The 57,062-nt window shown below is 68.7% G+C and carries 52 protein-coding genes (1 of these 52 running past the window's edge); 38 read left to right on the forward strand and 14 right to left on the reverse strand.

Annotated elements, in window-relative coordinates; genetic code table 11:
• From ACSGC5_RS11240 to ACSGC5_RS11260, 5 genes are all read right to left on the reverse strand, one after another.
• The coding region (locus tag ACSGC5_RS11240) for a zinc-binding metallopeptidase family protein (RefSeq protein WP_434970711.1) at nucleotides 1-987 on the reverse strand (987 nt) is incomplete at its 3' end.
• A 140-nt stretch (nucleotides 988-1,127) separates the two neighbouring features.
• On the reverse strand, nucleotides 1,128-2,012 hold the full coding sequence (locus tag ACSGC5_RS11245) for a transglutaminase family protein (protein ID WP_434970712.1): 885 nt from the start codon (nucleotides 2,010-2,012) through the stop codon (nucleotides 1,128-1,130).
• 85 nt (nucleotides 2,013-2,097) lie between these two features.
• Nucleotides 2,098-4,614 carry a circularly permuted type 2 ATP-grasp protein gene (locus ACSGC5_RS11250; RefSeq protein ID WP_434970713.1) on the reverse strand — a complete coding sequence of 839 codons (2,517 nt, stop codon included), beginning with the start codon at nucleotides 4,612-4,614 and terminating at the stop codon, nucleotides 2,098-2,100.
• Nucleotides 4,611-7,883 carry a DUF2126 domain-containing protein gene (locus tag ACSGC5_RS11255; RefSeq protein ID WP_434970714.1) on the reverse strand — a complete coding sequence of 1,091 codons (3,273 nt, stop codon included), beginning with the start codon at nucleotides 7,881-7,883 and terminating at the stop codon, nucleotides 4,611-4,613. The genes ACSGC5_RS11250 and ACSGC5_RS11255 overlap by 4 nt, the downstream gene beginning before the upstream one ends.
• 72 nt (nucleotides 7,884-7,955) lie before the next feature.
• A complete protein-coding gene (locus tag ACSGC5_RS11260; protein WP_434970715.1) occupies nucleotides 7,956-8,612 on the reverse strand; it encodes an alpha/beta hydrolase in 657 nt (218 codons plus the stop codon).
• Nucleotides 8,613-8,634: 22 nt separating this feature from the next.
• Between ACSGC5_RS11260 and ACSGC5_RS11265 the strand changes: the two genes are divergently transcribed.
• From ACSGC5_RS11265 to ACSGC5_RS11280, 4 genes are all read left to right on the forward strand, one after another.
• Nucleotides 8,635-9,303, forward strand: a complete 669-nt coding sequence (locus tag ACSGC5_RS11265) for an NUDIX hydrolase family protein (RefSeq protein WP_434970716.1) — start codon at nucleotides 8,635-8,637, stop codon at nucleotides 9,301-9,303.
• A 12-nt stretch (nucleotides 9,304-9,315) separates the two neighbouring features.
• The gene (locus ACSGC5_RS11270; RefSeq protein ID WP_434970717.1) at nucleotides 9,316-10,158 is read left to right on the forward strand and encodes an AlbA family DNA-binding domain-containing protein; all 843 of its coding nucleotides are present in this window, start codon (nucleotides 9,316-9,318) and stop codon (nucleotides 10,156-10,158) included.
• A gap of 70 nt (nucleotides 10,159-10,228) precedes the next feature.
• Nucleotides 10,229-11,485 (forward strand): DivIVA domain-containing protein, encoded by a 1,257-nt coding sequence (locus tag ACSGC5_RS11275; protein ID WP_434970718.1) that lies wholly within the window; start codon nucleotides 10,229-10,231, stop codon nucleotides 11,483-11,485.
• Between the two features lie 32 nt (nucleotides 11,486-11,517).
• Nucleotides 11,518-12,009: a bifunctional nuclease family protein gene (locus ACSGC5_RS11280; RefSeq protein WP_434970719.1), complete on the forward strand. Its 492-nt coding sequence runs from the start codon at nucleotides 11,518-11,520 to the stop codon at nucleotides 12,007-12,009.
• Here ACSGC5_RS11280 and ACSGC5_RS11285 read toward each other — a convergent pair.
• A complete protein-coding gene (locus ACSGC5_RS11285) occupies nucleotides 11,963-13,027 on the reverse strand; it encodes a LacI family DNA-binding transcriptional regulator (protein WP_434970720.1) in 1,065 nt (354 codons plus the stop codon). The two genes, ACSGC5_RS11280 and ACSGC5_RS11285, sit on opposite strands and share 47 nt — an antisense overlap.
• Nucleotides 13,028-13,118: 91 nt before the next feature.
• Between ACSGC5_RS11285 and ACSGC5_RS11290 the strand changes: the two genes are divergently transcribed.
• The 4 genes from ACSGC5_RS11290 to ACSGC5_RS11305 are packed head-to-tail and all read left to right on the forward strand — an operon-like array spanning nucleotide 13,119 to nucleotide 17,584.
• Nucleotides 13,119-14,306 carry a Gfo/Idh/MocA family protein gene (locus tag ACSGC5_RS11290; protein ID WP_434970808.1) on the forward strand — a complete coding sequence of 396 codons (1,188 nt, stop codon included), beginning with the start codon at nucleotides 13,119-13,121 and terminating at the stop codon, nucleotides 14,304-14,306.
• The gene (locus ACSGC5_RS11295; protein WP_434970721.1) at nucleotides 14,303-15,010 is read left to right on the forward strand and encodes a ThuA domain-containing protein; all 708 of its coding nucleotides are present in this window, start codon (nucleotides 14,303-14,305) and stop codon (nucleotides 15,008-15,010) included. Before ACSGC5_RS11290 ends, ACSGC5_RS11295 begins: the two co-directional genes overlap by 4 nt.
• Nucleotides 14,983-16,065, forward strand: coding sequence for a Gfo/Idh/MocA family protein (locus tag ACSGC5_RS11300; protein WP_434970722.1), 1,083 nt, complete (start codon nucleotides 14,983-14,985; stop codon nucleotides 16,063-16,065). Before ACSGC5_RS11295 ends, ACSGC5_RS11300 begins: the two co-directional genes overlap by 28 nt.
• A 4-nt stretch (nucleotides 16,066-16,069) precedes the next feature.
• The gene (locus ACSGC5_RS11305; protein ID WP_434970723.1) at nucleotides 16,070-17,584 is read left to right on the forward strand and encodes an alpha-N-arabinofuranosidase; all 1,515 of its coding nucleotides are present in this window, start codon (nucleotides 16,070-16,072) and stop codon (nucleotides 17,582-17,584) included.
• A 30-nt stretch (nucleotides 17,585-17,614) separates the two neighbouring features.
• Here ACSGC5_RS11305 and ACSGC5_RS11310 read toward each other — a convergent pair whose 3' ends face one another.
• Both ACSGC5_RS11310 and ACSGC5_RS11315 read right to left on the reverse strand, forming a co-directional pair.
• Nucleotides 17,615-18,679, reverse strand: a complete 1,065-nt coding sequence (locus ACSGC5_RS11310) for a threonine aldolase family protein (protein ID WP_434970724.1) — start codon at nucleotides 18,677-18,679, stop codon at nucleotides 17,615-17,617.
• Nucleotides 18,680-18,754: 75 nt separating this feature from the next.
• Nucleotides 18,755-20,179, reverse strand: a complete 1,425-nt coding sequence (locus ACSGC5_RS11315; protein ID WP_434970725.1) for a DUF6421 family protein — start codon at nucleotides 20,177-20,179, stop codon at nucleotides 18,755-18,757.
• 109 nt (nucleotides 20,180-20,288) lie between these two features.
• Here ACSGC5_RS11315 and ACSGC5_RS11320 point away from each other — a divergent pair, with 109 nt between their 5' ends.
• From ACSGC5_RS11320 to ACSGC5_RS11345, 6 genes are all read left to right on the forward strand, one after another.
• Complete coding sequence (locus ACSGC5_RS11320) at nucleotides 20,289-20,780, forward strand: Lrp/AsnC family transcriptional regulator (protein ID WP_434970726.1); 492 nt, start codon at nucleotides 20,289-20,291, stop codon at nucleotides 20,778-20,780.
• Nucleotides 20,781-20,834: 54 nt separating this feature from the next.
• Complete coding sequence (locus ACSGC5_RS11325; RefSeq protein WP_434970727.1) at nucleotides 20,835-22,373, forward strand: MFS transporter; 1,539 nt, start codon at nucleotides 20,835-20,837, stop codon at nucleotides 22,371-22,373.
• On the forward strand, nucleotides 22,370-23,581 hold the full coding sequence (locus tag ACSGC5_RS11330; RefSeq protein WP_434970728.1) for a sensor histidine kinase: 1,212 nt from the start codon (nucleotides 22,370-22,372) through the stop codon (nucleotides 23,579-23,581). The genes ACSGC5_RS11325 and ACSGC5_RS11330 overlap by 4 nt, the downstream gene beginning before the upstream one ends.
• A 38-nt stretch (nucleotides 23,582-23,619) precedes the next feature.
• Complete coding sequence (locus tag ACSGC5_RS11335) at nucleotides 23,620-24,258, forward strand: response regulator (protein ID WP_434970809.1); 639 nt, start codon at nucleotides 23,620-23,622, stop codon at nucleotides 24,256-24,258.
• A 138-nt stretch (nucleotides 24,259-24,396) separates the two neighbouring features.
• A complete protein-coding gene (locus ACSGC5_RS11340) occupies nucleotides 24,397-25,209 on the forward strand; it encodes an ABC transporter ATP-binding protein (RefSeq protein ID WP_434970729.1) in 813 nt (270 codons plus the stop codon).
• Entirely contained in the window at nucleotides 25,206-26,678 is a 1,473-nt protein-coding gene (locus ACSGC5_RS11345) for an FtsX-like permease family protein (protein ID WP_434970730.1), read from the forward strand. Before ACSGC5_RS11340 ends, ACSGC5_RS11345 begins: the two co-directional genes overlap by 4 nt.
• A gap of 33 nt (nucleotides 26,679-26,711) precedes the next feature.
• On the opposite strand, the gene ACSGC5_RS11350 is transcribed toward ACSGC5_RS11345, so the two are convergent.
• Complete coding sequence (locus tag ACSGC5_RS11350; RefSeq protein WP_434970731.1) at nucleotides 26,712-27,236, reverse strand: hypothetical protein; 525 nt, start codon at nucleotides 27,234-27,236, stop codon at nucleotides 26,712-26,714.
• A gap of 40 nt (nucleotides 27,237-27,276) precedes the next feature.
• Between ACSGC5_RS11350 and ACSGC5_RS11355 the strand changes: the two genes are divergently transcribed.
• Complete coding sequence (locus ACSGC5_RS11355; protein ID WP_434970732.1) at nucleotides 27,277-27,813, forward strand: 2-phosphosulfolactate phosphatase; 537 nt, start codon at nucleotides 27,277-27,279, stop codon at nucleotides 27,811-27,813.
• Here ACSGC5_RS11355 and ACSGC5_RS11360 read toward each other — a convergent pair.
• From ACSGC5_RS11360 to ACSGC5_RS11380, 5 genes are all read right to left on the reverse strand, one after another.
• Nucleotides 27,804-27,956 carry a hypothetical protein gene (locus ACSGC5_RS11360; protein WP_434970733.1) on the reverse strand — a complete coding sequence of 51 codons (153 nt, stop codon included), beginning with the start codon at nucleotides 27,954-27,956 and terminating at the stop codon, nucleotides 27,804-27,806. The two genes, ACSGC5_RS11355 and ACSGC5_RS11360, sit on opposite strands and share 10 nt — an antisense overlap.
• Nucleotides 27,957-27,981: 25 nt before the next feature.
• Nucleotides 27,982-29,445: an NAD(P)/FAD-dependent oxidoreductase gene (locus ACSGC5_RS11365; protein WP_434970734.1), complete on the reverse strand. Its 1,464-nt coding sequence runs from the start codon at nucleotides 29,443-29,445 to the stop codon at nucleotides 27,982-27,984.
• Between the two features lie 94 nt (nucleotides 29,446-29,539).
• Nucleotides 29,540-30,028, reverse strand: a complete 489-nt coding sequence (locus tag ACSGC5_RS11370) for a SprT-like domain-containing protein (RefSeq protein ID WP_434970735.1) — start codon at nucleotides 30,026-30,028, stop codon at nucleotides 29,540-29,542.
• A 36-nt stretch (nucleotides 30,029-30,064) separates the two neighbouring features.
• Nucleotides 30,065-30,598 carry a hypothetical protein gene (locus ACSGC5_RS11375; RefSeq protein ID WP_434970810.1) on the reverse strand — a complete coding sequence of 178 codons (534 nt, stop codon included), beginning with the start codon at nucleotides 30,596-30,598 and terminating at the stop codon, nucleotides 30,065-30,067.
• Between the two features lie 132 nt (nucleotides 30,599-30,730).
• On the reverse strand, nucleotides 30,731-31,606 hold the full coding sequence (locus tag ACSGC5_RS11380; RefSeq protein WP_434970736.1) for a spermidine synthase: 876 nt from the start codon (nucleotides 31,604-31,606) through the stop codon (nucleotides 30,731-30,733).
• Between the two features lie 33 nt (nucleotides 31,607-31,639).
• Between ACSGC5_RS11380 and ACSGC5_RS11385 the strand changes: the two genes are divergently transcribed.
• The 23 genes from ACSGC5_RS11385 to rplP form a co-directional block, all read left to right on the forward strand.
• Nucleotides 31,640-32,395, forward strand: a complete 756-nt coding sequence (locus ACSGC5_RS11385) for a 5-oxoprolinase subunit PxpA (RefSeq protein ID WP_434970737.1) — start codon at nucleotides 31,640-31,642, stop codon at nucleotides 32,393-32,395.
• Nucleotides 32,396-32,417: 22 nt separating this feature from the next.
• Nucleotides 32,418-34,148, forward strand: a complete 1,731-nt coding sequence (locus ACSGC5_RS11390) for a 5-oxoprolinase/urea amidolyase family protein (protein ID WP_434970738.1) — start codon at nucleotides 32,418-32,420, stop codon at nucleotides 34,146-34,148.
• A 297-nt stretch (nucleotides 34,149-34,445) separates the two neighbouring features.
• Entirely contained in the window at nucleotides 34,446-37,940 is a 3,495-nt protein-coding gene (gene rpoB / locus ACSGC5_RS11395) for a DNA-directed RNA polymerase subunit beta (protein WP_434970739.1), read from the forward strand.
• A 45-nt stretch (nucleotides 37,941-37,985) separates the two neighbouring features.
• Nucleotides 37,986-41,858, forward strand: a complete 3,873-nt coding sequence (gene rpoC, locus ACSGC5_RS11400) for a DNA-directed RNA polymerase subunit beta' (protein WP_434970740.1) — start codon at nucleotides 37,986-37,988, stop codon at nucleotides 41,856-41,858.
• Nucleotides 41,859-42,187: 329 nt separating this feature from the next.
• The gene (locus tag ACSGC5_RS11405; protein ID WP_434970741.1) at nucleotides 42,188-42,805 is read left to right on the forward strand and encodes a hypothetical protein; all 618 of its coding nucleotides are present in this window, start codon (nucleotides 42,188-42,190) and stop codon (nucleotides 42,803-42,805) included.
• Between the two features lie 132 nt (nucleotides 42,806-42,937).
• Nucleotides 42,938-43,879, forward strand: coding sequence for an ABC transporter (locus ACSGC5_RS11410; RefSeq protein ID WP_434970742.1), 942 nt, complete (start codon nucleotides 42,938-42,940; stop codon nucleotides 43,877-43,879).
• Between the two features lie 46 nt (nucleotides 43,880-43,925).
• Nucleotides 43,926-44,384, forward strand: coding sequence for a hypothetical protein (locus tag ACSGC5_RS11415; RefSeq protein WP_434970743.1), 459 nt, complete (start codon nucleotides 43,926-43,928; stop codon nucleotides 44,382-44,384).
• Between the two features lie 66 nt (nucleotides 44,385-44,450).
• Nucleotides 44,451-45,107: a spermidine/putrescine ABC transporter substrate-binding protein gene (locus tag ACSGC5_RS11420; RefSeq protein ID WP_434970744.1), complete on the forward strand. Its 657-nt coding sequence runs from the start codon at nucleotides 44,451-44,453 to the stop codon at nucleotides 45,105-45,107.
• 56 nt (nucleotides 45,108-45,163) lie between these two features.
• Nucleotides 45,164-46,630, forward strand: a complete 1,467-nt coding sequence (locus tag ACSGC5_RS11425; RefSeq protein WP_434970745.1) for a DUF5684 domain-containing protein — start codon at nucleotides 45,164-45,166, stop codon at nucleotides 46,628-46,630.
• Nucleotides 46,631-46,890: 260 nt separating this feature from the next.
• Nucleotides 46,891-47,259 (forward strand): 30S ribosomal protein S12, encoded by a 369-nt coding sequence (gene rpsL, locus ACSGC5_RS11430; RefSeq protein ID WP_013584051.1) that lies wholly within the window; start codon nucleotides 46,891-46,893, stop codon nucleotides 47,257-47,259.
• Nucleotides 47,260-47,264: 5 nt separating this feature from the next.
• Nucleotides 47,265-47,735: a 30S ribosomal protein S7 gene (gene rpsG, locus ACSGC5_RS11435; protein ID WP_434970746.1), complete on the forward strand. Its 471-nt coding sequence runs from the start codon at nucleotides 47,265-47,267 to the stop codon at nucleotides 47,733-47,735.
• Between the two features lie 81 nt (nucleotides 47,736-47,816).
• Nucleotides 47,817-49,931, forward strand: a complete 2,115-nt coding sequence (gene fusA / locus ACSGC5_RS11440) for an elongation factor G (protein ID WP_434970747.1) — start codon at nucleotides 47,817-47,819, stop codon at nucleotides 49,929-49,931.
• 162 nt (nucleotides 49,932-50,093) lie between these two features.
• Nucleotides 50,094-51,287, forward strand: coding sequence for an elongation factor Tu (gene tuf / locus ACSGC5_RS11445; RefSeq protein WP_434970748.1), 1,194 nt, complete (start codon nucleotides 50,094-50,096; stop codon nucleotides 51,285-51,287).
• Nucleotides 51,288-51,623: 336 nt separating this feature from the next.
• On the forward strand, nucleotides 51,624-52,145 hold the full coding sequence (locus ACSGC5_RS11450) for a hypothetical protein (protein WP_434970749.1): 522 nt from the start codon (nucleotides 51,624-51,626) through the stop codon (nucleotides 52,143-52,145).
• Nucleotides 52,146-52,613: 468 nt separating this feature from the next.
• Nucleotides 52,614-52,922, forward strand: a complete 309-nt coding sequence (gene rpsJ, locus ACSGC5_RS11455) for a 30S ribosomal protein S10 (RefSeq protein ID WP_013584016.1) — start codon at nucleotides 52,614-52,616, stop codon at nucleotides 52,920-52,922.
• Between the two features lie 11 nt (nucleotides 52,923-52,933).
• Nucleotides 52,934-53,593: a 50S ribosomal protein L3 gene (rplC, locus tag ACSGC5_RS11460; RefSeq protein WP_434970750.1), complete on the forward strand. Its 660-nt coding sequence runs from the start codon at nucleotides 52,934-52,936 to the stop codon at nucleotides 53,591-53,593.
• Nucleotides 53,594-53,595: 2 nt separating this feature from the next.
• Nucleotides 53,596-54,258, forward strand: a complete 663-nt coding sequence (rplD, locus tag ACSGC5_RS11465) for a 50S ribosomal protein L4 (protein WP_434970751.1) — start codon at nucleotides 53,596-53,598, stop codon at nucleotides 54,256-54,258.
• The gene (gene rplW / locus ACSGC5_RS11470; protein ID WP_434970752.1) at nucleotides 54,255-54,554 is read left to right on the forward strand and encodes a 50S ribosomal protein L23; all 300 of its coding nucleotides are present in this window, start codon (nucleotides 54,255-54,257) and stop codon (nucleotides 54,552-54,554) included. Before rplD ends, rplW begins: the two co-directional genes overlap by 4 nt.
• A 24-nt stretch (nucleotides 54,555-54,578) precedes the next feature.
• Entirely contained in the window at nucleotides 54,579-55,418 is an 840-nt protein-coding gene (rplB, locus tag ACSGC5_RS11475) for a 50S ribosomal protein L2 (RefSeq protein ID WP_434970753.1), read from the forward strand.
• Between the two features lie 13 nt (nucleotides 55,419-55,431).
• Nucleotides 55,432-55,713, forward strand: a complete 282-nt coding sequence (rpsS, locus tag ACSGC5_RS11480) for a 30S ribosomal protein S19 (RefSeq protein ID WP_194423760.1) — start codon at nucleotides 55,432-55,434, stop codon at nucleotides 55,711-55,713.
• Between the two features lie 25 nt (nucleotides 55,714-55,738).
• Complete coding sequence (rplV, locus tag ACSGC5_RS11485; RefSeq protein ID WP_434970754.1) at nucleotides 55,739-56,137, forward strand: 50S ribosomal protein L22; 399 nt, start codon at nucleotides 55,739-55,741, stop codon at nucleotides 56,135-56,137.
• Complete coding sequence (gene rpsC / locus ACSGC5_RS11490) at nucleotides 56,137-56,895, forward strand: 30S ribosomal protein S3 (RefSeq protein ID WP_195692938.1); 759 nt, start codon at nucleotides 56,137-56,139, stop codon at nucleotides 56,893-56,895. The genes rplV and rpsC overlap by 1 nt, the downstream gene beginning before the upstream one ends.
• On the forward strand, nucleotides 56,895-57,062 hold the 5' end (the start) of the coding sequence (rplP, locus tag ACSGC5_RS11495) for a 50S ribosomal protein L16 (protein ID WP_195692939.1). Its footprint extends 252 nt past the window's final position; the window shows 168 of its 420 coding nt (coding positions 1-168); it begins with the start codon at nucleotides 56,895-56,897; the stop codon falls past the right edge of the window. The genes rpsC and rplP overlap by 1 nt, the downstream gene beginning before the upstream one ends.

A 57,062-nucleotide genomic window follows, 5' to 3' on the forward strand; every position in this document is an offset into this window, starting at 1 on the left:
CGGCTCTCCCGAGGCAGCCGCGAGTTCGGCGACGAACTCGAGCTTGTCGAGCACGGGCGTCGACAGCAAGAACGGGTAGAGGTCGTCGTTGCCCATCGACCGGTTCATCATGTTGAGCGCGGTCGACAGCGGCATCCATGTCCCGGTCACCCGCTCGCGGAATGATGCGGCCGTCGCGGGGCGGAGCAGGCCGAACTCCTCGGCGGTCTGGATGCTGTCGCTGATATGCAGGTAGTGCGCCCAAGTCTCGGCGAAGTCCTCCCAGGGATGCATCGTCGCGTACCGGGAGATGTAGTGCTCCTGCCAGTCCGCCGGGGCACCTTCCGCGTAATGCCGGTCGATCGCTGCCTGGTAGTCCTCGGTCTCGTCACCGAAGAGCTCCCGGGCGCGGGCGCGAGTGTCGTCATCCGTGATGAGGAACGACTCGTAGTAGTGGCCGATCTCGTGCCGGAAATGGCCGAGCATCGTGCGGTAGGGCTCGTCGAGCATCGCCCGCACCTTCTCACGGTGCGCATCCTCGGATTCGGCCAGATCGATCGTGATGATCCCGTCGGCGTGCCCGATCGTGACGGGTTCGGCGACGCTCGAGAGCAGATCGAACGCGACCCCGCGCGGGTCGGCGCTCCGGTCGAGGATCGGGATGCCGAGCTCGTCGAGTTCCGCGACGAGGTGACGTTTGGCGCGCTCGGCGGGGGCGTAGTTCGAGATTCCCTCGAGATCCGTGTCGTTGGGGCGGGTGCGGGTCAGGCCGCAGCTGAAGCACAGCCCGCCGGATTCGGCGGTGAGCCAGGTGCAGCCCGACAGCCCGAGGTTCGCGCAGACGTGCCAGACCGTGCCGTCGGCATCCGTGTAGGTGCGATCGCCGCGGTCGAGCGGCACGAGATCGTGCTCGGCGCGGGAGTAGCCGAGCGGTGTGTCACACGCGACGCAGACGGAGTTCTCGAAGAACAGGCGATTGCCGCAGACCCGGCAGGTGTAGGACCTCACGCGCCGAATCTTCGCACACGAACGCGTCATCTCCGGAGGGGTTGCGCTCGCCGCATCCCCGTTCGTTTGCCGCAACACGCCGTGGCTGCGCGGGAAGATCGTCGTTCGGGGCAATCGAAGCCCCTCGCCCTGGTCTGCCGTCAGGATGCCGGGGCCGGGGCGACATCGACCGAGACGCGCAGGGTCGAACGTTTGGCCGTCGTGAAGATGATGCCCTTGACGGGGGAAACATCGCCGTAGTCGCGCCCCCAGGCGACGGTCACGTACCGGTCGTTCGCCCACTGGTCGTTAGTCGGATCGATCGCGAGCCACTCGTCGGACCCGGGCAGCCAGACCGCGAGCCACGCGTGGGAGGCGTCCGCGCCGACGACGCGCTCCCGGCCGGGTGGGGGCTGGGTCGCGAGGTAGCCGCTGACGTAGCGCGCCGCAACACCGTGGCTGCGCAGACACGCGAGGGCCAGGTGCGCGAAGTCCTGACACACGCCCGCGCGCGTGCGCAGGACCTCGGCCACAGAGCTCGTGACCGTCGTCGCCGTCTTGTCGTAGTCGAAGTCGGCCTTGATGCGGTGCATGAGATCGGTCGCGGCCTCGCCGATGGGGCGTCCCGGTGCGAGGGACGCCGCGGCATACTCGTGAGCTGCCGCGACGTGTTCGGCCTTGGGTGAGGCGACGGCGAACTCCGCGGCCGCCCACGCCCCGGGCATCTCAGGGTGATGCAGCGGGCGGGACTGCTCCCACGGCAGAGCCAGGGCGGCGTCGTCGTAGTGCGGCGCATCGACCGTGACATCCGTGCGTGCATCCACCACCAAGCGCGTGTGGGGCGCCGTGACGTGGAAGTAGGTCACGACGTTGCCGAACGCGTCGAGCTCGTGGCTCACGTCGTTCGGTTCCGGGTCGATCGTCACCGCGTGCGACGCGATCTGCTGCCACGCGACGGGACGCGGCGCGACGTGGGCGAGGCCGAGGCTGTTGCGGACGTCGTCACTGTATTCGTAGACCGTCCGGTGGGACACGAGGTACTTCATCGGGCGGCCTTTGCGACAGGACCTTTCACGACAGTGGACATGACGGGACCCCGTCCCACGACACTGCCATTCACGACAGTGCCATTCATGACAGGGCCCCCGTGAGCTCCGTCAGCGAGAGCGACGCGTAGGTCTGCGGCGGTGGTCCTGCGGAGAAGTGCAGTGCCTCGATCGCGCGCGCGATCTCCCGAAGCTGGGCGTCGGCATCCTCGAGCGTGTCCTGGAGCACTGACCGGTGGTTGTCGACCGCCATAGCGAGGTCGGCGACCTGCACCTGGGCCAGCTGTGCCTCGAGCTGGTCGAGCAACCGCTCCGGGCGCGTCGATCCGGTCGACAACGGCTGCGCGGTGAGGTGTTCCCGGATGCGGGCGACGGCGAATCGGAGCGAGCGCGGGTTCTCGGCGTCGCGCACCAACAGGTCGATGACGCCGCTCGCATAGAGTGCGCCGCGGTACCGGCGCCGATGCGTGACGACGCTCTCGCTTGCGCGCAGCACGGCGTCGAGCACTTCCTGTTCCACGTCGCCCACGAGCCGGTCGACCATCGTCGCGCGCAGCAGGATGCCGACCTGTAGCGCCCTCTCGATCGCTCGGCCGGTCTCGATCATGTGCCAGCCGGCGTCGCGGATCATGTTCGCCGAGGTGCCCTGCAGCGCCAGAAGCGCCGTGAGCATCTGGCCCGCGGACTCGCCGATCCCGTGGGCGTGCGGCGTGATCCGCAGCGAGGAGCCCGCCCGGTCGGTTGCGGCGAAGACGCGCCACGTGTCGGAGGAGAGCTGATCGCGCACACCCTCGAGGGTCGTGCGCAGGCGGGAGAGGGAATGGGCGACAGAACCGGGGCGCGTGGCATCGAGCAGGACGGATCGGAACTCGTCGTCGAGGTCACGCCACCGCGTACCGCACAGGCGCTGCACGGCCCCGACGAGCACGCGCGTGCTCTGCGTCGCCGTCGGGCCCGGCGCGGACAGCTGATCGGCATCCGAGCGGATCGCGAGCACGAGACGCAGAAGATCCTCGGCCCGCTCCGCGTAGCGGCCCGACCAGAACAGATCGTCCAGGGCGCGGGGTGCGACTTCGGGCACCGACTGGACGACGGTGACCGCCGTGCCATCCGGCAGTCCCTGGTCGAGCTCGGCCGGATCCGACTTGAGAACCCAGACGTCTTTCGAGGCGGTCGGCAGTGTGCCATCGGCGACGGCAGTGGCAAGCCCCCCGATGAAGGGTCGGTACGTCGACTGGTGGTGGACCGTGAAGGTGCGCAGCACGATGGCTCGGGCATCCACATATCCCGGCGCCCGCCACGTCGGAGCTTGCGAAAGCGCGAGCACCTCCTGCACGGCGAACCGATGGGGAGTCGTGCGGATGCGGTCCACCAGGCTCGCCGGATCGGATGCCTCCAGCGGCGTCCGCGGCCCGTCGATCGTTCTGACCACGAGGCTCGGGTCGGCCTCGAGCAGCCGCGGCGTGACCTCGCCCAGGGCGTCAGGGTCCCCGCACCACCACGTCGGCGTGGAGGCGAGGCGAAGCTGCTCGCCCAGGAGCCGTTCGCACAGCGCGGGCAGGAACGGCAGGAGCGCGGGGTTTTCGAGGACGCCCGCTCCCAGGCCGTTCACGAGTCTCACGCTGCCACGGCGAACCGCCTCGGTGAGCCCCGCGACGCCCAGCTGCGAGTCGCCGCGCAACTCGAGCGGATCGCACCATTCGGCATCCACGCGGCGCAGGATGACATCGACGCGTTCGCGGGGCGTTGCCTCGGGCCAGCCCGCCGGTTTCATCCACACCTTCCCGTCGCGCACGACCAGGTCCGCGCCCTGAACGAGCGGGAACCCGAGCATGCCGGCGAGGAACGCTTGGTCGTAGGCGGTCTCGGAGAAAGCGCCGGGGCTGAGCACGACGACGCGCGCGTCGGCTCGGGCATCCGGCGCCGCGGCGACCAGCGCCTCGCGGAGCGCGTCGACGTAGGGCTCGACGCGGTGCAGCGTCGCGCCGTGGAACAGCTCCGGAAGGACCTGCGACACGATCCGCCGATTCTCCATCGCGTAGCCGAGCCCGGAGGGGGCCTGCACGCGGTCGGAGATGACCCGCCATTCGCCGTCGGCGCCTCTCCCGAGATCCGTCGCGCTCAGCAGCAGCGGATGCCGGTCCGTCGCGCCGGTCCGCGCCACGGCACGGACGTACCCCGCGTGCCCCAGCACCGTGGCCGCCGGCAGGATGCCCTCGCGCAGCATCCGTCGCTCGCCGTACAGGTCGACCAGGAGCGCGTTGAGCAGCTCGGCCCGCTGCGCGAGGCCCACGTCGAGCTTCGTCCACGTGGCGCCCTCGAGTACGAGGGGCAGCGGGTCGAGTCGCCACGGCTGCGGATCGGTGCCCGCGGGGTTGTAGGTCACGCCCTCGTCGGCCAGGAGCGTCGAGACCTCACGGTCCAGACGCGAGAGGTCACCGACGGTGAGGGAGAGTGCGCCCGGCGCGATAGCGCGCCAGGCGGGGCGCAGGGTGCCATCCGGTGCGATGACCTCGTCGAAGCGCGCCGACGATCCCCGGGGTGAAGCGAAGGGCAGCGTGGGTTGGGTGACCGAAGCGGCGTAGTCGCGCAGGACGCTCACGCCGGGGCGGTCCTGCGCAGGTCGAGGGTGTGCGGGTAGTCGCCGGATGCGGCGCGTCGCCCTCGCTCACGGAGGGCGCCGACGTCGACGTGCCCGGCAGTGTGACCGTGGGTCTCGAAGCGGCTGGCGCGCCGCGCTTCGGCTTCGAAGGCGTTCACCGGCGGGCGGTCGTACGCGCGTCCGCCCGGATGCACGACGTGGTAGGTCGCACCGCCGAGGCTCGCCTCGGCCCGGGTGTCGATGACCTCGAACGTCAGCGGCGAGTGCACCGCGATCGACGGATGCAGCGCTGACCACGGCTGCCACGCGCGGTAGCGCACGCCCGCGTAGTACTGGCCGAGCGTGCCGGTCGAAGTGAGAGGCACAGGTACACCATTGCACGTCACGAGGTGTCGGCGCTCGTCGATGCCGCGCACGGTGACCTGCATCCGCTCGACGGAGGAGTCCACGTAGCGCGCGGTACCGGAGCCGGTCGCCTCCTCGCCGAGCACGTGCCAGGGCTCGATCGCCTGCCGTAACTCGAGTTCGATGCGGGCGCCGGGGGCCGAGATACGCGCGACGCCGACGCGGGGGAAGCGGAACTCCGCGAACGCATCGAGCCAGGACTGTTCGAACGGGATGCCTGCGCGTCCCAGGTCGTCGATGACGCCTTCGATGTCGAGAAGGGTGCCCTGGGGCAGGAGGAACTCGTCGTGCAGGCGGGTCCCCCACCGGATGAGGGGTTCGTCGTACGGGGTCTCCCAGAACCAGGCGATCAGGCTGCGCACCAGGAGCGCCTGGACGAGGGCGAGCTCCGGATGCGGGGGCATCTCGAACCCTCGCAGCTCGAGCAGTCCGAGCCGTCCCCGGCTGGAATCCGGGCTGTAGAGCTTGTCGATACAGAACTCCGCCCGGTGGGTGTTGCCGGTCATGTCGGTCAGGAGGTGCCGCAATGCCCGATCGACCGTCCAGGGACGCGCCGTGCCGCCGGATGCCGCGGCCTCGGCATCCATTCGGCGCAGCTCGCGCAGGGCGACCTCCATCTCGTGCACGGCCTCGGGTCTGCCCTCGTCGAACCTCGGTGCTTGACTGGTCGGACCGATGAATCGTCCCGAGAACAGGTAGGACAGGCTGGGGTGGCGCTGCCAGTAGGTGATGAGGCTTGCGAGCAGATCCGGTCGGCGCAGCAGCGGCGAGTCGATCGGTTGGATGCCCCCGATCGTGATGTGGTTGCCGCCGCCGGTGCCGGTGTGCACGCCGTCGAGGTCGAACTTCTCGGTGGCCAGCCGACTCCGTCGAGCCAGGTCGTAGAGGGTCATCGTCAGTTCCCGCTGCTGTGCCCAGGACGACACGGGCTGCACGTTCACCTCGATGACGCCCGGGTCGGGGGTGACCACGAGCTGCTCGAGGCGCGTGTCAGGCGGCGGGGGGTAACCCTCGATGACCAGACGGATGCCGCGCGCTGCTGCTGCCTGTTCCAGGACATAGAGCAGGTCGGCATAGTCCTCGAGGTAGGCGACCGGCGGAAGGAAGACGTGGACGTGACCGTCGCGGGCCTCGAACGCGATCGCGGTGGTCGCGGTCGCCGCGACCCCCTGCAGTGAGACGTCCGGAACCGCCGGCTCGCGCAGGGGGCCCTCTTCCAGGTACGACGGCTCCGCCGTCGGCTCCGGCGGGGTCCACGACACCGAGTCCAGCGGCAGTCGCAGCCCGATGGGACTCGTCCCGGGGGTGAGAACGAGTCGACCGCGACGGAACGTCCACACCGGGCTCGTCCAGTGCCCGTCGGTCGTGAGCGGAAGCACCCAGCCGCGGGGCGAGGAGAGATCACGATCGAGCGCGGCGAGGTCGTGTTCGTCGAAGCCTTCGACATCGGTCGGTTCGCCGACGGGCTTTCGGACCTCGGCGGCCAGCGCGGCAAGCGGATCTTCGTAGGCCGGGAGGAGCCGGCTGTGCGGGATGCCGAGGGTCTGCGTGACTCGACGCGCGAGCGTCTCGGCATCCGCGTGCGCGTGAGGGTTCGGCTCGTCTGACCACGGGTCGGCGAACAGCGACGGATCGTGCCACAGCGGCACGCCATCCTTACGCCACTGCAGTGCGATGTTCCAGCGGGGAAGTGGCTCGCCCGGGTACCACTTGCCCTGGCCGCGATGCACGATGCCGCCACCGGCATACTTCTCGCGTAGCTTGTGTGCGAGGGCATCTGCGAGTTCGCGCTTGTGCTCGCCGTCGGCATCCGTGTTCCACTCCGGCGCCGTGGCGTCATCCATCGAGACGAACGTCGGTTCCCCGCCCATCGTGAGTCGCACGTCGCCGGCGGCGAGCCGCTGATCGACGGCCTCGCCGAGCGCGTCGATCCGCTGCCACTGGGCATCCGTGTAGGGGCGGGTCGTCCGTGGGTCTTCGTGGATGCGGCGCACGGTGTTGTGGAACGAGAACTCCACCTCGACGGCCTCGGTCGCACCCGAGATCGGCGCGGCGGAGGAGGGCTCCGGTGTCGCGCTGAGGGGGATGTGACCTTCGCCGGCGAACAAGCCGCTCGTGGCATCCAGCCCGATCCATCCCGCTCCGGGAATGTACACCTCGGCCCACGCGTGGAGGTCCGTGAAGTCCGCGGCGGGTCCGCTCGGGCCATCGAGGGATTCCTGGTCGGGCGCGAGCTGGATCAGATAGCCCGAGACGAAGCGCGCCGCGAGGCCGTACTGGCGTAGCAGGCTCACCAGCAGCCACGCGCTGTCGCGGCACGATCCGATGCCGGTGCGCAGCGTGTGGTTCGGGGTCTGCACTCCCGCTTCCATCCGCACGCTGTAGGCCACACGCCGTTGCACGGCCCGGTTCAGGTCCGCGAGGAAGGTCACCGTGGGTACGCCCGCGTGCGGCAGCGGAGGCAGGCTCTCGCGCCACTTCCGGGCACGGCCGCTGCCGGGCACCGGTCGCAGGTACGGCGCGAGATCGGATGCCAGGTCGGGGCGGTACTCGAAGGGGAACCGCTCGGCGTACTCCTCGACGAAGAAGTCGAGCGGGTTGATCACCATCATGTCGGCGACCAGGCCGACGGTGATCTCCAGCCGCTCGACCTTGTCGGGGAACACGAGGCGTGCGACCCAGTTACCGAAGGGGTCCTGCTGCCAGTTGACGAAGTGGTTCTTCGGCGTGACCTCGAGGGAGTACGCCTCGATCGGGGTGCGCGAGTGCGGAGCCGGTCTCAGCCGTACCAGGTGGGGGGCGACCGAGATGGGCCGGGCGAACTCATACGCAGTGCGGTGTTCGAGAGCCACCTTGATCGACATGGACCCCAGCGTGTCGGATAACTGTTGCGTGCGGGTTACGGTTTTCCGACCAGGAAGACCCCGCCGTGACCGTTAGAGCGTGGCCAGCTGTGCGTCGAGGAAGTCGCGCACGTCGGCGAGCTCTTGCTCCGAGACGCTATGGGTGAGCCCGGGATACACGCGACCCGACAGTGCGGCGTGGCTGGGAAGCCACTGCGCCGTGTGCTCCACGAGCGTGCGCGGGATGACGTCGTCGTGCGACCCGCGGCCCCAGAACACAGGCGGCTTGCGTTCGGCCATCGCCGCGTCGCCGTCGAGGTCGCCGGGTGCGACGTAGCCGCTGAGGTTGACGGCGAAGGAGAATCGCTGCGGCGCGAGGCGCATCGCCTGCATAGAGACGGCTGCGCCCTGCGAAAACCCCAGCAGTCCCACCGGTTCGTCCCCGGGCAGGCCGTCGATCCACTCGATCAGCCTGGTCGCGGCATCCGTGACCCGCGAGGGATCGCGGCTTTCGAGACCTTCGATCGGGTACCAGGAGTAGCCCGGCGACGGCCAGGGAGGCGTGAGGGGAGCGCGGAGCGCGGCGACCGTGAGATCGGCGGGCAGATAGGGTCGCAGGCCGAAGAGGTCGCGCTCATCGGATCCGTACCCGTGCAGCAGCACGAGCAGCGGCCGCCCGGACCGGTCGTCGGGGGCGGTGGACCAGAGCACGGCGTCGTCAGCGAGCGCCGGCGTGTCGATCTCGCTCATGGCCTCAGGGTATACAAGAGACATGCCGGTACGGACCCCAGACCCCGACCCCAACGAGCGCGACGACGACGAGACGTCCCGCGATCCGCTCGGCGGAGTCGGGAGTTCCTTCGGTCGCGCGGGTCGACCCGTCGGTGACGGGAGCTTCGGTTCCCCCGTCCCCGGCAGCGCATCCAATCCCGGGTGGCTGACCGACATCGAACTCGCCGAGGCGCGCCGGCGTCTGCCGATGCTCTACGTCGAGGCCCTCCCGGTGCGCACCGACGGCGTGGGACTGGTCACCGAGGTCGGCATCCTGCTGCGGGCCACGCCCCTCGGCGAGATCACGCGTTCTCTCGTCTCGGGTCGGGTGCGCTACGGCGAAACCGTGCGCGACGCGCTGTTCCGCCACCTCGAGAACGACCTCGGGCCGATGGCGTTCCCCCTCCTGCCGCCCCAGCCCGTGCCGTTCACGGTCGCCGAGTACTTCCCGATTCCCGGGGTGAGTCCGTTCTTCGATGACCGCCAGCACGCCGTGTCGCTGGCCTTCGTCGTGCCCGTCACCGGCACCTGCGAGCCGCGCCAGGACGCGCTCGAGGTCACATGGATGTCGCCGGAGGAGGCGGCGTCCGACTCGCTGGCCGCCGAGATGGAGGGCGGTCGCGGCACGCTCGTGCGCCTCGCGCTCGCGAGCGTCGGCGCGCTTCGCTGATCCGTTCCCGCCATGCCTGCCAACATCCAACTCGTCGAGTTCGCGGTCGGGCTCCCGATCGCGCTGCTGATCTCGTACCTCATCGCGCTCGCGATGCGACGCGTGTTCCGCTCTCGTCTCCCGTTGTCTCTGCCGGTCATGATCCTCACCTCGGTCGTGGGGACCGCGATCGGGCTCTTCATCGCGGGCTGGTTCATCTCCGGACTACGGCTGTGGATGCCGACGACCCTGCTGATCGCGTTCGGATCCAGCATCCTGGTGACCTTCCTGGTCTCGACACTGTTCGCGGGTCTGCGCCGCGACCCGGGCGAGGTCGATGTCGCAGCACTGTTGGCCGCGGGCGAATCCGACCGCGTCGAGCTGAAAGAGACAGCGCGGTGGAACGTCCGCGAAGACAAGAAGGACCCGCGGATGGAGCAGGTGGTGGCCAAGACGGTCGCCGCGTTCCTCAACAGCGGTGGCGGGACGCTGGTGGTGGGGGCCAACGACGCCGGTGAGGCGCTGGGGCTTGACCGGGATCTCGCGACGCTCCGCGTCGCGGATGTCGATCGCTTCGAGCTCTGGCTGCGAGACCTGCTTTCGACGCTTCTCGGCCGGAATGCCGCCGCGTTGCCGATCGTCCGGTTCCCTGCCGCTCCCAACGGCAAGGTCGTCTGCGTGATCGTGTGTCCGCCGTCACCACGGCCGGTGTTCATGACGCATGCGAAGGACGGGTCATCGACCGAGTTGTGGGTTCGGGTGGGCAACTCCACCCGTTCCTTCGCCGTTGACGAGGCTGTCGAGTACGTTTCCCGCCACTGGGGTGGCCGGCGCACCTGGCAACGCTCGGCGGATCCCAAGCATCCGGCTACCTGATCGTCATCTGGGAGAGGTAGCGTGTGATCGCTCGGGGGAGTTTGCGACTATGCACGTCCCGGAGGAACGGATGCCAGAGAACGCCTCAGCCCCCCGCACGGAGGCCCCGCCGGCCTCGCCGTTCGATGAGCTGATGAGTGCGGCCGCGGTCGCCGAGGCGGTGCCGGCACGCGGCGTGGCATTCGCGACGGCGTTTCGCGGGTACGACCGTGACGACGTGGATGCTGCAGTCGCGCGCCTGAGTGCCGACCTCGCCGCCGAGTCCCACCGCGCGAACGAGAGCGCCGCGCGCGCCGACGCGGCCCACGAGCGGCTCGCGCGTGTCGAGGGCGAGCTCACCGCTGTGCGTGCACAGCTCGCTGAGGCCGAGAGTCGGATCGCCGTGCTGACCGAGGAGCTCGCGGACGGGACTGCCGCATCGCCGAACCGGCGCCACTTCGAAGAGGTGCTGCGTGTGGCGGAAGAGCAGTCGAGCACCATCATCCACAACGCCACCGTGCAAGCCGACAAGCTCTTGCAGGCAGCAAGCGCCGAGGGGGACCACCGGCGCGCCGAAGCCGAGGCCGAGGCCGCGCAGATCATCGCGCGGGCAGGCAGCGACGCCGAGCAGATCCGCCTCCGGATGCAGACGGAGTTGACCGCCCATACCGCTCGCCTCGAGCGGGAGGCCGCGGCATCGGCCGACGCCGTCGTGCAGGCCGAGCAGGAGGCCGCCGCGATCCGCACCGAGGCCGAGAAGGCAGCCGCGACCACCCGTGCCATCGTCGCGCGGGAGACGGAGCAGTCCCGAGCCGCTGCGGAGGAGGCGGTGCGCGAGCTGCGGATGCGTGCGGCGGAGTTCGAGGAGTCGCTCACCCGCCGTCAGGATGATGCGCAGCAGGAGTTCCTGGTGCTGCACAACCAGGCTGTCGCGCACGCGGAGCGCATCACGACGGATGCGAACGCGCAGGTCGCGGCCGCGCTCGAGCACGCACAGCGGATCACCGCGAAGGCCGACGACTTCGACAGGCTCATGCGGTCGCAGGCGCAGCAGATCGAGGCTGATGCGAGGATGCGCGCCGCCGAGCACCTCGACCGCGCTCGTGAGAAGGCGCAGCGCATCATCGATGCGGTCTCGACGCACGCGGACACGGTGCTGCGCGACGCGGAGGATCGCACGCGGCAGCTGCGCTGGCAGCAACACCAGCTGACGAGCTTCATGGCGGAGGTCCGGGAGATGATTCGGCCCGAGGGCGCGGTGGCGACGATCGAGGTATCCGACGCAGACTCCGCGACAGAGGATGCCGAAAGCGTCCCCGCCGAGGACGGTGGCCCCGAGCGCGCGTAATGTGGGCCACAGACCCGCGAGGGAGGCTCGGCATGGTTCAGGTACGCGTCGCCGGGGTGGCGATGGACTCGTTGGGGCAGCATGTCATCCTGCTCAAGCCCGTCGGGGAGGCTCCATCGAGCGGATCGGTCGTGCCGATCTGGATCGGGGCGCAGGAGGCGACATCGATACTCGTTGCCGTGGAGAACGCGGTGACTCCCAGGCCGCTGGCACATGACCTCATGAAGTCTTTGCTCGAGAGTCTTGACGCACAGGTGACGCGAGTCGAGGTGACCCGTATCGAGGACGGCACGTTCTACGCCGAAGTGACCGTCGTGCGGGCCGATGCGGTCCACGTCATCGATGCGCGACCCTCCGATGCGATTGCGCTCGCGTCACGGGTGGGTGCGGCCATGTGGGTCGCTGACGCCGTTGTCGCGGAGGCGGGAATGCCCGACATGATCGACACGGACGATGAGGAGGCCTCGGTCGACGAGTTCAAGCGCTTCCTCGACGAGGTCGATCCCGAGGATTTCCGCGGCTGACCCCGTTCTCGGGGGCGGGCGTTGCCCCGGTCGAACCGCGCACGACGAGGGTCGTGGGAAGCTCGATGATGCGGCGGGCCGGGTTCGCTCCGTGGGCGATCGCGGCGAGTTCATCGATCGCCGCGCCGGCCATTTCACGGATCGGCTGACGGATCGTCGTCAGTGCGGGGTGTACCCACCTCGCCGCCCGGACGTCGTCAAAACCGACCACCAGAATGTCGCGTCCCACGCGAAGCCCCAGGTCGGCGGCGGCGCGGTAGACGCCGATCGCCATCTCGTCTGACAGGGCGAAGACGCCGATCGGCGCCGTGTCGGAGGCTCCCGCCAGCGCGGGCAGACTCACGAGCCGTGCGGTCGGGGCAGTCCAGTCGGCGCGCACCCGGTCGACGGCGGCATCCGGATGCCGCGCGCGCACGGCTTTTTCGAACCCCTCCACGCGGCCGCGTCCGAAACGGTAGGAGGGTGCGGCGTCGACGATGAGGAACCGCTCGGCGCCCGCGTCCATGAGGTGCTCGGCGGCGGCGGCGCCGCCGGCGACGTCTGTCGTGCGCACGCTCGTGAGCGGGACGTCGGCATCGGCGCGAGGATCCATCAGCACGATGGGGATCCCGGCGTTGTGCAGCATCGCGATCTGTGCGGCCGTCGGCAGGATCAGTCCCAGGACGACTCCCGCCGAGCCCCGTGCCCGAATCCGTGTCGGCCAGTCATCGTCGGGAGTGTCGCTCTCGGCGGTGAGGACGAGATCGAAGCGGTGTCGCGCGGCGGCAAGGTGCGCGCCCGCCGTGACTTCATCGGCGTACGGGTCGTGGAAGCGCCCGAGCACGAGGTCGAACAGGCGCGAGGTCCCCGAGCGGGGGCGACCACGTCGCACCCCGGTGGCCGAGTACCCGTGTCGCTGAGCGGCGGCGAGGACGCGAGCACGGGTCTCCGGGGCCATCTCGCCGCGTCCGCGTAGCGCACGCGACGCGGTCGAGACACTCACACCGCTCTCCGCGGCGATCTGAGCGAGGGAGGTCACGACGTCGAGTTTTGCGCAAAAACTGATGGGCCCGCCAGTCGGGGTGGCATCCTGGTGCGCGGATCGCAAGAGAAAGGCGATGTCGATGGTGATGTCCAGTCGCCCCGCGCTGCGGGTGGCCCTCATCGGGACCGGGTTCATGGGCAGGATGCACGCCCACGCGTGGCGCACTGCCCACCGCTTCTTCCGCCTGGACGTCGCTCCGCAGATCGCCGTCGTCGTGGGGCGGGATGCCGAGCGCACCGACGCGGCAGCGCAGGAGTTCGGGGCCGGTGCCGCGGCCACGGACTGGCGAGAGGTCGTGCAGCGCCCCGACATCGATGTGATCGACATCTGTACCCCGGGGGACACACATGCCGAGATCACTCTGGCATCGCTGGCCGCGGGAAAGCACGTGCTGTGCGAGAAGCCGCTGGCCAACAGTGTCGCGGAGGCCGAGCGCATGGTGGCTGCGGCGCAGGCCGCCCCCGAACTGGTCGCGATGTGCGGGTTCAGCTACCGCCGCACTCCTGCCCTCTCGCTCGCGCGCGAGATGATCGCGGACGGACGCCTGGGCGAGATCCGGCATGTCCGGGCCCAGTATCTGCAGGACTGGCTGAGCGATCCGGACGCGCCGTTCACGTGGCGGCTCGACAAGACGCGCGCGGGCTCCGGCACGCTCGGCGACATCGGCGCGCACAGCATCGACACGGCGCAGTGGCTCACCGGTGACCTCATCACGACGGTCTCGGCCGTCTTGCGCACGTTCGTCGCGGATCGGCCCGACTCCGAGGGGCGCGGTGTGGGCCTGGGCGGCAGTGCGGTCCACGGTGCCCCGCGTCGCGAGGTCACGGTCGACGACGCCGCCGCGTTCACCGCGACTTTTGCCGGAGGAGCGCTGGGGGTGTTCGACGCCACGCGCATGGCCACCGGCCGACGCAACGCCAACCGCGTCGAGATCAACGGGACGCGTGGATCGATCGCCTTCGACTTCGAGCGCATGAACGAGGTGGAGTTCTACGACGCCACCGATCCCGCAGGCGCACAGGGGTTCCGCCGCATCCAGGTGACGGAGCCGGAGCATCCCTACGCGGGTGCCTGGTGGCCCGCGGGCCACGGACTGGGGTACGAGCACGGCTTCACGCATCAGATCGTCGATTTCGTCCGGGCGATCAGCGAGGGCGCGCCGGTCTCGCCCTCGTTCGCGGAGGCGGCGCAGGTCCAGCGGGTCCTCGAGGCCGTCGGCGACAGCGCCGCACACGACAGCGTGTCGACCCCGGTGAAAGGAACCGAGTCATGAGAACCAGGCAGGCTCTGGTGGTGCGCGGCGGGTGGGACGGGCACCATCCGATCGAGGCCACCGATCTGTTCGTCCCGTTCCTGGAGGCGAGCGGATTCACAGTGAGGATCGAAGGGTCCAACGAGATCTACGCCGACGACGCCGTCATGGCCGACACCGATCTGGTCGTGCAGTGCGTCACGATGTCGGAGATCTCGAGCGAGGCCTTCGCCGGGCTGCAGGCGGCGGTGCGCGCCGGGACGGGGTTGGCCGGCTGGCACGGGGGAATCGCCGATTCCTATCGCAACAACTCGGACTACCTGCAGCTGATCGGCGGGCAGTTCGCGACGCATCCGTCCAAGAGTCCCGATCGCTGCAGCGGAGATCAGAGTGATAACTACCTGCCCCACACGATCGAGATGACCGAGCTGGGGCGCACACACGAGATCACGGCGGGCATCGGCGACGTCGAGCTGACCACCGAGCAGTACTGGGTTCTCCACGACGACCTCAACGATGTGCTGGCGACGACGACCCACCCGACCCAGCCCTACCACCCGTGGCATCGCCCGATCACCTCGCCGGCGATCTGGACCCGGCTGTGGGGACAAGGGCGCATCTTCGTCGCCACGCCCGGTCACAGTCTCGACGTGCTCGAGAACCCCGCCGTACGCACCATCATCGAGAGGGGGATGCTGTGGGCAGCACGCACGGCGTCGGAGTAGTCGGACTCGGCGTCATCTTCGGGCAGTACCGGGAGACCCTCCGGGATCAGAAGGACGTCACGATCGTCGCGGTGGCCGATCTCGACCACGCGCGTGCCGAGGCGGTCGCTGCCACGCTTCCCGGATGCCGCGCCCTCAGTGTCTCCGAGCTGACGGCAGACCCGGCGGTCGACACCGTGCTGAACCTCACGATCCCCGCGGCGCACGCCGAGATCGCGCTCGCTGCGCTCGAGCGCGGCAAGAACGTCTTCGGCGAGAAACCCCTCGCGGCAACGCTCCCCGCGGCCGAGGCGGTCATGGCGGCGCGCGGACAGTCGTGGGTCGGAGGCGCGCCCGACACGGTGCTCGGCACCGGCGTCCAGACCGCCCGCGCCGTCGTGGACTCCGGCCGCATCGGTCGGCCGCGTGCCGCAGTAGCCACCTGGGTGTCCCCTGGGCACGAATCGTGGCATCCGAACCCGGACTTCTACTACCGCGAAGGCGGCGGCCCCCTGATGGATATGGGACCGTACTACCTCACGGCCCTCGTCCACCTGCTCGGTCCCGTCACGGGCGTCAGCGGTGCCGCGTCGCGCAGTCGCGACACGCGGACGATCGCGTCGGGTCCGCGGGCCGGTGAGCACATCCCGGTCGAGGTCGACACCTACGTGACGGGCATCCTGCACCACGCGGGCGGTGCCATCTCGACCGTCGTGTTCAGCTTCGACAGCGTCGCCACCCATGCCTCCCCCATCGAGGTGCACGGCGACACCGGCTCTCTCGAGGTCCCCGACCCGAACATGTTCGACGGCGACGTCCTGATCCGCGCGCTCGGATCGACCGAGTGGGAGCGCGTTCCCCCGTCGGCCGGCTACGTCGACGCCGGGCGCGGGATCGGCCTCGTCGATCACGTGCGCACCGGTGCCGGTCGCGCAAGCGGAGCACTCGCTCTGCACGTCCTCGAGATCATGACCGCCCTGTTGCGCTCGGCCCACGAGAACACCCACGTCGCCCTCACGACGACAGTGCAGCGTCCGAGCCTCGTCCCCCTGACACCCGCATCCGACTGGAGATGATCCCATGACCGCAACCGCACGCGCCGTCGTCGACCTCGACGTGACCGGACCCGTCATCAGCCGCCACCTCTACGGGCACTTCGCCGAGCACCTCGGCCGCTGCATCTACGACGGCTTCTGGGTCGGAGAGGACTCGCCGATCCCCCACGAGCGCGGCATCCGTCTCGACATCGTCGAGGCCCTCCGCGCCGTGAACATCCCGAACCTGCGGTGGCCGGGCGGATGCTTCGCCGACGAGTACCACTGGCGAGACGGCATCGGCCCCCGCGACCAGCGCCCGCGCATGGCCAACACCCACTGGGGCGACGTGATCGAGAACAACCACTTCGGCACGCACGAATTCATGGATCTCTGCGAGATGCTCGGAGCCGAGCCCTATGTCAACGGCAACCTCGGCAGCGGGACCGTTCAGGAGATGGCGGACTGGGTCGAATACCTCACCCGCGACGACGACAGCCCGATGGCGAGGCTTCGCCGGGAGAACGGACGGGATGAGCCGTGGCGCGTTCCATTCTGGGGTCTCGGAAACGAGGCATGGGGGTGTGGCGGCAACATGTCGCCCGAACACTACGCCCAGGAGGCGCGACGGTACGCGACCTTCTGCCGCAACCACGGGGGCAACCAGCTGACCCGGATCGCCGCCGGCGCCAACGAGGGAGACCTGCGCTGGACGCGCGCGCTCATGGAAGCCGTGAACTGTCTCGGGTGCACGAAGGACGACAACCCGGTCTACCAGGCCATCTCGTTCCACTACTACACGCACTCCGGAACGGGCATCAACACCGAGGATGCGACCGGCTTCACCGACGAGCAGTACTACCGCACGCTGGCGTACGCGGCCGACATCGAACGGATCCTGAAGGCCCACATCGCGGTCATGGATGCCTACGACCCGCGCGGGCGCATCGATCTCGTCTGCGACGAGTGGGGAACCTGGTGGAACGTGGAGGAGGGCACCAACCCGGGCTTCCTGTTCCAGCAGAACACGGTGCGCGATGCCCTGGTGGCCGGCCTCCACTTCGACATCTTCCACCGCCACGCTCGCCGGCTCACGATGGCGAACATCGCGCAGACCGTGAATGTGCTGCAGGCGATGGTGCTCACCGACGGGGAGAGTCTCGTGCTCACGCCGACGTACCATGTCTTCGAGATGAACAAGGGGCACCAGGATGCGTTGCAGCTGGCGGCCCACATCCTCGAGGCACCGTCCGAGAGCGTCGGCGGAGAGGACCTGCCGTTGCTGTCGTTCTCGGCATCGACCACGGGCCAGCGGGCGCTCGTCTCCCTCACGCACCTCTCGGCCCACGATGATCTCGATGTCACCATCGATCTGCGCGGTCGCGCCGCGACGGTCGCCGGTGCGCGCGTGCTCAGCGGCGAAAGCGCCTCGGCGTTCAACGACCCGACGTCGCCCGATCGCGTGGCGCCGGTGGCGCTGGACGCGCAGATCGTCGACGGAGTGCTGTCGGTGTGCCTTCCCGCTCACTCCTTCGCGACGGTCGAGCTCGACCTCGTCTGAGCTCGACCTCGCCTGAGCTCGAGCTCGAGCTCAGGCCTGTGTCGCGCGGGTGACCGCGTCGATGAGCGCGTCGATGTCGGCTTCCGTCGTATCGAAGCTGCACACCCACCGGACCTCGCCGATCGAGGCGTCCCAGTCATAGAACCGGAAGCTCTCGCGTACCTTGTCGGCGACCCCGGGCGGGAGAGTCGCAAAGATCCCGTTGGCCTGCGTCTGCTGGCTGAACCCCACACCGCGGATGCGGCCCTCGGCGATCACGGCCTCCAGTCCCTGCCGCAGACGAGCCGCCATGGCGTTGGCGTGGCGGGCGTTGCGCAGGTACAGATCCCCCTCGTAGAGGGCGACGAGCTGCGCGGAGACGAATCGCATCTTGGAGGCCAGTTGCATGTTGACCTTGCGCAGGTAGTGCAATCCGACCGATGCCGAGTCCTCGAGCACGACGATCGCTTCGGCGGCGAGCGCGCCGTTCTTGGTTCCCCCGACGCTCACGACATCCACGCCGACATCCGTCGTGAACGCGTGTAGGGGCAGGTCCAGGGCTGCGGCGGCGTTCGAGATGCGGGCGCCGTCCATGTAGAGCAGCATCCCGCGCTCGTGGACGTGGTCGGCGATCGCGCGGATCTCGGCTGGCGTGTAGAGGGTGCCGAGTTCGGTCGACTGCGTGATGGCCACGACCAGGGGCTGCGCGCGGTGCTCGTCGCCCCAGCCCCACGCTTCCGTGTCGATCAGGTCGGGGGTCAGCTTGCCGTCCGGGGTCGCCACTGTCAGGAGCTTGATGCCGCCGACCTTCTCGGGCGCGCCGCCTTCATCGCTGTTGACGTGGGCCGTGGATGCGGCGATCACCGCTCCCCATCGAGGCAGCATCGACTGCAGCGCCGTCACGTTCGCGCCCGTGCCGTTGAAGACCGGGAAGACCTCTACGGGCTTTCCGAAGTGGCCGGCGAACACCTCGCGGAGCCGACCGGTGACGGTGTCGGCGCCGTACGCCGGTTCGTGACCGACATTCGCCGCGGCGATCGCCGCGAGGACGTCGGGGTGGATGCCGGAGTAGTTGTCGGATGCGAATCCGCGGGCGCGATCGGGAGAGCTGCTCACCGTCTCAGCCTACGGTTCGCCGGTGTGCCGGGCCGCGCCGGGAGAGCCCCGCGCCGGCGGGGTGGGAGCGCGCTCTCATGCGTCGGAGGCGCGGATGCCGGTGGTCGAGGCGATGATCGGGCGCATCTTCTTCTCGAGGGCTTCGTAGAACATCGAGAGGGGGAACTCGTCGTCCAGTACCGCATCCGTGTAGCCCGACAGCGGACCGGCCAGCACCTCGTCCGGCAGACCCCGGTTCCACCGCGAGGCCGGATGCGGTTCGAGCGTCTCGCGCACGAGGTCGTACGCGGCCAGCCAGTGCACGGGCTTGGGCCTGTCGATCGAGGCCCAGTACAGCTCGTCGATGCGGTCGGCCAGCGCGACGACGGCGGCGGGGACGTCGTCCCAATCGACCGCGAGCGCCGTATCCGTCCAATGGAGGACGCCGCGCCGGTGCAACCACGCGAACAGCAGCTGGCCACCCAGACCGTCGTAGTTGCGCACCCGGGACCCGGTGATCGCGAACCGGAAGATCCGATCGAACACGACGGCATACTGCACGAGCTTCGCGTGCTGGAGCGTCTCCTCATCGAGGACGCTCAGCGATTCTCCGGCCTCCCGACGGCGTCGCAGCTGCTCGTGGATCCGAACGCTCTCACGGAACGCCGTCAGGTCGCACCGCAACTCCTCGAGGGAGTAGAGGAAGTACGGCATCCGCTGCTTGATCATGAAGGGGTCGAACGGCAGGTCCCCTCGCATGTGGGTGCGATCGTGGATGAGGTCCCACATGACGAAGGTCCGCTCGGCGAGAGTCAGGTCATCGATCATCCGGGCGGCCTCAGGGGGCAGCTCGAGCTTCGTGATCTCGGCAGCTGCCCGCACGACGCGACGGTACCGGGCGGCCTCTCGGTCCTGGAAGATCGCTCCCCACGTGAGGGTGGGGACCTCTCGCATCGCGACGGTCTCGGGAAACAGGACAGCTGAGTTCGTGTCGTAGCCGGACGTGAAGTCGATCAGGCGGAGCGAAACGAACAGGGGGTTGCCGAAATCGCCTGCCTCGAGCTCCGCCACGAAGTCGGGCCAGATCACCTCGGCCAGCACGGCCTCGACGTGACGCCGGTTCGATCCGTTCTGCGTGTACATCGGGAAGACCACCAGATGACGGATGCCGTCCACGCGATGCTGCTGCGGCTGGAACTGCACCAGCGAATCGAGGAAGTCGGGCACGCCGAAGCCCTCGTCGCTCCAGCGGCGGAAGTCGCCCGGCAGCGCCTCGAGGTACGCGGCATCGTGCGGGAACGCCGGCGCGAGCTCCTCGATCGCGTCCACGATCGCCGCGACGTGCGCCCGGGCGGTCTCATGATGCGCGGCATCCGGGATGGAGCCATCTGCCGCCTGCAACGGATGCAGCGCCTCAGCGGCCGCCTTCAGCGACCGCCAGGCGGGTGTGGTCTCGGCTGACGCGGCGGTCGAGGTGGCCGCGGTGGGGGCGAGGGGTGCGGGGGACGACAGGGTAGACATGAGGCCTCCGAACGTGTACTGGTTCGAAAGTCTAGATATTCTCCGGGCCGCTCGCTGTTTGGTAGGAATTTTTCCGGCCATCGAGGGTTGCTCTCGCTAGGCTCGGGGCATGACGACGGATGCGCTGACCCCTCGCCTCGACGACGACATGGATGCTCGCATCCTGCGGGCACTGTCTACGAACGCCCGGGCGACTCTCGCCGACCTGTCGGCGGCGGTGGGTCTGTCGGTGTCCGCCGTGCAGGCGCGGGTGCGGCGTCTGGAGAGCCGGGGGATCATCACGGGGTACCGCGTCGTCGTCGATCCCGAGGCCGTCGGCAAGCCGCTCGCCGCGTTCGTGGAGATCACCCCGCTGGATCCGGCGCAACCCGATACGGCGCCCGAGATGCTCGCTCACCTGGAGGAGATCGAGGCGTGCCACTCGATCGCCGGCGCCGCCAGCTACCTGCTGCTCGTGCGTGTCGCGACCCCTCGTCACTTGGAGGCGCTGCTGCGTGACATCCGGGCCGCCGCGGGCGTGAGTACGCGAACGACGATCGTGCTTCAGACCTTCTATGAGAACCGCACCGTGGCACCCGCGTCGGTTCCGCCGCGATCCTGAGCGCGACTCCGGAGCGCAGTGTCGGATGTCGGTCCCCGCGGCTACGCTCACCATATGAGCGCACCCGCTCCGACGGATTCCTCAGCCGAGCCGGCACGGACCAGACTGTGGCGCACCCCTGCGGAACGGACGTTCATCCACGTGCTCGTGAACACCGCCGCAGCGAACATCACGACGAGCTACCTGTGGTTCGCCCTCACCTTTTGGGTCTACCTCGAGACCCGCTCGGTCCTGGCCACGGGCATCATCGGCGGCACCTACATGCTGCTGCTCGCCGTGTTCGCGATGTGGTTCGGTACGCTCGTCGACCGGCACCGTAAGCACCGGGTCATGGTTTTCTCGGCGGCCGCCACTCTCGTGGCGTTCCTCATCGCCGGCGCGCTCTCCCTCGCGCAGCCCGAATCCGCCCTCGTCGACATCACCGGTCCGTGGTTCTGGCTGTTCGCCGGCATCATCCTGCTGGGTTCGATCGTCGAGAACATGCGCAACATCGCGCTGTCGACCACGGTCACGCTCCTCGTCCCCGAAGAGCGGCACGCGAACGCCAACGGGCTGGTCGGGACGGTGCAGGGCATTGCGTTCATCATCACGAGCGTCTTCAGCGGGCTCTCCGTCGGTCTGCTCGGGATGGGGTGGACGCTGCTGATCGCGATCGTCGCGACCGCACTCGCCGGAGTCCATCTCCTCCTGCTGCGGATCCCCGAGGATCAGCCGACGGGATCGGTCGGGCGCGGTGTCGACCTGCGCGGTGCGATCGCGGCCGTGAGGCTGGCGCCGGGGCTGTTCGCACTCATCATCTTCTCCACCTTCAACAACCTGATCGGCGGTGTCTACATCGCCCTCATGGACCCGTACGGTCTCACGCTGTTCTCGGTCGAGGCCTGGGGGATCGTGTTCGGTGTCGCGGCGACGGGTTTCATCGTGGGGGGCCTCGTGATCGCCAGGTTCGGCCTCGGCCGCAACCCCATTCGCACGATGCTGCTCGTGGTCGCCGGGATGGGGCTGCTCGGCGCGCTCTTCACGATCCGGGAGTGGTGGTTGCTCTACGCCGTCGGGATCTGGCTCTATATGGCTCTTGTCCCGGCGGTCGAGGCGGCCGAGCAGACGGTCATCCAGAAGGTCGTGCCCTACGGCTCGCAGGGTCGGGTCTTCGGTTTCGCCGCCGCGTTCGAATCGGCAGCGGCACCCGTCACGGCGTTCCTGATCGCCCCGATCGCCGAGTTCTGGATCATCCCGTACATGGAGTCTCCCGGCGGGCAGCAGACCTGGGGCTGGCTGCTCGGCGACGGGGACGCGCGCGGGATCGCGCTCGTCTTCGTGTTCGCAGGGCTCGCGATGGTCGCGATCTCGCTCCTCGCGTTCGCGACCCGGTCGTATCGGCTCATCACCGCGCAGTACCGGGCGGCGCCCGAAGCCGCGGCGACGGACGTGGATCCCGGTGCGAGCCCCGCGCCCGACCCCACCTCGGCCCCCGGCGGGCCCGTCGACCCCCGGGCTGCCACGCACCCGCCGGCCTCGCCCGAGTCGTCCGGGCGAATACATCTGGAGGCGGACGCGGGAGGGGACAGCCACTCCGTACCGTGGTCTGAATGAGAAGCTCCGGGATCTTTCGGCCACTGCTGCCCTACCAGGTCGCCGTCGATGTGACCGTCGCGGGGGTCTTCGGCCTGTTGTGCATCCCGGTCGAGCTGACGGTCGTCGGATGGGGCCGGGATGACGTACTGGGGACCGTCATCATGTGTCTGCTGTTCGCGGCAGCGCTCGCGTTGCGTCGCCTGTCCCCGCTTCTTGCGCTGGGCACCGCATGGGTCGCGGCGATCACGCAGATGGCGCTCGTCCGGCCGCCCTCGATCGTGGACATCGCCATCTTCGCTGTGCTATACGCCACCGCGGCCTACGGGTCGGTGCGGGTGTACTGGCTCGGCTTCGCCTCGGCGATCGTGGGAGCGGGCGTCATCACCGCGTACCTGTTCGGCGAGCAGCTGCTCTCCGTCTCGTCGTGGGCGCTGCTGCCGCTGGCGGCTGCGGTGCTCGTTGCCGCCGGATTCGCGCTGTTGCTGGCGTGGACCGTCGGCGCCCTCGTACGGACGTCGTTGCGCGCTCGGCAGACCCAGCGCGATCGCGAGCGCGCGGAGCGGGAACGCGTCCAGGAGCAGGAGCGCGGCCGGATCGCGCGCGACATGCATGACGTCGTCGGGCATTCGCTCGCGGTCATCATCGCGCAGGCCGATGGCGCCCGCTACGCCGCACGCGGCGAACCTGAAGCGACGCAGGCTGCGCTCGCGACGATCTCGGCGACCGCCCGCAGCGCGCTCGCCGACGTGCGGCTGCTGCTCGCGCAGTTGCGGCACAGCGAGAGCAGCGCGCCGCAGCCCATGCTCGCCGATCTCGAAGGGCTGTACGCGCAGGTGCGTGCGGCCGGGCTCGCGCTTCGTGTGGATGTCGACCCGATGCCGCCGGCCGATGTCCCCGCCGCGCTGCAGCTGGCCGTCTACCGCGTGCTGCAGGAGGCTCTGACCAACGCGATCCGCCACGGCAGCGGGGGAGTGGATGTCACGATGCGGTGGCTTCCCGACCGGCTCCACCTGTGGGTGTCGAACCCGGTTGCCGGGCCCGCGGCGCCCTCTGTTGAGCCTTGGGACGCGGGGCAGGCCGCGGAAGGCGCGCTCGGAGCCGGCCACGGTATCGTCGGGATGCGCGAGCGGGCACGACTGGTCGGCGGTGCGTTGGAGGCGGGGATGGTCGGCGAGGCCTGGATCGTTCGCGCCACGTTCCCCTTCGCGATGGAGCCATCCGCGTGACCGGCGGTCTCGGTGCTGCCGGAACGTTCGACCCGGCGATCATCCGGGTCGCGCTCGTCGATGATCAGGCACTGTTTCGCGCCGGCATCCGCATGGTGATCGATTCGCAGGACGACATGGCGGTCGTGGGCGAGGCCGGGGACGGACTGGCCGCCCTGTCGATGGTGCGGGAGGTGCACCCCGACGTCGTGCTGATGGACATCCGGATGCCGGTCATGGACGGAATCGAGGCGACCGCGCGACTGCTGCAGGAGCCTGCCGCGCCCCGCATCGTGATGCTCACGACGTTCGACCTCGACGAGGCTGCCGCCCGCGCCATCCGGGGCGGAGCGAGCGGATTCCTGCTCAAGGACGCCGAACCGGAGTTCGTGCTCGCCGCGATCCGCAGTGTCCACTCCGGCTCCGCGGTCATCGCCGCGACGGCGACAGCTCACCTCTTCGCCCACTTCAGTGATGCGCAGGCCCGTCCGGTCCCGCCCGCCTTCGCCGAGCTCACCGAGCGCGAGCGGGAGATCTTCGCCCTGGCCGCGCGCGGCCTCTCCAACGCCGAGATCGCCGCGCGCGAGTACCTCTCGGAGGCGACAGTGAAGACGCACGTGAGCCGTATCCTCGGCAAGCTCGGGCTGCGCGATCGCGTCCAGCTCGTCGTCTTCGCTTACGAGCACGGTCTCGTCTGATATCGCGGTGACCGCTCTCGCGCACCGATGCCGACCACGGGGCGCTGAAGGGCGATGGCGAAGATCATCCTTCGGATGTACGCGAGCGGGCCTGGGGGCTGACGCGGCGGCGGGGGTCATGTTCCTAGCGTCGAAGGCATGAAGATCACCACGACACAGATGGGCCTGGCTGCCCGCGTAGAGAACCTCGGCAAGACCTACGGCACGGGTAGCGGCGCCGTGAGCGCCTTGGAGAACGTGACCGTCGGCATCCGTCGGGGGGAGTTCACCGCGATCATGGGGCCCTCCGGCTCGGGGAAGTCGACCCTCATGCACATCATGGCCGGGCTGGATGCGCCGACCTCGGGTCGCGCGTGGATCGGCGATACCGAGATCACCGGGTTGCGAGACCTCGACCTGACGATCCTGCGCCGCCGCCGCGTCGGGTTCGTTTTCCAGTCGTTCAATCTCGTCCCGACTCTCGACGCGCTCGGCAACATCCTCCTTCCCTTCAGCCTGGACGGTCGCGAGCCCACCGTCTTGGAGCGCGCTCGCATCGATGGGCTCATCGACACGCTCGGCCTGCGCGCCCGTCTGAGCCACCGCCCCCATGAGCTCTCAGGCGGGCAGCAGCAGCGCGTCGCGATCGCCCGGGCACTGGCGACCGCTCCCGACCTGCTCTTTGCCGACGAACCCACCGGCAACCTCGACTCGCGCTCCGGCCGCGAAGTGCTCGCGCTCCTGGCAGATGCCAGCAAGACACGAGGTCAGTCCATCGCCATGGTCACGCACGACCCGGTCGCCGCCAGCCACGCCGATCGCGTCCTGTTCCTCGGCGACGGTCGCCTGGTCGCCGACAAGCCGGCCCAGACGGCGGAGCAGATCGCGGCCCACATGCTCGCCGCCGACGGTGGCGACCCCGTGTCCACCCGCGCGGCGGCCTCGGTTGTCGGTGCGGAGGCACGCGCATGAGCGCCGTACCTGCCACGCTCGATTCTCCCGCCATGCGGATGCCGCGGGTCAGCGCGCGGCTGGGGTGGCTCCGCGAGCGCGGCATGGGGGCGAGTATTCTCGTCGCGGCCATCTCGACCGCCTTCGGCGTCGTGCTCATCGCCACGACCGACTTCCTCGCCGCGATGCTGCGCGCCGACCCCTACATCGGCGACAGCGGGACTCTCGCGTTCGTCCTCGGCTTCCTGACCCTCCTGCTCGTCGGAGTCGCGGTCTATGTCGCAGGCATCGTCACCGCGAACACCTTCGCAACGGTCGTCGCGGGCCGCTCGCGTCAGATCGCGCTGCTGCGGCTGATCGGTGCGTCGGCCCGCTCGCAGCGGGCTCGGGTGGCGTCGCAGGGGCTCATCGTCGGTGTCCTCGGCGCGGCGATCGGCGGGCTCCTCGGTGTCGTCGTCTCGGCTGCGGGGGCCCAGATCGCGATCGTCCGGTTCGACCTGGCAGATGTCCCGGTCGCTCCCGTGGCGCTGACGATGCTGCTGCCCGCCGCAATCGTTGCGCTCACGACCTGGCTCGCGGCCTGGATCGGGTCTCGCCGCGTGCTCGAGGTCACCCCCCTGCAGGCGATCTCCGGATCGGTCGCGCTGGCTCCCGACGAAGTTGCCGCCCGCCGGGGCCGACACGTCGTGGCCGGCATCCTGTTCGCCCTCGGTGCCGTGGCCCTGGCCGTCGGCATCCTGCTGGGCCTTGTCACACCGCTGGGCGTCGTCGTGGCCTTCTTCGGCGGTGTGCTCTCGTTCACGGGTATCACGATGGCCGCAGCTCTCATCATGCCGCCGGCGCTGCGCCTGGTCGGCAGGGCATTCGGCCGTTCGGCTCCCGCTCGCCTGGCGGTGCAGAACGCCGAGCGTCACCCCGAGCGGTCCGCCCGCACGACCATCGGGATCGTCATCGGGGTGACGCTCGTGACGATGTTCGCCGTCGCCATCGAGTCGGTGAAGGCGGTCATGACCGCGAACGCAGGAGGACGGCTGGAGCCCGAGCTGTCGAGCATCCTGGACACGTTCGCGGCGATCATGATGGGGCTCGTCGCGATCTCGGCGGTCATCGCCGGGGTCGGGCTCGTCAACCTGCTGACCCTCGGCATCATCCAGCGCACCCGCGAGCTGGGGCTGCTCCGCGCCCTCGGGGTGTCCATCTCGCAGATTCGGCGGATGGTGCTGCTCGAGGCGGTGCACGTCACGGTCACCGCGACCCTGCTGGGTGTGCTGCTGGGCATCGCCTACGGATGGGCAGGCGCCCAGTCTCTCCTCGGTAGCGTCCCCACCAATCCCGACGGGATCGCCCGCGCGGGCGTCGTGTGGCCTGCCGTCCCGCTCGGGCCGCTCCTGGTGATCGCTGCGGCCACCGCTCTGCTCACGGTGATCGCGTCGCTCGCGCCGACGCGGCTGGCCACTCGTGTTGCACCGGTGGCCGCGCTCAGCGAGTAGCCGATCGCGCACCGTGCCCGCGGCGCGGACGCGTCACGCGGTGGCGGTCGAGTCGGAATCTGACGGCTCGGCCGCCGCCTCCGTGTCGTGTGCCCAGGAGGGCGCGATCTGACGGATGCGAGCGGCCCGCCACTGCCACACCGCCCAGAGCCCCGGCCAGATCAGCGGTGCCGCGGTTCCACCGATCACGAGGCGCTCACGCCAGAGCGTCCGGCCGTCCGGGAGGGGCGAGACAGCCATCTGGTGGTCCCAGACATCGAGAATCGCGAGCGGACCGGTCAGCGGCATCCCCGAATCCCGGATGATCCGCACCCGCACTCCGTTGAGCTCGCGCTCCGCATCCGTGATCGAGATGAGTTGTCGGCCGAGTGGGATGAGCCCGCCGAGACTCAGCCCGACGGCGGCGTTGTGCCCGTGCTCCCACTGCGTCGGGATCGCCTCGAGCGGCTGCATGTCCAGGAACGGGCCGTAGACCTCGGCGAGCACGCGCGGGGAGTGCAGGGCGCGCCAGGCGGCGTCGGTGTCGCAGTCGATGACGAATTTGCTGAGCACGCGCATGCGGCAAGTCTGACATCCGGTCTCGATCTACGCTGGACGGATGCCGACACCACTGGACCAGAGCCGCTATCAGGTGCGTTTCGACTGGGGTTCGACCGGCCTGGCGCGGCTCGCGCCCGGTGATGTCACCGTGGTCGTCGATGTGCTCGTGGACACCGACACGGATGCCGACCGCATCGGCGCCGAGGCTTCCGGCGCGGGCAGTACGGTTCTGCGCGGCGGTCTTCGCTGCGCAGGAGCACTGGCGGAGGCTGTCATCGCAGAGCAGCACCGACGTCAGGCGCGCACCAGCGTCGTCGTGATCGCCTGCGGCGCCGCGGACGCCGGGGGCGGCACGCGGTTCGCGGTGGAGGATCTGCTGGGTGCCGGCGCCGTGATCGACGCGCTCGCCGCACGCGGCATCGACCATACCTCGCCCGAGGCCGCGGCAGCGTGCGAGGCGTTCCGCGGGCTTCGGCCGGCACTGCGGCACCTGCTGACGGCGAGCGGGACCGGCCAGACCTGGGCGGAGGCCGGCCGGCGGGAGGACGTCCTCGCCGCCGCGTCGGTGGACGCCGACTCCTCGGCTCAGTGCTGAGCGAGTCGGAACATCCCCCAGCCGAGCACGATGAAGCGGAAGAACTGCACGAAGAGGTTCTTGCGGCGCCGCAACTCGGCGTCGGTCGGCAGTGGGGCGGCATCGACCTTCCGCTGGGCGGAGGAGTCCACGGGTGCGCTCATCGCGATGCTCCTTTCAGGTGAGTGATCATTCCGGGATGAGGTACCAGAGCGGATACGCCTTGGCCTTGTAGAGGAATGCCGTGTGGAGCATGCGCTTGAGCCAGTGTGCGGCCAGTCCCACTTCTCCGCTGGTGTGGTCGGGGTCGCGGCCGTGGGTAGCGGGCCGGGCGTCGAAGTCCGGGACGATCGGAGTCATCGTCATGGCGACGGCGCTCCCGCGCGCGAAACCCGTGCCGGTCGAGGCGATGCACGCGGCCGGAAGCTCGGCCATCGAAGCGGAGTGCCGCGCCGCATCCGTCCCGGTGCGCACCATCTCGGCGATGTTCATCGCGGCAGCCTTGCCCATCGCACCCGAGGGCATGCCGGTGCGGGGCGGGGCGGGAGCGATCGCAACGCCGTCCGGTGTGGCAAGCGGTTCGGAGATCGCGTGGGGCGGGGCGAACGCGATGCCGACGGCGAACATGTTCGGGTACCCGGGGACCTGATAGGTGGTCGGCCAATCCTTGGCCGACCACTGGGCGTACGGCTTGGGGGAGTAGTCCGCATCGACCCACATGAACCCATTGGGCGCGAAGAACCGGTCCGACACGTCATTGCCGGCGCGGTCGTACGCGGTCAGTGCGACGCCGCGGAACGGCGGCAGCAGCATTGCGAAGTCGAACTCGAGTACCTGAGGGGAACCGTCCTCCTGGACGAAGTGAATCGTGCCCGGCTCGATCGCGGTGACGGCAGCCCGCGTGATGGCGCGGATGCGGCGCTCGTGGAACAGGCTCGACATCCACTGCTCACCAGAGACGTCGCCGTGTTTCGTGCGGAACGACATCCCGCCGACACCGAAGTCCCCCAATTCGGGCTCGTTGCTCAGGTACACGAGCTCCACGTTCTCGCGCACTCCCGCCTGCTCGAGCTTCTGCTCGACGTTGAAGGCATATTCGAAGGCGGCGCCCTCGCAGGTGCACTGGCCATGGCCGACGCCGACGACGAACCGCAGCTTCTCGCCCGCGCGGGCGCGCTCGATCGCGGTGTCCAGCCGCGCGGCGGCGTCGACAGCATGCCCGGGTGTGCAGACGGATGCCGTGTACCCGCCGTCGGGTCCGAGCCCGGGGGTGGCCGCGAAGTTCAGTGCGGGACCGGTCGCGTTGATCAGGTAGTCGTAGCGGAGACGTGCGGTCTGGCCCGCTCGACCCGGCTCCGTGTACTCGATGTCCACGGCGCCACGGGAGGACTCGGCATCGCCGTCGGGCCAGATCGTCGTCGCCTTCGCCTGATGGAAGTCGACCCTCTTGCGGGCGTAGACCGGCGCGAGGGGGAAGACGACATCCTCCCGTGTCATCCGTCCGACGCCGACCCAGATGTTCGACGGGATCCAGTTCCACGTCGAGTTGGGGGAGACGACGACGACCTCGTGTTCCCTGCCGAGCTTGCGGCGCAGTGTCAACGCGGCAGTGTGCCCCGCGACGCCTGCGCCGAGAACGATGACACGTGACATCCCTCTCCTCGCTTCCTGGCCGCTCTGGCCTCACGTCGCACGATACCCCCGGGGGTACGGCGCGGTAGGGACTAAAGACCGTGGGGAAACGGGGTCAGCGGGGGGTCATAGCCGCGAGTCGGACCGATGCCGTGATCTCCCGGCGCGACCAGGTGAGCAGATACCGCTCGTCGAAGCGCGGGGCGCAGCGGGCGCAGGAGGTCTGACGGCTCGCGCGGCGATGCCGGTAGGCCACGTGACCGGCCGGACACACGCCGACCCAGGGCGCGAGCTCGGTCGCCGTCTCGCCATGGTGGGTCGTGCCCCCGACGTAGCCGAGGTCCCGCGCGATCGCTTTCCACCGCGGGCCGTGCCCTGCCGCCGCCCCCGCCAGGGCATGAGCCACTTCGTGGAGGAGCGTCTGGTGGTTGCTGTCGTCGTCATGGCGGGCGGCGAGGTATCTCGAGACGGTGATGCGCTTGCGCGTGAAGTCACACAGGCCGACGCGCCGCTTCGCGTTGTCGAACCCGAAGCTCCACTCGGGGCTCAGGTGTGTCGCAAGGAGGGCCTCGGCCCAGTGGCGAACGCGGTGAAGCTCGGACATGACGACAGCGTAAGAGGGGCTCCCGACACCGGCCGGTCAGCTCGCGACGGCAGCGCCGGCCTCCGCCCGGCGGCGCTCCGCTGCGTCGATCGCGAGGAGCGTCGACTCGAGCTGGTCGTCGGGTGCGGCGATGCTCTGCCGGGCGAACAGTGCGCGCTTGAAGTCCGCGCGCGCCGCGTCGAAGTCTTCGGCGTCATAGTGGACCTTGCCGCGGTGCTGATAGGCGAATGCGGCGATCGAGGCCCAGCCCGCCCCCTCGGCCTCAAGAGCGCACGTCGTCAGTTCCTGCTCGGCGGCTGCGAGAGAGCCGCGGAACTGCAGCACGGTCGCGTGCAGGATGCGGGCGCGCAGCAGATCCTTCCGCGTACCGGCCATCCGCGCCGTTCGCACCGTCAGATCCGCGACCTCGAGTGCGTCGTCGAGGCGGCCGAGGACCTTGAGGAGCCAGACCCGCTCGAGCAACGCCGGGAGCGAGCGCTGGTCGCCCAGTTCCTCGAGCCGGTCGCGGCACTCGCGCTCGACGACCACTTCACGCAGCGTCACGGGGTCGTAGCCGTGGATGTAGCTCACTCGCACTCCTTCCCGCTCGAGGTGGTCGGCGCGCAGTCCCGCCGCGATCGCCACCTGGTCGCTGCACGCGCCCCACACGCGATGCGGTCCTATTGTGGCCGCGAACCCGTCGCGTCCCGCTCTCCCACGCCGTCAGCGTTCGAACAGCGATGCCGACGGTGCCGGGGAGGGGAGAGCATCGGCATCCGTCACGATGCGCGCGCCCGCGACGAAGGCCTCGACCTCGGCGCCCTGGGCGACCTTCGCCGGATGCGGTCCGGCTGCCATGAGGCGCGGCAGCCAGGACGTCGGCAGGGGGGTGCGGGATGCCGCGATCACGATGTTGCCGAAGCGTCGGCCCTTGAGAACCTGCACCTCTGCAAGAAGCGCGACGTGGGCGAGCTCGCTACGCACGGTCGCTGCCTGGCGACGTGCAAAGGCGAGGCCGGCGCCGTCGGCGACGTTCACCAGGAGCACGCCGTCCTCGGCGAGATACTGAGCCGCGAGGCGATAGAACTCGACGCTCGTGACATGCGCCGGGGTGCGGGCCCCGTGGAAGATGTCCGAGATCAGGAGGTCCGCCCGACCGCGGATTCCCGCCGGCATCCGCTCGAGCACGGCACGCGCGTCTCCGGTGCGCGTGCGGATCGATCCGCCGGCTCGCGACCCCGAGGGCAGGGGCAGATGCTCGCGCACGAGTGCGACCAGCGCCGGCTCCAGCTCGATGACCTGCTGACGAGAGCCCGGCCGCGTCGCGTCGACGTAGCGCGGGAGCGTGTAGGCGCCCGCGCCCAGATGGATCGCCGTGAGCGGCGCTTCCGGCGAGGCGAGCTGGTCGATCACGGCGCCCATCCGCGCGACGTACTCGAAGTGGAGGTGGGTGGGGTCATCGAGGTCCACGTGGGACTGCGGAGTGCCGTCCACCTCGAGTTCCCAACCGCTCGCGAACGCCGACGGTACGATCCGCGCCAGCGATCCGTCCGACAGGCGTGCCTGCGGCGGTGGGGCTTCGACATGCGCGCGGGCCACGCTTCCACCGTAGACCGGGCGTACCGTGGGTGCATGACCACCATCGACCTCAACGCCGACCTCGGCGAGACGGTCGACGGTGTGCCGACGGCGGATGATGAGGCGCTGTTCGCGGTCATTTCCAGCGCGAATGTCGCCTGCGGCGGGCACGCCGGCGACGCGAGATCGATGGGCCAGGCCGTCGAACGGGCCGCACGGTTCGGCGTCGCGATCGGCGCCCACCCCTCCTATCCCGACCGGTCGGGATTCGGCCGACGGGCCGTTGCGATGTCGGGGGCGGACCTGCGTGCCGCGGTGGGCGCGCAGCTGCACGCTCTCGCAGACGTCGGCGCTGACATCCGCTACGTCAAGCCCCACGGTGCGCTGTACCACGCCGTCAGGACGGATGCCGCGCACGCGGATGCGCTCGCGGCCGCGGTGTCCGATCTCGCACGTCGGCTCGGCCGCGCCCTGCCGATCCTCGGGATGTCCGGTGCGATCACGACGGCCGCGGCGGGGCACGGTCTCGAGGTCGTGGAAGAGGCGTTCTTGGACCGCGGGTACGCGGCGGATGGCACGCTCGTTCCCCGAGACCGCCCGGGCGCGCTCATCGAGGATCCCGAGGCCGCGGCGTCACGGGCCGTGCAGCTGGCCCACGAGGGCACGGTTGTCGCGATCGACGGCGCGACCGTCCCCGTGCGGGCGGCATCGCTGTGCGTGCACGGGGACTCGCCCGCCTCTGTGGCCGCGGCCCGAGCGGTGCGCGCGGCGCTGGCGGCGGCATCCGTGACGGTCCGCGCTCCGTGGTGAGGGCGATGGCTCCGGGGGCGTTGTGAGAGAAGCTGCAGCCCACACAGATGCTCCAGCCGGCCGCATCCGCCCCTTCGGCGACACCGGCCTGCTCGTCGAGGTTCCCGTCGATCTCGACGCGACAGCTGCGCTGCGGGCGGTCGTATGGCTGCGGGAGCGGTGGGAGCGCTCGCTCTCTGAGCAGTCGGACATCTCGCTTCGCGAGGGCGTGACCGACCTCGTTCCCGCCGCCCGTACGGTGCTCGTGCGGTTCGATCCGCAGCGTGTGCCGCCTTCGGCCGTGCGCGCGTGGCTCGACCGGGACCTGGCCGATCCGCTCGACCCGTTGCGTCGCGGCGCTGCCATCCCGACACGTGTGGCGCCGGCCGAGCCGGATGTCGAGATCGGCATCCGCTACGACGGGCCGGACCTCCGCGAGACGGCGGATCTGCTCGGCATCCCTCCTGAACGCCTGGTGTCTGCGCATCTGGCCGCGACGTGGACCGTCGCGTTCACGGGGTTCGCGCCCGGGTTCGGCTACCTCGTGAGCGAGGACTGGCCGTTCGATGTCCCCCGCCTGCCGAGCCCCCGCACCCGCGTTCCGGCGGGGTCCGTCGGTGTTGCCGGCGTCTTCTCGGGCGCTTATCCGCGCTCGACCCCGGGCGGATGGCGGCTCATCGGTTCGACGTCCGCGCCCCTGTTCGACCCGGATGCGGTGTCTCCCGCGCTGCTGCGCCCCGGTATGCGGGTGAGGTTCCGTGAGGAAGGGGACCTCTCCGATGCCGGCGGGGTTCTCGGCCGCGATCGCCGCGAGGGCGGCGACGTCGTGCGCGGGCGGCACGAGAGGGCGCGGCTCCCGCACGACACCGGCGCCGCGAGAGGGCGCGAGGCGCCGCGTGCCCGGAGCGCCCCCGTGCTGCGGGTGGCGTCTCCAGGGCTGCTCACGACGATCCAGGATGCCGGCCGGCTCGGAGCCGCGTCGCTCGGCGTATCGGTCTCGGGCGCGCTCGACCGGGGCGCGCTGCGGACGGCGAACCGCCTCGTCGGCAACGAGGAGTCCGCTGCTGCGCTGGAAATCACCGCGGGTGGTTTCGAGGCCGACGCGCGGGCGGACGCGTGGATCGCGGTGACCGGCGCGTGGGGCGTCCTCTCTGTCGACGGACGCGAGATCGATCATGGCGTCGCTCACCGCTGGCGGCGCGGGGAACGTCTGCGGGTCGACTGGTTCTCGGCCGGCGCCCGCGCGTACCTGGCCATCCGGGGTGGCCTGGAGGCGCCGCGCGTCCTCGGCTCGGCGGCCACCGACACGCTCGCCGGTCTCGGACCGGCACCGCTGCGGACCGGAGACCTCCTCACGCTCGCGTCCGCCGAGGCCGGTGAGGTCCCGCCCTCCGATCTTGCGCCGTGGAGTCCGCCCCCGTCCGAGATCGAGGTGCGCCTGGTTCCCGGTCCGCGCACGGATGCCTTCACCGACGCGTCCGTCGAGGTGCTGTTCGAGGCTGCGTGGCGGGTCGGCGCGGCGGCCGACCGGGTCGGCATCCGTCTCGACGGTCCAGCCCTCGAGCGTGCGAATACCGCGGAGCTGGCCAGTGAGGGGATGGTTCCGGGAGCCATCCAAGTGCCGCCGGACGGGTCCCCGACGATCCTGCTCGCCGACGGTCCGGTCACGGGCGGATATCCCGTCATCGCGACGGTTCTGAGCGGCGACCTGGACCTGCTGGGTCAAGCCGGGCCCGGCACCGGGGTGCGCTTCCGGCACGCGCGGACGCGGTGAGCGCGACGTTATACCGCACGGATTTCGCGTCGTCAAGAATCCCACTGGACACGGCGTGCCGCGGCGCGTATAGTTGGTGGTTGCGCTCTTGGATTCCCCCTGCCCTCATATGGTGGTCGGCGGGCCCACGCGCCCAAAGGCTCCGGTCGACGCGTCAGCGGCGAGCGGAGGGGGGCGTGGGGAGGCTCGCGTGTCCCCGCTCGATGCGGTGCGAGACGCGCGGGTGATCGGCGAGGACCGAACGCTTCACCTGACGACAAGGATAAAGCCCCGCCCGGGCCCACGGAGGTTATCCCCTTGGCTGCTGCGCGCAACGCAACCACCACCACATCCCCCAAGAACGGCCGCGGAGCATCCCGCCTCTCGTTCGCCAAGATCTCCGACACGCTGACGGTCCCCGACCTGCTGGCGTTGCAGACCGAGTCATTCGATTGGCTTGTCGGAAACGAGGCCTGGAAGGCGCGCCTCGCCGAGGCGCAGGCCGCCGGACGCACCGACATCTCGGTCAAGAGCGGACTCGAGGAGATCTTCGAGGAGATCTCGCCGATCGAAGACCTCAGCGAGACGATGCAGCTCTCGTTCACGAACCCCTACCTCGAGCCGGAGAAGTACTCGATCGAGGAGTGCAAGGAGCGCGGCAAGACCTACGCCGCCCCGCTGTACGTCGAAGCCGAGTTCATGAACCACCAGACCGGTGAGATCAAGACGCAGACGGTCTTCATGGGCGACTTCCCGCTCCAGACCGACAAGGGCACGTTCATCATCAACGGCACCGAGCGTGTCGTCGTGTCGCAGCTCGTGCGCTCGCCCGGTGTCTACTTCGACAAGACGCCCGACAAGACCTCCGACAAGGACATCGTCTCGGCGCGTATCATCCCGAGCCGCGGCGCCTGGCTCGAGTTCGAGGTCGACAAGCGTGACCAGGTCGGCGTCCGTATCGACCGCAAGCGCAAGCAGTCCGTCACGGTGTTCCTCAAGGCCCTGGGCCTGACGAGCGAGCAGATCCTCGAGGAGTTCGCGGGCTTCGAGTCCATCGAAGAGACCCTCTCGAAGGACACGATCCTCACGAAGGAGGACGCGCTTCGCGACATCTACCGCAAGCTGCGTCCGGGCGAGCAGGTCGCTGCCGAGGCCGCGCGCGCACTGCTGGACAACTTCTACTTCAACCCGAAGCGCTATGACCTCGCCAAGGTCGGTCGCTACAAGATCAACCAGAAGCTGGGGCTGTCGGGTCCGCTCACCGATTCGGTGCTCACGGTCGAGGACATCGTCGCGACGATCAAGTACCTCGTGCGTCTGCACCGCGGCGACGAGAGCTTCGAAGGCTCGCGATCGGGCAAGCCCGCGACGATCCGCCTGGACGTCGACGACATCGACAACTTCGGCAACCGCCGCATCCGTGCCGTCGGTGAGCTCATCCAGAACCAGGTCCGTACCGGTCTGTCGCGCATGGAGCGCGTCGTCCGTGAGCGGATGACGACGCAGGACATCGAGGCGATCACGCCGCAGACCCTGATCAACGTCCGACCGGTCGTGGCGGCGATCAAGGAGTTCTTCGGGACCTCGCAGCTGTCGCAGTTCATGGACCAGAACAACCCGCTTGCGGGCCTGACGCACAAGCGCCGCCTGTCGGCGCTGGGTCCCGGCGGTCTGTCGCGTGAGCGCGCAGGCGTCGAGGTCCGTGACGTCCACCCGTCGCACTACGGCCGGATGTGCCCCATCGAGACCCCGGAAGGCCCGAACATCGGCCTCATCGGTTCGCTCGCCTCGTTCGCCCGCATCAACGCGTTCGGGTTCATCGAGACCCCGTACCGCAAGGTCGTCGACGGCCGGGTCACCGACCAGATCGACTACCTCACCGCCGCGGAGGAGGACGACTTCATCGTCGCCCAGGCCAACGCGCCGCTGAAGGCCGACGGCCACTTCCAGGAGACCCGCGTGCTCGCCCGCAAGAAGGGCGGCGAGGTCGACCTGTTCCCGGCCGAGGACATCGGCTACATGGATGTCTCGCCGCGCCAGATGGTGTCGGTGGCGACCTCGCTCATCCCGTTCCTCGAGCACGACGACGCCAACCGCGCCCTCATGGGTGCGAACATGCAGCGTCAGGCCGTGCCGCTGCTGCGCAGCGACTCGCCCGTGGTCGGAACCGGTATGGAGGGCTTCGCCGCGATCGACGCCGGTGACGTGGTCACGGCCAAGCGTTCCGGCGTCGTCATCGAGGTCTCGGCGGACGTCGTGGCCGTGCAGACGGATGAGGGCGGGATCGACGAGTACTTCCTGCGCAAGTTCGACCGCTCCAACCAGGGCACGTCCTACAACCAGCGCGTCATCGTCTCGGCGGGCGAGCGGATCGAGGCCGGCGAGGTCATCGCCGACGGTCCCGCCACCGAGAACGGCGAGCTGGCCCTGGGCAAGAACCTCCTCGTGGCGTTCATGACGTGGGAGGGGCACAACTTCGAGGATGCGATCATCCTCAGCCAGGAACTCGTGAAGGACGACACTCTCTCCTCGATCCACATCGAGGAGTACGAGGTCGACGCGCGCGACACCAAGCTGGGCAAGGAGGAGATCACGCGTGATCTTCCCAACGTCAGCCCCGACCTGCTGAAGGACCTCGACGAGCGCGGCATCATCCGCATCGGTGCCGAGGTTCGCCCCGGCGACATCCTCGTCGGCAAGGTCACGCCCAAGGGTGAGACCGAGCTGTCGGCCGAGGAGCGACTGCTGCGCGCCATCTTCAACGAGAAGAGCCGCGAAGTCCGTGACACGTCGCTGAAGGTGCCCCACGGTGAGCAGGGCACGATCATCGCGGTCAAGGAGTTCAACGCCGAGGACGGCGACGACGAGCTCGGCTCGGGCGTCAACCGTCGCGTCGTGGTCTACATCGCCCAGAAGCGCAAGATCACCGAAGGTGACAAGCTCGCTGGCCGTCACGGCAACAAGGGTGTCATCGCGAAGATCCTCCCCGTCGAAGACATGCCCTTCCTCGCGGACGGCACGCCGGTCGACGTCATCCTGAACCCGCTCGGCATCCCGGGCCGAATGAACTTCGGTCAGGTGCTCGAGTTGCACCTCGGATGGATCGCCAAGCAGGGCTGGAAGGTCGAGGGCAACCCGGAGTGGGCCGCGCGCCTGCCCGAGGAGGCCCGTGAGGCCGCGCCCGGCACGAAGGTCGCGACCCCCGTGTTCGACGGTGCCTACGAGTCGGAGCTCGCGGGTCTGCTCGACTCGACGCTGCCCAACCGAGACGGCATCCGCCTGATCGACTCGACGGGTAAGACGCAGCTGTTCGACGGCCGCTCCGGAGAGCCGTTCCCGGCTCCGATCTCGGTCGGCTACATGTACATCCTGAAGCTGCACCACCTCGTCGACGACAAGATCCACGCTCGCTCGACCGGCCCGTACTCGATGATCACGCAGCAGCCGCTGGGTGGGAAGGCGCAGTTCGGTGGCCAGCGCTTCGGTGAGATGGAGGTGTGGGCCCTCGAGGCCTACGGCGCTGCGTACGCACTGCAGGAGCTCCTCACGATCAAGTCCGACGACATCCTCGGCCGCGTCAAGGTCTACGAGGCGATCGTCAAGGGCGAGAACATCCAGGAGCCCGGCATCCCGGAGTCGTTCAAGGTGCTCATGAAGGAGATGCAGTCGCTCTGCCTGAACGTCGAGGTGCTCTCGGCTGACGGCACGGCAGTGAACCTCCGCGACACCGATGACGATGCCTTCCGCGCTGCGGAAGAGCTCGGCATCAACATCTCCACCCGGTTCGAGTCCTCGTCGATCGACGAGATCTGAACCCGGCCAGGCACCCTTTTCTAAGAATTCGACACAGGAGAACTCGTGCTCGACGCAACAACTTTCGATGAGCTTCGCATCGGCCTGGCCACTGCTGACGACATCCGTCGCTGGTCCTTCGGCGAGGTCAAGAAGCCCGAAACCATCAATTACCGCACCCTGAAGCCCGAGAAGGACGGTCTGTTCGGTGAGCAGATCTTCGGCCCCTCGCGCGACTGGGAGTGCGCGTGCGGCAAGTACAAGCGCGTGCGCTTCAAGGGCATCGTGTGTGAGCGCTGCGGCGTGGAGGTCACCAAGTCCTCCGTCCGCCGTGAGCGCATGGGGCACATCGAGCTGGCCGCCCCGGTCACGCACATCTGGTACTTCAAGGGCGTGCCTTCGCGCCTCGGATACCTGCTGGACATGGCGCCCAAGGACCTCGAGAAGGTCATCTACTTCGCCGCGTACATGGTCATCTCGGTCGACGAGGACGCTCGTCACCGCGACCTCGCGACGCAGGAGAACAACATCCGTCTCGAGCTGAAGACGCTCGCCGACCGTCGCGACGCTCGGATCGCCGCCCGCCTGGCGAAGCTGGAGGAGGAGCTGGCCGCGCTCGAGGCCGAAGGCGCGAAGGCCGACCAGAAGAAGAAGGTCAAGGACGCCGCCGAGAAGGACATGGCCTCCGCTCGCAAGAACGCCGACGAGCAGATCGCCAAGCTCGAGCGCGTGTGGGAGGAGTTCCGCACGCTCGAGGTCGGTTCGCTCAAGGCCGAGGACGAGATCTTCCAGGAGCTGCAGGACCGGTTCGGTCAGTACTTCGAGGCCCACATGGGCGCCGAGGCGATCCAGCGTCGCCTGGCGGCGTTCGACCTGGCAGCCGAGGCCGAGAACCTGCACCTGCAGATCGCCGAGGGCAAGGGCCAGCGCAAGATCCGTGCGATCAAGCGCCTGAAGGTCGTCAACTCGTTCCTGCAGACCGGCATGAGCCCGGCATCCATGGTGCTCGACGTCGTTCCGGTGATCCCGCCGGAGCTGCGCCCGATGGTGCAGCTGGACGGTGGCCGCTTCGCGACCTCCGACCTCAACGACCTGTACCGCCGCGTGATCAACCGCAACAACCGCCTCCGTCGCCTGATCGACCTCGGTGCGCCCGAGATCATCGTCAACAACGAGAAGCGGATGCTGCAGGAGGCCGTCGACGCCCTGTTCGACAACGGTCGCCGTGGCCGCCCCGTCACCGGCACCGGCAACCGTGCCCTGAAGTCCCTCAGCGACATGCTGAAGGGTAAGCAGGGTCGGTTCCGTCAGAACCTGCTCGGCAAGCGCGTGGACTACTCGGGCCGTTCGGTCATCGTCGTGGGTCCGCAGCTCAAGCTCCACCAGTGTGGCCTCCCCAAGCAGATGGCCCTCGAGCTGTTCAAGCCGTTCGTCATCAAGCGCCTCATTGACCTCGGTCACTCGCAGAACATCAAGGCCGCCAAGCGCGCCGTCGAGCGCACCCGTCCCGAGGTGTGGGACGTGCTCGAAGAGATCATCCGCGAGCGGCCCGTGCTGCTCAACCGCGCGCCGACCCTTCACCGCCTGGGCATCCAGGCGTTCGAGCCGCAGCTCGTGGAGGGCAAGGCCATCCAGCTTCACCCGCTCGTGTGTGCCGCCTTCAACGCGGACTTCGACGGTGACCAGATGGCCGTGCACCTGCCGCTGTCGGTCGAGGCGCAGGCCGAGGCCCGCATCCTCATGCTCGCGTCGAACAACATCCTGAAGCCCTCGGACGGCCGCCCCGTGACCCTGCCCTCGCAGGACATGATCATCGGCCTGCACCACCTGACCACGGTCAAGAAGGGTGCACTCGGTGAGGGCCGCGTGTTCGGCTCGGTGTCGGAGGCGATCCTCGCCAAGGACGAGGGCACCCTCGACCTGCAGGCCAAGGTCCGCATCCGTGTCCCCGGTCTGACGTTCCTCGAGGGCGACGCCCCCGAGGGCTACGAGCGCCACGGGCTGCTGGATGCCTCGCTGGGCCAGGCGATCTTCAACGACGCGCTGCCCAAGGGCTACCCGTTCGTGCGTGAGCAGGCCGACAAGGGCAAGCTGTCGCAGATCGTCAACAAGCTCGCCGAGGAGTACCCGAAGGTCGAGGTCGCGGCGACGCTGGACCGCATCAAGGACGCCGGCTTCTACTGGGCCACGCGTTCGGGTGTGACCGTTGCGCTCAGCGACATCCTGACCCCGCCGAGCAAGAAGGAGATCGTCGCCGGCTACGAGAAGCAGGCCGCGAAGGTCCAGGCACAGTTCGAGAAGGGTCTCACGACCGACGCCGAGCGTCGCCAGGAGCTCATCAAGATCTGGACCGAGGCCACCGACGAGGTCCAGAAGGCGATGCGCGCCCACTTCCCGGAGGACAACACCATCAACCGCATGGTGAGCTCGGGTGCTCGTGGTAACTGGCTGCAGATCCGGAACATCGCCGGTATGCGAGGCCTGGTGAACAACCCGAAGGGTGAAATCATTCCGCGCCCCATCATCTCCTCGTATCGCGAGGGGCTGTCGGTCGCGGAGTACTTCATCGCGACGCACGGTGCCCGTAAGGGTCTGGCCGACACGGCTCTCCGTACCGCCGACTCGGGGTACCTGACCCGACGCCTCGTGGACGTCTCGCAGGATGTCATCATCCGCGAGGAGGACTGCGGCACGTCGAAGGGGCTGGAGTTCACGATCGCTGCGGCTGGTTCCGACGGCAAGCTCGTTCGCGACGCGAACGTCGAGAACTCGGTCTTCGCCCGCACCCTTGCTGCGGATGTCGTGGGCGAGAACGGCGAGGTCGTGGCACAGGCGGGCGACGACGTGGGGGACGTGCTCATCGACAAGCTCGTCGCCGACGGCGTCACCTCCATCAAGGTGCGCTCGGTCCTGACCTGCGACTCCGCCGTCGGCGTCTGCGCGACCTGCTACGGCCGGTCGCTGGCCACCGGCAAGATCGTCGACATCGGCGAGGCGGTCGGCATCATCGCCGCCCAGTCGATCGGTGAGCCCGGTACCCAGCTGACGATGCGTACCTTCCACACCGGTGGTTCGGCATCCGCGGAGGACATCACGCAGGGTCTGCCCCGTGTGCAGGAGCTCTTCGAAGCGCGTACCCCGAAGGGTGCGTCGCCGATCGCCGAGGCCGATGGCCGGATCACGATCGACGAGACCGAGAAGTCCAAGAAGATCATCCTCACGCCCGACAACGGCGACGAGCCCGTCGTCTACCCGGTCCTCAAGCGCGCGACGCTGCTGGTCGAGGACGGCCAGCACGTCACGGTCGGCCAGCCGCTGCAGGTCGGCACGCTCGACCCCAAGGAGGTCATGCGCGTCCAGGGCGCCCGCGAGGTGCAGAAGTACCTCGTGAACGGCGTCCAAGGTGTGTACCGCTCGCAGGGTGTGCCGATCCACGACAAGCACATCGAGGTCATCGTGCGCCAGATGCTGCGCAAGGTCACGGTCGTCGACCACGGCGACACGACCCTGCTGCCCGGTGAGCTGGTCGACTTCCGTCGCTACCAGGACATCAACCGCCAGGCGGTCGCCGAGGGCAAGCGCCCGGCATCCGGTCGCCCGGAGCTGATGGGTATCACCAAGGCGTCGCTGGCGACCGAGTCGTGGCTGTCGGCCGCCTCCTTCCAGGAGACGACCCGCGTGCTCACGCAGGCCGCGATGGAGGGCAAGAGCGACCCGCTGGTCGGCCTCAAGGAGAACGTCATCATCGGAAAGCTCATCCCCGCCGGAACGGGACTTGCGAAGTATCGCAACGTCGCGGTCGAGGCGACGGAGGAGGCCAAGAGCGAGCGGTACCCCAACCGCATCTTCGCCTCGGACGGCGCCTACAGCGACGCCGACCTGAGCTTCGTCGACTTCGACAGCTTCTCGACGGACGACTTCACCGGCAACTACAACTGACGCTCGTCACGGTACGCAGGGCCCCGGGATTGCCGGGGCCCTGCGTCGTTTCCGGTGTCGGGCGGATGCTGACCGTTCGGCCACCGGAGCACCGGACTGCCTAGGAAAGCCGGACTTCGTGAGAGTCCGGCTCCGCGGGATGCCCCGCTCGGGGACATGCCCTCGCCGGCTTCGCCGGCTCCCGCCAGACCCGGTGCCAGCCCCGAGCGGGGCATCCCGCTGCGCCTTCCGGTGTCGGGGAACGTGCCCTCGCCGGCGATCCGCGCGGGATCGGCGGTGTCGTGCGCGGGAGACCCGTCGGGCGGCGTACGGTTGCTCCGGAGGTGATCATGGCCCGCGTTCCCGGTCGCGACAACCGCATCGCCATCCCCGTGATGGTGCTCTGCCTGGGTGTCGTCGGCGCGCTCGTCTGGTTCGCCATCCCCGGGATGCCGATGGTGTTGGCCTGGGCGGGTGGAACAGCCGGAAACGCCGCGACGATGCTCGCAGCGACCCCGACGCCGCGCGCCGTCGTCGCCGACGGACTCGACGTCGCGGCCACCGACTGCCGGGAGTTGTACCCCGACGACCTGTGGAACGAACTCACCTGGACCTCGGATGCGATCCTGAACCAGTCCACCGGCGCCTCCGCGACCGCCGCCACCGACCTCGTCGCCGCGCTCGCGCCCACCGCCGCCCGCACATGCGCCTGGACCGACAGTGCGGGGCAGAGTGTCGTGACGACCTTCGCGACCGTCGCTGACGACGCCGCCGGCATCGCCGAAGCTGCCCTCCGCGGGCAGGGCTTCGCGTGCACGACGACCGATGGCACGCTCTCCTGTACGGCTGACACGGCCGCCGGTGACGAGCACCAGGCGGTCCACGGAGCACTCTGGGTGACCACGGTTGCCGGCTCGTGGTATCCGGAGGACTACGACGACCGGATCGCCGTTCATCTGTGGCAGTGACATGCGCCGACGGCGAGCGCGCCGGGACGGATGTCGACAGCGTTGTCGGCATCCCCGCGGCCTCGCTCCCCGGATCTCGGCCCCTCTCGGGGTAGTCTGCGAGCCGAGGACCTACCTCGGGAGGAGTTTCGGATGAGTGACGACAAGCCCACCCCCGGCGAGGCCGTGGAGGAACCGGTCGGCGAACCCGTCGCCGAAGAACCGCCCGTCGACGACGTCGTCGGCAGCGCCCGCGAGAGCCTCGCTGACGCCGAGGCCGCCGGCCAGCCTGCAGCGCCCGATGCGGATGCCGCCGCCCAGCCCGCCCCGGGGGAGCCTGTCGTGGTCGACCCCGTCGTCGCCGCTCCTGCACCCGCAGAGGCCGCCGCTGCAGCCGAGCCGGCCAGCACCGCGCCCGCCGTCGGCGAGCCCGCCGCGGAGTCGCCCGCCGCCGCGACGGATGTCTACGAACCGACGGTCATCACCCCGGTCGTGACAGCCAGTGAACCCGCGGGCGCGTACGGCCCGCAGCCGATCTTCGTGCAGGCGCCGGAACCGCCGCGGCCCCGGGGCAACCGCGCCGCCGCGGGCGCGATCGGCCTGCTTGCCGCGCTGTCGTTCGGCGTTCTCTATCTCGCGGTGTGGGTGGGGCTGGGCCTCATCGACGGCTCGGTCACGGTCGGGAGCATCGGGACGGCGCTGCTCGCGGCGCTTTCCACGTGGGCGCTGTGGGTTCCCGTGGTGGTCTTCTTCGTCGCCTTCTGGCTGCTCGGGGCGATCATCAACCGCGGCCGGTGGGGCGCATGGGTGATCTTCGGCCTCCTCGTCGGTGTCGCGGCCTATGGCGGCCACCTGCTCGGACAGCTGTTCCAGGCTCCGTTCTGGAACCTGACGGCGCAGGAGGGTGCGCAACTGGTCGAGGGCCAGCTTCTCGCGCCGCTCGCGATCGGCGCGTTCATCATCGGTCGAGAGCTGACGATCTGGTTCGGATCGTGGGTCGCCGCCCGCGGCAAGCGCATGACCGAGCTGAACATCGAGGCGCGCCGCGAGTACGAGCGCACCCTCGAGGCCGGTCCCCAGCTGCACCAGCTCTGAGCGAGCCCGCAGGCAATGGGCCCGTACCCGAGCGCATGAGCCGTCCGTGAGCCAGGCGCGACGGGCCGCGGCGACGGCGGCCGGGGCGGTGCTGTTCGCCGCTGTGCTCATCGCGGCGTTCGGCATCGTCAGTCTTCTGCTGGACGAGAACGTGATCCTCACGCCCGGGCTGGGGCAGATTCCCGGCGCCGTCGCGGTGGCTGCCTCCCTTGCGGCCCTCGCGGGAACGCTGTGGACACGGATGCCGGTGCCGGGCGTGTGGGGCACTCTCGCGTGGAGTGCACTGGCGGCGTTCCTCGGGTACATCGGCGGCCTGGGAGCAGCATCCGTCATCGTCTCGGCCGATCTCGCGCTCGCACTGTCCGCCGTCGGACGTGCGGCGACGACGTGGCCGGGCCTGGTCGTAGCCGGTGCGGCTGTCGTGGCCGCCGCGATGGCGATCGCGGTGGCCCGTGGCGTCGACGCCAACGCGCGGTGGCCATGGGAACACGGCGACGCGGAGTGAGGCGCCGACACGCGCATGCGGCGACCGAGCCTCGGCCCGCGCGGACGTCGGCGCTACCGTAGAGACGTGGAGCGCTCGCTCGAGACGGAGGTGAGCCAGGCCGTCGACGCCTGGCTCCGCTGGCTTCCGCGCTGGGAGCCGGCGACTCATCGCGGGCGGGTTGCCCCGTGCCGTCGGTGCTTCGGCTCGCCGATACTCTCGGCGGCAGGCCTCGGCTCCGACGTGCCGCACGGCGTGCAGCACGGCCTCTCGACTCGTATCAAGACGATCGTCGACCACGCCGTCGCCGATTACACGGCGCAGAACCTTCCCATGTTGCAGGCCGAGCTCGACCAGCAGGCGGCACGCAATCGCGCCCGGAGCTACCGACCGGCCGAGGGCCTCGAGCCGGAGTTCGAGGGGCTGCCCCTCGATCCCGAACCCGTGCCCGGCGCTCCCTTCCTGTTCACGATCTCGGGGCTCGCAGACGAAGCGGACGCCGATGTTCCCGCCCTCCCCCCGCTCAGCCCCGAGGCGAAAGCAGCGCTGCGTCAGGAGGTCGGGCTCGCCGACGACTACGCCAACATGATCGGTCGCGACGTGTGCACGATCCTGCTGCACCATCGGTTGCGCATCCAACAGGGGGTGAGTCAGTACGTCGAACCGCAGATCACGGCGATGCTCGATGACCTCGCCCGCTCGCTGGATGCCCCGTTCGATCCCCGCGACGTCATCGGCGACTGACCCGCCGGGGGAGCCGTTCGTGTCGCCGCGGAACGCAGCCGCCTAGGGTGGATGCCATGAGCGACGCCATCGCGTGGAACCAGGCGCTGATCCTGTTCATCCCCGTCACGGTGACGGTGATCGCGCTGTACCTGTGGTGCGCCGTGGCGCTCGCCGCCGTGTTCGCGAAGTCCGGCGAACCGCGCTGGAAGGCCTGGGTCCCGTTCGTCAACGTCTACGCACTGCTCGTGCTCGGCGGGATCCCCGGGTGGTGGGTCCTCCTGGTGCTCGTTCCGGGGCTGGGCGCACTCATCGTCGCGATTCTCGTGATCGTCGCGGCGCACCGCATCAACCTGTCGTTCGGATACGGGGGAGGGATGACAGTGCTCGCCGCCGTGCTCCTGCCGGTGTGGGCGACCGTGCTCGGGTTCGGGTCCGCGCGGTGGATCGGCCGAGAGGGCCGACGCCGCAGGGGCAGCCCGCCGGATGGTGCCGTCGCTGCTGTGGGCGAAACGGCGGTTCGTTCGTCATCCGTCTCGGCCCCTCCACCACCGGCCCCGCCCGCGGTCTCGCCGTTCGCGCCGCCGGTCACAGAACCGGCCGCATCGTCCTCCGGCCCCGCGCCGGCGCCGCCCGCCGGTACGCCGGTGGATGCACAAGGGTGGGACCTGCTGGCGGAGTTCACCGAGGCGGAGCCTGCGGAGCCTGCGCCGCCGGCGCCCTCGCCGGTGTGGTCCGAGCCTGCCCCCGCCGTGCAGGCGCCCGTCACTGCCGACACCCCGTCCGCCGTGGACGACTCGCCAGCCCCCACCGCGTCCGACGCAGACGCGTCCGCCGAGGAGCCGGCGCCAGCGCCGGAGCCGTTTGCGCCGCCCGCCCGTGCGGCGCGGCCCGCCGAGACCGGGGCCACGGGATTGCTTCCCTCGGGGGAGCCGATCGATGACGTGACGGATGCCGTCCCCGGCGCCCCGGCGCCCGTCTCAGCCGTCAGCGGTCGGTCCCCGTATGACGACGCGCCGCTGTTCCCGCCGGTCGCCGACGGCGAGCACTGGGCGACCGGACCCGAGGCTGATGCGTTTCCGGAGACATCGGGCGCCGTCTCGGCGATCGCCGGATCCCCCGCGGCGGGGTCGCCACGGATGGCGCGGTCGGCTGTTTCGGCATCCGCGGACGACGACGGAGATTTCGACGCGACACTGTTGGCGCACCGCAACCGCCCGCGCTGGTCGCTGGTGACAGCCGGCGGCGACGAGGTCGAATTGCGATCGCAGGTCGTGATCGTGGGGCGCCGACCGTCACCCGACCCGGCGTACTCCGGCGCGCAGCTGGTGGCGCTCGATGACGTGACGGTATCCAAGACGCACGCTCGCCTGGAACTCCGCGGCGACGAGTGGCACATCGTCGACCTCGGCTCCACGAACGGCGTCGTTGTCGTCTCGATCACCGGTACCGAGCTCGAACTCGCGCCCGGAGGCCACGCCCCCGTGGCCGATCGGGTTCTTCTGGGCGACCTGGAGTTGCGGCTGGTCCGCGCGTCGCGTTGACAGCGGGCGCGGCATCCGTCTGCGTTTGACCGCCCTCTCAAAACCCGCGTATCATTGATCGGGTGTGCGCCTGCGCGCCCCTTGTGTTGTGCCTCGGCATGTCACCGGGGGAGCACGGTCCGCACACCTCAGGGATCGGCCTGCGAACAGGCCACCCCCACGGCATATCCACCACACGACTCGCGACGGACTTCTGGCGCGCCGGTGGATCTGTGGTGAAACCACGAGCTGTCACCGTGCAGCACAATCAAGGAGAGAACGTGCCAACCATTCAGCAGTTGGTTCGCAAGGGCCGGTCGCCGAAGGTCTCCAAGACCAAGGCTCCCGCACTGAAGTCGAACCCGCAGCAGGCCGGGGTCTGCACCCGCGTCTACACCACCACCCCGAAGAAGCCGAACTCGGCGATGCGCAAGGTCGCTCGTGTGAAGCTGCGCAACGGCACCGAGGTCACCGCCTACATCCCCGGCGAGGGCCACAACCTGCAGGAGCACTCGCTCGTGCTCGTCCGCGGCGGCCGTGTCAAGGACCTTCCCGGTGTTCGCTACAAGATCGTTCGCGGCGCCCTGGACACCCAGGCCGTCAAGAACCGCAAGCAGGCCCGTAGTCGCTACGGCGCGAAGAAGGGCTGAGAACAATGCCTCGTAAGGGTCCCGCCCCCAAGCGCCCCGTCGTCAACGACCCCGTTTACGGCGCACCGATCGTCACCCAGTTGGTCAACAAGATCCTCGTCGACGGCAAGAAGTCGCTGGCCGAGTCGATCGTCTACGGCGCCCTGCAGGGCGTCGAGGCCAAGAACGGTCAGGATGCCGTCGCCACCCTCAAGAAGGCGCTCGACAACGTGCGCCCCACCCTCGAGGTCAAGAGCCGCCGCGTCGGTGGCTCCACCTACCAGGTTCCCGTCGAGGTCAAGCCGCACCGTGCGAACACGCTCGCGCTGCGCTGGCTCGTCAGCTACGCGAAGGGCCGTCGTGAGAAGACGATGACCGAGCGTCTGCAGAACGAGATCCTGGACGCCTCGAATGGCCTCGGTGCCGCGGTCAAGCGCCGCGAAGACACCCACAAGATGGCCGAGTCGAACCGCGCGTTCGCCCACTACCGCTGGTAATCCCCTCTGCTGTTCCCGCAGGCCACGAACCTGCGGGAACAGCAGGTCCGCGACATCCCTCACCACACGTAAGGACACCCCGTGGCACAAGAAGTGCTCACCGACCTGAACAAGGTCCGCAACATCGGCATCATGGCTCACATCGACGCCGGCAAGACGACGACGACCGAGCGCATCCTGTTCTACACGGGTGTCAACCACAAGATCGGCGAAACCCACGACGGCGCTGCCACCACCGACTGGATGGAGCAGGAGCAGGAGCGCGGCATCACGATCACCTCCGCGGCAGTCACCTGCTTCTGGGAGGGCAACCAGATCAACATCATCGACACCCCGGGTCACGTTGACTTCACGGTCGAGGTCGAGCGCTCGCTTCGCGTGCTCGACGGCGCCGTCGCGGTCTTCGACGGCAAGGAGGGGGTCGAGCCCCAGTCCGAGACGGTGTGGCGTCAGGCCGACAAGTACAACGTGCCCCGCATCTGCTTCGTCAACAAGATGGACAAGCTGGGCGCCGACTTCTACTTCACCGTCGACACGATCGTCAGCCGGCTGAAGGCCAAGCCCCTCGTGCTGCAGATCCCGATCGGTGTCGAGAACGACTTCGTCGGTGTCGTGGACCTCATCTACAAGCGTGCGCTGGTGTGGCCCGGTGACGCCAAGGGTGACGTGACGATGGGCGCGAAGTACGAGATCCAGGACATTCCCGCCGACCTCGTCGAGAAGGCCGAGGAGTACCGCGAGAAGCTGCTCGAAGCCGTCGCCGAGAGCGACGAGGCGCTGCTGGAGAAGTACTTCGGTGGCGAGGAGCTCACCCCCGAAGAGATCAAGGGCGCCGTCCGCAAACTCACGATCGCCGGTGAGGCCTACCCCGTGCTGTGTGGGTCGGCGTTCAAGAACCGCGGTGTGCAGCCGATGCTGGACGCTGTCGTCGACTATCTCCCCTCGCCCCTGGATGTCCCCTCGATCGAGGCGCACGACCCCAAGGACGAAGAGAAGATCATCGAGCGCCACGCTGACCGCGAGGAGCCGTTCGCGGCTCTCGCGTTCAAGGTCGTCTCGCACCCGTTCTTCGGTCGCCTCACCTACATCCGCGTCTACTCGGGTCACCTGGACTCCGGTTCTGCGGTCGTCAACTCGACCAAGGGCAAGAAGGAGCGCGTCGGCAAGATCTTCCAGATGCACGCCAACAAGGAGAACCCGGTCGACTCCGTCACCGCCGGCCACATCTACGCCGTCATCGGTCTCAAGGACACGACGACCGGCGACACGCTCTCGGATGCCGACCACCAGGTCGTGCTCGAGTCGATGACCTTCCCCGAGCCGGTCATCGAGGTTGCCATCGAGCCCAAGACCAAGGCCGACCAGGAGAAGCTGGGTCTGGCGATCCAGAAGCTGGCCGAAGAGGACCCGACGTTCCGTGTCGAGCAGAATGCCGAGACCGGTCAGACGGTCATCAAGGGCATGGGCGAGCTGCACCTGGACATCCTCGTGGACCGCATGAAGCGCGAGTTCAAGGTCGAGGCGAACGTCGGCAAGCCGCAGGTGGCGTACCGCGAGACGATCAAGAAGGCCGTCGAGCGGCACGACTACACGCACAAGAAGCAGACCGGTGGGTCCGGCCAGTTCGCGAAGATCCAGTTCGCGATCGAGCCCCTCGAGGTCACGGCCGAGAAGATCTACGAGTTCGAGAACAAGGTCACCGGTGGCCGGATCCCGCGCGAGTACATCGAGCCGACCAACCAGGGCTTCCAGGACGCGATGAACGTCGGCGTCCTCGCGGGCTACCCCATGGTCGGCGTCAAGGCGACGCTGATCGATGGCGCCTCGCACGACGTCGATTCCTCCGAAATGGCGTTCAAGATCGCCGGTTCGATGGGCTTCAAGGAGGCTGTCCGCAAGGCCAACCCGGTCATCCTCGAACCGCTCATGGCGGTCGAGGTGCGTACTCCCGAGGAGTACATGGGTGACGTCATCGGCGACCTGAACTCCCGCCGCGGGCAGATCCAGTCGATGGAGGACGCTGCCGGCGTCAAGGTCGTGCGCGCCCTCGTCCCGCTGTCGGAGATGTTCGGCTACATCGGCGACCTGCGCTCGAAGACCTCGGGCCGTGCGGTCTACTCGATGGAGTTCGACAGCTACGCCGAGGTCCCCAAGGCCGTCGCCGACGAGATCGTCCAGAAGAACAAGGGCGAGTAATCGCCACGGATGCCGGACCTCCGGCATCCGGTTCTTCGGGGTTTACAACTTCACACCAGAAAACACACACACCCTCTCGCCTAGACTGAGAGACATCCCCGTAGAGAGCCGGTCGCAATCCAGCGCCCGGAGCTTCTACACGACCGTCCTGAGGAGGACCCAGTGGCTAAGGCCAAGTTCGAGCGGACCAAGCCGCACGTGAACATCGGAACGATCGGTCACGTTGACCACGGCAAGACGACGCTCACCGCGGCGATCTCGAAGGTGCTCGCCGACAAGTACCCGTCGGCCACCAACGTGCAGCGTGACTTCGCGTCGATCGACTCGGCTCCCGAGGAGCGTCAGCGCGGTATCACGATCAACATCTCGCACGTCGAGTACGAGACCCCGAAGCGTCACTACGCGCACGTCGACGCCCCGGGTCACGCCGACTACATCAAGAACATGATCACCGGTGCTGCCCAGATGGACGGCGCGATCCTCGTGGTCGCCGCCACCGACGGTCCGATGGCGCAGACCCGTGAGCACGTTCTGCTCGCCAAGCAGGTCGGTGTTCCCTACCTGCTCGTCGCGCTGAACAAGGCCGACATGGTCGACGACGAGGAGATCCTGGAGCTCGTCGAGCTCGAGGTCCGCGAGCTGCTTTCCAGCCAGGACTTCGACGGCGACAACGCTCCCGTCGTCCGCGTCTCGGGCCTGAAGGCTCTCGAGGGTGACGAGAAGTGGACGCAGTCGATCCTCGACCTCATGGAGGCCGTCGACGAGTCCATCCCCGACCCGGTGCGTGACAAGGACAAGCCGTTCCTCATGCCCATCGAGGACGTGTTCACGATCACCGGTCGTGGCACCGTCGTCACGGGCCGTGCCGAGCGTGGCACCCTGGCCATCAACTCCGAGGTCGAGATCGTGGGTCTGCGCCCGACGCAGAAGACGACCGTCACCGGTATCGAGATGTTCCACAAGCAGCTCGACGAGGCGTGGGCCGGTGAGAACTGTGGTCTGCTGCTTCGTGGCACCAAGCGTGAGGACGTGGAGCGCGGCCAGGTCGTCGTCAAGCCCGGCTCGGTCACCCCGCACACCAACTTCGAGGGCACGGCGTACATCCTGTCCAAGGACGAGGGTGGGCGTCACAACCCGTTCTTCACGAACTACCGCCCGCAGTTCTACTTCCGCACCACCGACGTCACCGGCGTCATCACGCTGCCCGAGGGCACCGAGATGGTCATGCCCGGCGACACCACCGACATGACGGTCGAGCTCATCCAGCCGATCGCCATGGAAGAGGGTCTCGGATTCGCGATCCGTGAGGGTGGCCGCACCGTCGGCGCCGGCACGGTCACGAAGATCCTGAAGTAATCTTCGAAACCTTGAGAAGAGGGTCGTCCGCTGTGCGGGCGGCCCTCTTCGCATGCCATGAGAGAGTCCTCATCCGAGCCGGCAGCGGGCTTCGGATTGCCGTCTGTGCGCGACGAACACGGCGCCCGGAGGCCGATCGCGATGTTTCGGGTTGGTGAACATTGCGTCCCGTGATGGCCGTCGGATTGTGGTATTGGCGAAACTGTGGGTAGCCTGGGAGCACTCGGGGAGGACGAGGGCTGTTCCAGGCAGCTGCTGCCTCCGCGCACAACGCCCCCCACGCCGCATGTCGGTACACACCACAAACGCAGACTTATCAATCTTCGGGGAGACACCATGAAGAGCCTTCGCACCAAGATCGCCGCGGTAGCCATCGCAGCTGCCGCCATCATCGCTGCGCCCGCGGCTGCCTCCGCCTACACACCGACGCCGATCAGTGGTCCCACCACGATCGCACCGGGCGGTTCGGGGACGTTCAGCTTCAGCGGCTTCGCGCCGAACGAAAGCGTCCTCTTCACGCTCACGGGTGAGAACGGCGCCGGCGCAACCCTCGCAATGGTCAAGTTCGCGGTCAGCTCGGCCTCGATCACCAAGGCGGCCAGTGGCACCGGGGCTGCCTCCGTCGAGGTCACGCTGCCGTCCAACGCCACCGGAACCTACACGCTCCTCGCAGCGGGCCAGTCGTCCGGTGACAGCACCTCCGTCTCCATCACGGCGTCTTCGTCGGGCGGTTCGATGGCCGAGACCGGTTTCGACGCGGGCTCGATGCTCGGGGTCTGGATCGGTGGTGGCGTGCTGCTGCTGGGTGGCGTGCTCGTCACGGTCTTCGCGGCTCGTCGCGAGCGCCAGGACGCCTGAGCGCCCACGCACGATCTCATCGAGAGCCCCCGCTTCGGCGGGGGCTCTCGTCGTGTCGCGGGGCATTCGCCGCACCTCCTGCGTGAGTTTGCGACACGCCCGGGATGCACGTAGACTAGTCAGGTTCCACATTCCGGTGCGCATTGACGTGTGCCCGGATCACTGCCAGGGCAGTGCATAGAACGTGCGAGAGCGCAGAGTCTAGGCCGCGGGCAGCAGAACACGTTTCCCACACAGCATTCCTGTGAACCCGACATCCGGAGCGATCCGGCATGGGGGAGAAGCAGGATGGCGCGCGTGCGGGACCGGATGCGAGAGCCTCCGGGTTGACATCAGAACAGCGGTGCAGCATCCGCACTATGCGGAGTGAAGTGCCACGGCGCGCGAGCGCCACGGTGCGTCCAATGCCCGTGCCCCGAACCGATCGGGGCCCAGAGGTACGACGCGAGAAAAGAGAGTGAGCAGACAATGGCGGGACAGAAGATCCGCATTCGCCTGAAGTCGTACGACCACGCGGGGCTTGACAGCTCGGCGCGCAAGATCGTCGACACCGTTACCCGAGCGGGCGCGACGGTGGTAGGACCCGTGCCGCTTCCGACCGAGAAGAACGTCGTGTGCGTCATCCGGTCGCCCCACAAGTACAAGGACAGCCGCGAGCACTTCGAGATGCGCACCCACAAGCGTCTGATCGACATCATCGACCCGACGCCCAAGGCCGTCGACTCGCTGATGCGCCTTGACCTGCCGGCCGACGTCAACATCGAGATCAAGCTCTGAGGACCTCGACCATGGCACACATCAACGAAAAGGTTTCCAAGGGCCTGCTGGGCACCAAGCTCGGCATGACCCAGGTCTGGGACGAGAACGGCAAGCTCGTTCCCGTCACGGTCATCGAGGTGGCCCCCAACGTGGTCACCCAGGTTCGCACGCCCGAGAAGGACGGCTACAACGCCGTGCAGATCGCGTACGGCCAGATCGACCCCCGCAAGGTGAACAAGCCGCTCTCGGCTCACTTCGAGGCCGCCGGCGTCACCCCGCGCCGCCACCTCGCCGAGGTGCGCACGGCGGATGCTGCTGACTACTCACTCGGTCAGGAGCTCACCGTCGACGGCGTGTTCGAGGCGGGCCAGCTCGTCGACGTCGTCGGCACGAGCAAGGGCAAGGGCACCGCGGGTGTCATGAAGCGTCACAACTTCAAGGGCGTCTCGGCCTCGCACGGTGCGCACCGCAACCACCGCAAGCCCGGCTCGATCGGTGCGTCCTCGACGCCCAGCCGTGTCTTCAAGGGCATGCGCATGGCCGGTCGCATGGGTGGCGAGCGTGTCACCGTCCTCAACCTCACGGTGCACGCCGTCGACGCCGAGAAGGGACTGCTGCTCGTCAAGGGCGCTGTTCCCGGTGCGCGCGGTCGCATCGTCTACGTCCGCAACGCAGTGAAGGGTGCCTGATCATGGCTGACTCGACTCTCGCGCTCGACGTCCACAAGGCGGACGGCAAGAAGGCAGGCTCCGTGGAGCTGCCCGCCGCCCTGTTCGACGTCAAGACGAACATCCCCCTCATCCACCAGGTCGTCGTGGCACAGCGCGCCGCGGCGCGCCAGGGCACGCACTCGACCAAGCGTCGCGGCGAGGTCTCCGGTGCCGGCCGCAAGCCCTTCAAGCAGAAGGGCACGGGTAACGCCCGTCAGGGTTCCATCCGTGCGCCCCACATGACCGGCGGTGGCATCGTCCACGGACCCAAGCCCCGTGACTACGGCCAGCGCACCCCCAAGAAGATGATCGCCGCGGCTCTGCTCGGTGCGCTCAGCGACCGTGCGCGCGGTGAGCGTCTGCACATCGTCGACTCGTTCGGCATCGAGGGTGCACCGTCGACCAAGGCCGCGGTCGCGGTCCTCGGCAACCTTGCGCCGGCCAAGAACGTGCTCGTGGTCGTCACGCGCGACGACGAAACCAGCATCCTGAGCGTGCGCAACCTCGCGTACGTGCACGTGCTCTACGTCGACCAGCTCAACGCCTACGACGTGCTCGTCTCGGACGACATCGTCTTCACCAAGGCCGCTTACGACGCGTTCGTCGCGTCGAAGACGGGCGCTACCTCGGAGGTCTCGGCATGACCGCTGTCAACAAGGACCCGCGCGACATCATCCTCAAGCCGGTGGTGTCGGAGAAGAGCTACGGGCTCATCGACGAGGGCAAGTACACCTTCCTCGTGGACCCCCGCGCGACCAAGACCGAGATCAAGCTCGCGATCGAGAAGATCTTCGGCGTCAAGGTGGCCTCGGTCAACACGATCAACCGCGTCGGCAAGGCCCGTCGCACCCGTTTCGGCATGGGCAAGCGCAAGGACACCAAGCGCGCCATCGTCACGCTGAAGTCGGGCTCCATCGACATCTTCACGGCCGTCGGCTGACAGTCGGGATAGAGGACTAGAGACATGGCAATTCGCAAGTACAAGCCCACGACCCCCGGTCGCCGCGGCTCGTCGGTGGCGGACTTCGCTGAGATCACCCGATCGACGCCCGAGAAGTCGCTCCTTCGCCCCATCGCCAAGACCGGCGGCCGCAACAACCAGGGCCGCATCACCACGCGTCACATCGGTGGCGGACACAAGCGTCAGTACCGCGTCATCGACTTCCGTCGCAATGACAAGGACGGCATCGACGCCAAGGTCGCCCACATCGAGTACGACCCCAACCGCACCGCGCGCATCGCGCTGCTGCACTACGTCGACGGCGAGAAGCGGTACATCCTCGCGCCGAACAAGCTGCAGCAGGGTGACATCGTCGAGTCCGGCCCGGCCGCTGACATCAAGCCCGGCAACAACCTGCCGCTGCGCAACATCCCCACCGGTACCGTGGTGCACGCCATCGAGCTGCGTCCCGGCGGCGGTGCGAAGATGGCCCGCTCGGCAGGCGCCGCGGTGCGTCTTGTCGCCAAGGACGGTCCCTACGCGCAGCTTCGTCTGCCCTCAGGTGAGATCCGCAACGTGGATGCCCGCTGCCGCGCGACGATCGGTGAGGTCGGCAACGCCGAGCAGTCGAACATCAACTGGGGTAAGGCCGGTCGCAAGCGCTGGAAGGGCGTTCGCCCCACCGTCCGCGGTGTCGCGATGAACCCGGTCGACCACCCGCACGGTGGTGGTGAGGGCAAGACATCCGGTGGACGTCACCCCGTGACCCCGTGGGGTCAGGCGGAGGGCCGTACGCGCCACGCCAACAAGGAAAGCGACAAGCTCATCGTCCGCCGCCGTACGGCCGGCAAGAAGCGCAAGTAGGTAGGAACAGAAGATGCCACGCAGTCTCAAGAAGGGCCCCTTCGTCGACGAGCACCTGCTTCGCAAGGTCGTCTCCCAGAACGAATCCGGCTCCAAGAACGTGATCAAGACCTGGTCGCGTCGCTCGATGATCATCCCGGCCATGCTCGGACACACGATCGCCGTGCACGACGGTCGCAAGCACATCCCCGTGTTCGTGACCGAGACCATGGTCGGCCACAAGCTGGGCGAGTTCGCGCCCACCCGCACCTTCCGCGGCCACGAGAAGGACGACAAGAAGGGCCGCCGCCGCTGACGCGGGGGCGCAAGAGGAGAGAGAAATGGTGGAGTCCATCGCACGCGTGCGACACATCCGCGTGACCCCTCAGAAGGCTCGTCGTGTCGTCGCTCTCATCAAGGGCAAGCAGGCCGAAGAGGCCCTCGCGATCCTGAAGTTCGCGCCGCAGGGCGCCAGCGAGCCGATCTACAAGCTCGTCGCTTCGGCGATCGCGAACGCTCGCGTGAAGGCCGACAACGACGGCTCGTACTTCGACGAGGGTGCGCTGTTCGTCAAGAACGCGTATGTCGACGAGGGCACGACGCTCAAGCGGTTCCAGCCGCGGGCGCAGGGTCGTGCATTCCAGATCAAGAAGCGCACCAGCCACATCACGGTCGTCCTCGCGACGCCCGAGGTGGCCGAGACCGCGCCCGCTTCCCAGACCAAGAAGGCGAGCAAGTAATGGGACAGAAAGTCAACCCGTACGGCTTCCGCCTGGGCATCACCACCGACCACGTGTCGCGGTGGTTCTCGGATTCGACGAAGCCGGGCCAGCGGTACGCCGACTACGTGGCCGAGGACATCAAGATCCGTCGTCTGCTCAAGACGCAGCTCGACCGCGCCGGCGTCAGCAACATCGAGATCGAGCGCACGCGTGACCGCGTCCGCGTCGACATCCACACCGCGCGCCCCGGCATCGTGATCGGCCGCCGCGGAGCCGAGGCCGAGCGCATCCGCGCCGACCTCGAAAAGCTCACCGGTAAGCAGATCCAGCTGAACATCCTCGAGGTCAAGAACCCCGAGGCCGACGCTCAGCTGGTCGCGCAGGGCATCGCCGAGCAGCTGTCTGCTCGTGTGGCGTTCCGCCGTGCGATGCGCAAGGGTCTGCAGGGTGCGCAGCGTGCCGGCGCCAAGGGTGTCCGCATCCAGGTCTCCGGTCGCCTCGGTGGCGCGGAGATGAGCCGGTCGGAGTTCTACCGCGAAGGCCGTGTGCCCCTGCACACGCTGCGCGCGAACATCGACTACGGCTTCTACGAAGCCAAGACCACCTTCGGTCGCATCGGCGTGAAGGTCTGGATCTACAAGGGCGACCTCACCAACAAGGAACTGGCCCGCGAGCAGGCGAACCAGAAGCCTGCGCGCGAGCGTGGCGACCGTCGCGGCCCCCGTCGTGACAACCGCGCCGCTGAGGCCCCGGTCGCAGAAGGAGCGTCGGCATAATGCTCATCCCCCGCAAGGTCAAGTACCGCAAGCAGCACCACCCGGGCCGCGATGGTCAGGCCACCGGTGGCACGAAGGTGTCGTTCGGTGAGTTCGGCATTCAGGCCCTGACCCCCGCTTACGTGACCAACCGTCAGATCGAGTCCGCTCGTATCGCGATGACCCGT

Origin of the sequence: Microbacterium sp. bgisy207 (assembly GCF_965345035.1) — a bacterium.
Classification (GTDB): domain Bacteria; phylum Actinomycetota; class Actinomycetes; order Actinomycetales; family Microbacteriaceae; genus Microbacterium.

What these genes read in the sequence shown, in the direction of transcription:
- ACSGC5_RS11425 (WP_434970745.1), top strand. Translation starts at nt 45,164, where the DNA reads ATGAGCGACGCCATCGCGTGGAACCAGGCGCTGATCCTGTTCATCCCC.
- ACSGC5_RS11355 (WP_434970732.1), top strand. Translation starts at nt 27,277, where the DNA reads ATGCCGACACCACTGGACCAGAGCCGCTATCAGGTGCGTTTCGACTGG.
- ACSGC5_RS11365 (WP_434970734.1), bottom strand. Translation starts at nt 29,445, where the DNA reads ATGTCACGTGTCATCGTTCTCGGCGCAGGCGTCGCGGGGCACACTGCC.
- ACSGC5_RS11245 (WP_434970712.1), bottom strand. Translation starts at nt 2,012, where the DNA reads ATGAAGTACCTCGTGTCCCACCGGACGGTCTACGAATACAGTGACGAC.
- ACSGC5_RS11320 (WP_434970726.1), top strand. Translation starts at nt 20,289, where the DNA reads ATGACGACGGATGCGCTGACCCCTCGCCTCGACGACGACATGGATGCT.
- ACSGC5_RS11385 (WP_434970737.1), top strand. Translation starts at nt 31,640, where the DNA reads ATGACCACCATCGACCTCAACGCCGACCTCGGCGAGACGGTCGACGGT.
- rplB (WP_434970753.1), top strand. Translation starts at nt 54,579, where the DNA reads ATGGCAATTCGCAAGTACAAGCCCACGACCCCCGGTCGCCGCGGCTCG.
- ACSGC5_RS11405 (WP_434970741.1), top strand. Translation starts at nt 42,188, where the DNA reads ATGGCCCGCGTTCCCGGTCGCGACAACCGCATCGCCATCCCCGTGATG.
- ACSGC5_RS11275 (WP_434970718.1), top strand. Translation starts at nt 10,229, where the DNA reads ATGCCAGAGAACGCCTCAGCCCCCCGCACGGAGGCCCCGCCGGCCTCG.
- ACSGC5_RS11360 (WP_434970733.1), bottom strand. Translation starts at nt 27,956, where the DNA reads ATGAGCGCACCCGTGGACTCCTCCGCCCAGCGGAAGGTCGATGCCGCC.
- rpsG (WP_434970746.1), top strand. Translation starts at nt 47,265, where the DNA reads ATGCCTCGTAAGGGTCCCGCCCCCAAGCGCCCCGTCGTCAACGACCCC.
- ACSGC5_RS11270 (WP_434970717.1), top strand. Translation starts at nt 9,316, where the DNA reads ATGCCTGCCAACATCCAACTCGTCGAGTTCGCGGTCGGGCTCCCGATC.
- ACSGC5_RS11315 (WP_434970725.1), bottom strand. Translation starts at nt 20,179, where the DNA reads ATGTCTACCCTGTCGTCCCCCGCACCCCTCGCCCCCACCGCGGCCACC.
- rplD (WP_434970751.1), top strand. Translation starts at nt 53,596, where the DNA reads ATGGCTGACTCGACTCTCGCGCTCGACGTCCACAAGGCGGACGGCAAG.
- ACSGC5_RS11350 (WP_434970731.1), bottom strand. Translation starts at nt 27,236, where the DNA reads ATGCGCGTGCTCAGCAAATTCGTCATCGACTGCGACACCGACGCCGCC.
- ACSGC5_RS11305 (WP_434970723.1), top strand. Translation starts at nt 16,070, where the DNA reads ATGACCGCAACCGCACGCGCCGTCGTCGACCTCGACGTGACCGGACCC.
- rplW (WP_434970752.1), top strand. Translation starts at nt 54,255, where the DNA reads ATGACCGCTGTCAACAAGGACCCGCGCGACATCATCCTCAAGCCGGTG.
- rplC (WP_434970750.1), top strand. Translation starts at nt 52,934, where the DNA reads ATGGCACACATCAACGAAAAGGTTTCCAAGGGCCTGCTGGGCACCAAG.
- ACSGC5_RS11370 (WP_434970735.1), bottom strand. Translation starts at nt 30,028, where the DNA reads ATGTCCGAGCTTCACCGCGTTCGCCACTGGGCCGAGGCCCTCCTTGCG.
- rpsS (WP_194423760.1), top strand. Translation starts at nt 55,432, where the DNA reads ATGCCACGCAGTCTCAAGAAGGGCCCCTTCGTCGACGAGCACCTGCTT.
- rplV (WP_434970754.1), top strand. Translation starts at nt 55,739, where the DNA reads ATGGTGGAGTCCATCGCACGCGTGCGACACATCCGCGTGACCCCTCAG.
- rpsJ (WP_013584016.1), top strand. Translation starts at nt 52,614, where the DNA reads ATGGCGGGACAGAAGATCCGCATTCGCCTGAAGTCGTACGACCACGCG.
- ACSGC5_RS11290 (WP_434970808.1), top strand. Translation starts at nt 13,119, where the DNA reads ATGTCCAGTCGCCCCGCGCTGCGGGTGGCCCTCATCGGGACCGGGTTC.
- ACSGC5_RS11410 (WP_434970742.1), top strand. Translation starts at nt 42,938, where the DNA reads ATGAGTGACGACAAGCCCACCCCCGGCGAGGCCGTGGAGGAACCGGTC.
- ACSGC5_RS11450 (WP_434970749.1), top strand. Translation starts at nt 51,624, where the DNA reads ATGAAGAGCCTTCGCACCAAGATCGCCGCGGTAGCCATCGCAGCTGCC.
- ACSGC5_RS11330 (WP_434970728.1), top strand. Translation starts at nt 22,370, where the DNA reads ATGAGAAGCTCCGGGATCTTTCGGCCACTGCTGCCCTACCAGGTCGCC.
- rpsC (WP_195692938.1), top strand. Translation starts at nt 56,137, where the DNA reads ATGGGACAGAAAGTCAACCCGTACGGCTTCCGCCTGGGCATCACCACC.
- ACSGC5_RS11345 (WP_434970730.1), top strand. Translation starts at nt 25,206, where the DNA reads ATGAGCGCCGTACCTGCCACGCTCGATTCTCCCGCCATGCGGATGCCG.
- ACSGC5_RS11295 (WP_434970721.1), top strand. Translation starts at nt 14,303, where the DNA reads ATGAGAACCAGGCAGGCTCTGGTGGTGCGCGGCGGGTGGGACGGGCAC.
- ACSGC5_RS11325 (WP_434970727.1), top strand. Translation starts at nt 20,835, where the DNA reads ATGAGCGCACCCGCTCCGACGGATTCCTCAGCCGAGCCGGCACGGACC.
- ACSGC5_RS11265 (WP_434970716.1), top strand. Translation starts at nt 8,635, where the DNA reads ATGCCGGTACGGACCCCAGACCCCGACCCCAACGAGCGCGACGACGAC.
- ACSGC5_RS11340 (WP_434970729.1), top strand. Translation starts at nt 24,397, where the DNA reads ATGAAGATCACCACGACACAGATGGGCCTGGCTGCCCGCGTAGAGAAC.
- ACSGC5_RS11260 (WP_434970715.1), bottom strand. Translation starts at nt 8,612, where the DNA reads ATGAGCGAGATCGACACGCCGGCGCTCGCTGACGACGCCGTGCTCTGG.
- ACSGC5_RS11280 (WP_434970719.1), top strand. Translation starts at nt 11,518, where the DNA reads ATGGTTCAGGTACGCGTCGCCGGGGTGGCGATGGACTCGTTGGGGCAG.
- ACSGC5_RS11255 (WP_434970714.1), bottom strand. Translation starts at nt 7,883, where the DNA reads ATGTCGATCAAGGTGGCTCTCGAACACCGCACTGCGTATGAGTTCGCC.